This window comes from Flavobacterium sp. CECT 9288, from assembly GCF_918731615.1.
Taxonomy (GTDB): Bacteria; Bacteroidota; Bacteroidia; order Flavobacteriales; family Flavobacteriaceae; genus Flavobacterium.
Genome location: NZ_OU957226.1, coordinates 2,854,900 through 2,912,570, shown reverse-complemented (window position 1 = coordinate 2,912,570; position 57,671 = coordinate 2,854,900). Strand labels below are relative to the sequence as shown.

At 34.1% G+C, this 57,671-nt stretch carries 51 protein-coding genes, 3 tRNA genes and 2 pseudogenes (1 of these 56 running past the window's edge); 27 read left to right on the top strand and 29 right to left on the bottom strand.

Annotation, left to right across the window (positions count from 1 at the left end; all coding sequences use genetic code 11):
- The 3 genes from LQ189_RS12900 to LQ189_RS12890 all read left to right on the top strand — a co-directional run.
- Positions 1–230 carry the end of a heavy-metal-associated domain-containing protein gene (locus LQ189_RS12900; RefSeq protein ID WP_230157701.1) on the top strand. The gene continues 277 nt to the left of window position 1, outside the view, so the window shows 230 of its 507 coding nt (coding positions 278–507); its start codon lies beyond the left edge, outside the window; its stop codon occupies positions 228–230.
- Positions 230–1,036, top strand: coding sequence for a hypothetical protein (locus tag LQ189_RS12895; protein ID WP_230157700.1), 807 nt, complete (start codon positions 230–232; stop codon positions 1,034–1,036). The genes LQ189_RS12900 and LQ189_RS12895 overlap by 1 nt, the downstream gene beginning before the upstream one ends.
- A gap of 276 nt (positions 1,037–1,312) precedes the next feature.
- A tRNA-Glu gene (locus LQ189_RS12890) sits at positions 1,313–1,384 on the top strand.
- A 181-nt stretch (positions 1,385–1,565) separates the two neighbouring features.
- Here the strand turns inward: LQ189_RS12890 and LQ189_RS12885 are convergent.
- Positions 1,566–3,752 (bottom strand): T9SS type A sorting domain-containing protein, encoded by a 2,187-nt coding sequence (locus LQ189_RS12885; protein ID WP_230157699.1) that lies wholly within the window; start codon positions 3,750–3,752, stop codon positions 1,566–1,568.
- Positions 3,753–4,131: 379 nt separating this feature from the next.
- Here LQ189_RS12885 and LQ189_RS12880 point away from each other — a divergent pair, with 379 nt between their 5' ends.
- The 5 genes from LQ189_RS12880 to serB all read left to right on the top strand — a co-directional run bounded on the left by LQ189_RS12880 (position 4,132) and on the right by serB (position 9,905).
- A complete protein-coding gene (locus LQ189_RS12880) occupies positions 4,132–5,457 on the top strand; it encodes a trigger factor (protein ID WP_086455475.1) in 1,326 nt (441 codons plus the stop codon).
- Positions 5,458–5,884: 427 nt separating this feature from the next.
- On the top strand, positions 5,885–6,559 hold the full coding sequence (gene clpP / locus LQ189_RS12875; RefSeq protein ID WP_086455462.1) for an ATP-dependent Clp endopeptidase proteolytic subunit ClpP: 675 nt from the start codon (positions 5,885–5,887) through the stop codon (positions 6,557–6,559).
- Positions 6,560–6,636: 77 nt separating this feature from the next.
- Entirely contained in the window at positions 6,637–7,869 is a 1,233-nt protein-coding gene (gene clpX, locus LQ189_RS12870) for an ATP-dependent Clp protease ATP-binding subunit ClpX (RefSeq protein ID WP_230157698.1), read from the top strand.
- A gap of 148 nt (positions 7,870–8,017) precedes the next feature.
- A complete protein-coding gene (locus LQ189_RS12865; protein WP_230157697.1) occupies positions 8,018–8,428 on the top strand; it encodes an SRPBCC family protein in 411 nt (136 codons plus the stop codon).
- Between the two features lie 241 nt (positions 8,429–8,669).
- Positions 8,670–9,905 carry a phosphoserine phosphatase SerB gene (gene serB / locus LQ189_RS12860; RefSeq protein WP_230157695.1) on the top strand — a complete coding sequence of 412 codons (1,236 nt, stop codon included), beginning with the start codon at positions 8,670–8,672 and terminating at the stop codon, positions 9,903–9,905.
- A 455-nt stretch (positions 9,906–10,360) separates the two neighbouring features.
- Here serB and LQ189_RS12855 read toward each other — a convergent pair whose 3' ends face one another.
- Complete coding sequence (locus LQ189_RS12855) at positions 10,361–11,032, bottom strand: response regulator transcription factor (protein ID WP_230157693.1); 672 nt, start codon at positions 11,030–11,032, stop codon at positions 10,361–10,363.
- 206 nt (positions 11,033–11,238) lie between these two features.
- The gene (locus tag LQ189_RS12850; protein WP_230157692.1) at positions 11,239–12,750 is read right to left on the bottom strand and encodes a GH3 auxin-responsive promoter family protein; all 1,512 of its coding nucleotides are present in this window, start codon (positions 12,748–12,750) and stop codon (positions 11,239–11,241) included.
- A 95-nt stretch (positions 12,751–12,845) separates the two neighbouring features.
- Between LQ189_RS12850 and LQ189_RS12845 the strand changes: the two genes are divergently transcribed.
- On the top strand, positions 12,846–13,640 hold the full coding sequence (locus LQ189_RS12845) for a DUF2797 domain-containing protein (protein ID WP_230157691.1): 795 nt from the start codon (positions 12,846–12,848) through the stop codon (positions 13,638–13,640).
- Positions 13,641–13,873: 233 nt separating this feature from the next.
- Here the strand turns inward: LQ189_RS12845 and LQ189_RS12840 are convergent, their stop codons facing one another.
- Positions 13,874–16,495: an AsmA-like C-terminal region-containing protein gene (locus LQ189_RS12840; protein ID WP_230157690.1), complete on the bottom strand. Its 2,622-nt coding sequence runs from the start codon at positions 16,493–16,495 to the stop codon at positions 13,874–13,876.
- Positions 16,496–16,683: 188 nt separating this feature from the next.
- On the bottom strand, positions 16,684–18,444 hold the full coding sequence (sppA, locus tag LQ189_RS12835) for a signal peptide peptidase SppA (RefSeq protein WP_230157689.1): 1,761 nt from the start codon (positions 18,442–18,444) through the stop codon (positions 16,684–16,686).
- Between the two features lie 134 nt (positions 18,445–18,578).
- Here sppA and folK point away from each other — a divergent pair, with 134 nt between their 5' ends.
- A complete protein-coding gene (gene folK, locus LQ189_RS12830; protein WP_230157688.1) occupies positions 18,579–19,724 on the top strand; it encodes a 2-amino-4-hydroxy-6-hydroxymethyldihydropteridine diphosphokinase in 1,146 nt (381 codons plus the stop codon).
- On the opposite strand, the gene LQ189_RS12825 is transcribed toward folK, so the two are convergent.
- Together LQ189_RS12825 and LQ189_RS12820 are read right to left on the bottom strand one after the other, a co-directional pair.
- Positions 19,705–20,235, bottom strand: coding sequence for an RNA methyltransferase (locus LQ189_RS12825; RefSeq protein WP_230157686.1), 531 nt, complete (start codon positions 20,233–20,235; stop codon positions 19,705–19,707). The two genes, folK and LQ189_RS12825, sit on opposite strands and share 20 nt — an antisense overlap.
- Before the next feature lie 71 nt (positions 20,236–20,306).
- Entirely contained in the window at positions 20,307–20,756 is a 450-nt protein-coding gene (locus LQ189_RS12820; RefSeq protein ID WP_086454050.1) for a DUF1573 domain-containing protein, read from the bottom strand.
- 160 nt (positions 20,757–20,916) lie between these two features.
- On the opposite strand from LQ189_RS12820, the gene mutS reads away from it, so the two are divergent.
- The 5 genes from mutS (at position 20,917) to LQ189_RS12795 (ending at position 24,710) form a co-directional block, all read left to right on the top strand.
- Positions 20,917–23,553, top strand: a complete 2,637-nt coding sequence (mutS, locus tag LQ189_RS12815) for a DNA mismatch repair protein MutS (protein ID WP_230157684.1) — start codon at positions 20,917–20,919, stop codon at positions 23,551–23,553.
- 143 nt (positions 23,554–23,696) lie between these two features.
- A tRNA-Gly gene (locus LQ189_RS12810) sits at positions 23,697–23,769 on the top strand.
- A 15-nt stretch (positions 23,770–23,784) separates the two neighbouring features.
- A tRNA-Leu gene (locus LQ189_RS12805) sits at positions 23,785–23,870 on the top strand.
- Between the two features lie 18 nt (positions 23,871–23,888).
- Entirely contained in the window at positions 23,889–24,206 is a 318-nt protein-coding gene (locus LQ189_RS12800) for a GIY-YIG nuclease family protein (protein ID WP_230157682.1), read from the top strand.
- Between the two features lie 153 nt (positions 24,207–24,359).
- Positions 24,360–24,710 (top strand): DUF1508 domain-containing protein, encoded by a 351-nt coding sequence (locus tag LQ189_RS12795; RefSeq protein ID WP_230157680.1) that lies wholly within the window; start codon positions 24,360–24,362, stop codon positions 24,708–24,710.
- Between the two features lie 132 nt (positions 24,711–24,842).
- Here the strand turns inward: LQ189_RS12795 and LQ189_RS12790 are convergent, their stop codons facing one another.
- The 4 genes and pseudogenes from LQ189_RS12790 to LQ189_RS12775 form a co-directional block, all read right to left on the bottom strand.
- Positions 24,843–25,067 carry a hypothetical protein gene (locus LQ189_RS12790; RefSeq protein WP_086455137.1) on the bottom strand — a complete coding sequence of 75 codons (225 nt, stop codon included), beginning with the start codon at positions 25,065–25,067 and terminating at the stop codon, positions 24,843–24,845.
- Between the two features lie 195 nt (positions 25,068–25,262).
- A pseudogene (locus LQ189_RS12785) lies at positions 25,263–27,437 on the bottom strand (S46 family peptidase).
- 76 nt (positions 27,438–27,513) lie between these two features.
- On the bottom strand, positions 27,514–27,681 hold the full coding sequence (locus LQ189_RS12780; protein WP_230157673.1) for a hypothetical protein: 168 nt from the start codon (positions 27,679–27,681) through the stop codon (positions 27,514–27,516).
- A gap of 124 nt (positions 27,682–27,805) precedes the next feature.
- Positions 27,806–28,252 (bottom strand): N-acetyltransferase, encoded by a 447-nt coding sequence (locus LQ189_RS12775; RefSeq protein ID WP_230157671.1) that lies wholly within the window; start codon positions 28,250–28,252, stop codon positions 27,806–27,808.
- A gap of 402 nt (positions 28,253–28,654) precedes the next feature.
- Between LQ189_RS12775 and LQ189_RS16275 the strand changes: the two genes are divergently transcribed.
- From LQ189_RS16275 to LQ189_RS12760, 4 genes are all read left to right on the top strand, one after another.
- Positions 28,655–28,759: a DUF3395 domain-containing protein gene (locus tag LQ189_RS16275; protein ID WP_140344594.1), complete on the top strand. Its 105-nt coding sequence runs from the start codon at positions 28,655–28,657 to the stop codon at positions 28,757–28,759.
- 96 nt (positions 28,760–28,855) lie between these two features.
- On the top strand, positions 28,856–30,856 hold the full coding sequence (locus LQ189_RS12770) for a S9 family peptidase (RefSeq protein ID WP_230157669.1): 2,001 nt from the start codon (positions 28,856–28,858) through the stop codon (positions 30,854–30,856).
- Between the two features lie 165 nt (positions 30,857–31,021).
- A complete protein-coding gene (locus LQ189_RS12765) occupies positions 31,022–32,116 on the top strand; it encodes a sensor histidine kinase (protein ID WP_230157667.1) in 1,095 nt (364 codons plus the stop codon).
- A 6-nt stretch (positions 32,117–32,122) separates the two neighbouring features.
- Positions 32,123–32,845 carry a LytTR family DNA-binding domain-containing protein gene (locus tag LQ189_RS12760; protein WP_086453683.1) on the top strand — a complete coding sequence of 241 codons (723 nt, stop codon included), beginning with the start codon at positions 32,123–32,125 and terminating at the stop codon, positions 32,843–32,845.
- A 219-nt stretch (positions 32,846–33,064) separates the two neighbouring features.
- Here the strand turns inward: LQ189_RS12760 and LQ189_RS12755 are convergent, their stop codons facing one another.
- Positions 33,065–34,291, bottom strand: coding sequence for a 3-deoxy-D-manno-octulosonic acid transferase (locus tag LQ189_RS12755; RefSeq protein WP_230157665.1), 1,227 nt, complete (start codon positions 34,289–34,291; stop codon positions 33,065–33,067).
- Positions 34,292–34,513: 222 nt separating this feature from the next.
- Between LQ189_RS12755 and LQ189_RS12750 the strand changes: the two genes are divergently transcribed.
- A complete protein-coding gene (locus LQ189_RS12750; protein WP_230157663.1) occupies positions 34,514–35,644 on the top strand; it encodes a DegT/DnrJ/EryC1/StrS aminotransferase family protein in 1,131 nt (376 codons plus the stop codon).
- A 64-nt stretch (positions 35,645–35,708) separates the two neighbouring features.
- Positions 35,709–36,722, top strand: coding sequence for a UDP-glucose 4-epimerase GalE (gene galE / locus LQ189_RS12745; protein WP_230157662.1), 1,014 nt, complete (start codon positions 35,709–35,711; stop codon positions 36,720–36,722).
- 38 nt (positions 36,723–36,760) lie between these two features.
- On the opposite strand, the gene LQ189_RS12740 is transcribed toward galE, so the two are convergent.
- A complete protein-coding gene (locus LQ189_RS12740; protein ID WP_230157660.1) occupies positions 36,761–37,012 on the bottom strand; it encodes a hypothetical protein in 252 nt (83 codons plus the stop codon).
- A gap of 95 nt (positions 37,013–37,107) precedes the next feature.
- Positions 37,108–37,980, bottom strand: coding sequence for an ACP S-malonyltransferase (gene fabD, locus LQ189_RS12735; RefSeq protein ID WP_230157658.1), 873 nt, complete (start codon positions 37,978–37,980; stop codon positions 37,108–37,110).
- Positions 37,981–38,145: 165 nt separating this feature from the next.
- Here fabD and LQ189_RS12730 point away from each other — a divergent pair, with 165 nt between their 5' ends.
- The gene (locus tag LQ189_RS12730; RefSeq protein WP_230157657.1) at positions 38,146–39,789 is read left to right on the top strand and encodes a hypothetical protein; all 1,644 of its coding nucleotides are present in this window, start codon (positions 38,146–38,148) and stop codon (positions 39,787–39,789) included.
- A 59-nt stretch (positions 39,790–39,848) separates the two neighbouring features.
- Here the strand turns inward: LQ189_RS12730 and LQ189_RS12725 are convergent, their stop codons facing one another.
- Both LQ189_RS12725 and LQ189_RS12720 read right to left on the bottom strand, forming a co-directional pair.
- Positions 39,849–40,178, bottom strand: coding sequence for a DUF6370 family protein (locus LQ189_RS12725; protein WP_144889421.1), 330 nt, complete (start codon positions 40,176–40,178; stop codon positions 39,849–39,851).
- Between the two features lie 36 nt (positions 40,179–40,214).
- Positions 40,215–40,577, bottom strand: coding sequence for a DUF983 domain-containing protein (locus tag LQ189_RS12720; protein ID WP_086453673.1), 363 nt, complete (start codon positions 40,575–40,577; stop codon positions 40,215–40,217).
- Positions 40,578–40,668: 91 nt separating this feature from the next.
- Here LQ189_RS12720 and LQ189_RS12715 point away from each other — a divergent pair, with 91 nt between their 5' ends.
- Positions 40,669–41,538: an AraC family transcriptional regulator gene (locus LQ189_RS12715; protein ID WP_230157655.1), complete on the top strand. Its 870-nt coding sequence runs from the start codon at positions 40,669–40,671 to the stop codon at positions 41,536–41,538.
- A 52-nt stretch (positions 41,539–41,590) separates the two neighbouring features.
- Here the strand turns inward: LQ189_RS12715 and purT are convergent.
- From purT to LQ189_RS12690, 5 genes and pseudogenes are all read right to left on the bottom strand, one after another.
- Positions 41,591–42,757: pseudogene (gene purT, locus LQ189_RS12710) on the bottom strand (formate-dependent phosphoribosylglycinamide formyltransferase); the annotation flags it as partial.
- 629 nt (positions 42,758–43,386) lie between these two features.
- Positions 43,387–44,112, bottom strand: coding sequence for a phytanoyl-CoA dioxygenase family protein (locus LQ189_RS12705; protein ID WP_230157651.1), 726 nt, complete (start codon positions 44,110–44,112; stop codon positions 43,387–43,389).
- A 156-nt stretch (positions 44,113–44,268) separates the two neighbouring features.
- Positions 44,269–46,137 (bottom strand): U32 family peptidase, encoded by a 1,869-nt coding sequence (locus tag LQ189_RS12700; RefSeq protein ID WP_230157648.1) that lies wholly within the window; start codon positions 46,135–46,137, stop codon positions 44,269–44,271.
- Positions 46,138–46,398: 261 nt separating this feature from the next.
- Positions 46,399–47,586, bottom strand: a complete 1,188-nt coding sequence (locus LQ189_RS12695; RefSeq protein WP_210787815.1) for a pyridoxal phosphate-dependent aminotransferase — start codon at positions 47,584–47,586, stop codon at positions 46,399–46,401.
- A 55-nt stretch (positions 47,587–47,641) separates the two neighbouring features.
- Positions 47,642–48,739 (bottom strand): acyl-CoA desaturase, encoded by a 1,098-nt coding sequence (locus LQ189_RS12690; protein WP_230157647.1) that lies wholly within the window; start codon positions 48,737–48,739, stop codon positions 47,642–47,644.
- Between the two features lie 106 nt (positions 48,740–48,845).
- On the opposite strand from LQ189_RS12690, the gene rsmG reads away from it, so the two are divergent.
- The gene (rsmG, locus tag LQ189_RS12685; protein ID WP_230157646.1) at positions 48,846–49,475 is read left to right on the top strand and encodes a 16S rRNA (guanine(527)-N(7))-methyltransferase RsmG; all 630 of its coding nucleotides are present in this window, start codon (positions 48,846–48,848) and stop codon (positions 49,473–49,475) included.
- A 118-nt stretch (positions 49,476–49,593) separates the two neighbouring features.
- On the opposite strand, the gene LQ189_RS12680 is transcribed toward rsmG, so the two are convergent.
- The 3 genes from LQ189_RS12680 to LQ189_RS12670 all read right to left on the bottom strand — a co-directional run bounded on the left by LQ189_RS12680 (position 49,594) and on the right by LQ189_RS12670 (position 52,204).
- On the bottom strand, positions 49,594–51,129 hold the full coding sequence (locus LQ189_RS12680) for a peptidase domain-containing ABC transporter (RefSeq protein WP_230158673.1): 1,536 nt from the start codon (positions 51,127–51,129) through the stop codon (positions 49,594–49,596).
- Complete coding sequence (locus LQ189_RS12675; protein ID WP_230157645.1) at positions 51,129–51,749, bottom strand: cysteine peptidase family C39 domain-containing protein; 621 nt, start codon at positions 51,747–51,749, stop codon at positions 51,129–51,131. Before LQ189_RS12675 ends, LQ189_RS12680 begins: the two co-directional genes overlap by 1 nt.
- A 104-nt stretch (positions 51,750–51,853) precedes the next feature.
- Positions 51,854–52,204, bottom strand: coding sequence for a redoxin domain-containing protein (locus LQ189_RS12670; RefSeq protein ID WP_230157643.1), 351 nt, complete (start codon positions 52,202–52,204; stop codon positions 51,854–51,856).
- A 131-nt stretch (positions 52,205–52,335) separates the two neighbouring features.
- On the opposite strand from LQ189_RS12670, the gene LQ189_RS12665 reads away from it, so the two are divergent.
- The gene (locus LQ189_RS12665; RefSeq protein ID WP_255667860.1) at positions 52,336–53,163 is read left to right on the top strand and encodes an IS4 family transposase; all 828 of its coding nucleotides are present in this window, start codon (positions 52,336–52,338) and stop codon (positions 53,161–53,163) included.
- Positions 53,153–53,500, top strand: a complete 348-nt coding sequence (locus LQ189_RS16265; RefSeq protein ID WP_255667859.1) for a transposase — start codon at positions 53,153–53,155, stop codon at positions 53,498–53,500. Before LQ189_RS12665 ends, LQ189_RS16265 begins: the two co-directional genes overlap by 11 nt.
- Here LQ189_RS16265 and LQ189_RS12660 read toward each other — a convergent pair.
- The 4 genes from LQ189_RS12660 to LQ189_RS12645 form a co-directional block, all read right to left on the bottom strand.
- Positions 53,497–53,688: a hypothetical protein gene (locus tag LQ189_RS12660; protein ID WP_230157641.1), complete on the bottom strand. Its 192-nt coding sequence runs from the start codon at positions 53,686–53,688 to the stop codon at positions 53,497–53,499. The two genes, LQ189_RS16265 and LQ189_RS12660, sit on opposite strands and share 4 nt — an antisense overlap.
- A 58-nt stretch (positions 53,689–53,746) precedes the next feature.
- On the bottom strand, positions 53,747–54,406 hold the full coding sequence (locus LQ189_RS12655) for a hypothetical protein (protein WP_230157639.1): 660 nt from the start codon (positions 54,404–54,406) through the stop codon (positions 53,747–53,749).
- Positions 54,407–54,747: 341 nt separating this feature from the next.
- Positions 54,748–54,963, bottom strand: coding sequence for a hypothetical protein (locus tag LQ189_RS12650; protein ID WP_230157637.1), 216 nt, complete (start codon positions 54,961–54,963; stop codon positions 54,748–54,750).
- A 35-nt stretch (positions 54,964–54,998) separates the two neighbouring features.
- Positions 54,999–55,223 carry a hypothetical protein gene (locus LQ189_RS12645; RefSeq protein WP_230157635.1) on the bottom strand — a complete coding sequence of 75 codons (225 nt, stop codon included), beginning with the start codon at positions 55,221–55,223 and terminating at the stop codon, positions 54,999–55,001.
- 196 nt (positions 55,224–55,419) lie between these two features.
- Here LQ189_RS12645 and LQ189_RS12640 point away from each other — a divergent pair, with 196 nt between their 5' ends.
- Positions 55,420–55,680 carry a hypothetical protein gene (locus tag LQ189_RS12640; protein WP_230157633.1) on the top strand — a complete coding sequence of 87 codons (261 nt, stop codon included), beginning with the start codon at positions 55,420–55,422 and terminating at the stop codon, positions 55,678–55,680.
- Between the two features lie 113 nt (positions 55,681–55,793).
- Here LQ189_RS12640 and pruA read toward each other — a convergent pair whose 3' ends face one another.
- A complete protein-coding gene (gene pruA / locus LQ189_RS12635) occupies positions 55,794–57,422 on the bottom strand; it encodes an L-glutamate gamma-semialdehyde dehydrogenase (RefSeq protein ID WP_230157631.1) in 1,629 nt (542 codons plus the stop codon).
- Between the last annotated feature and the right edge of the window lie 249 nt (positions 57,423–57,671).

Genomic DNA, 57,671 nt, shown 5'->3' with positions numbered 1-57,671 from the left:
TTGGTTCTCTTGAGCTGACACTTTCTGCAGCCGATTTAAAAAAGAAGGAATCAAGTTATGTTTTGCTAGATGAATTCGTACCGAATAACACAGTGGATACCAAGGTTAAAGTCTATGACAAGGGATATGTAACACAAAAGGAGTTCAAAAAAATGCAAAAAGAATTTTCTAAGATAGCTACCTATGCCCTAGACAATGAAGAAGATTATCATATAAAAAGAGTATTGTAATGAAGTTATATACTGCACTATTGTTACTTTTTGTAACAAGTATTAATGCTCAAGAGCTTTTTGTTGTCACGGATCCTGCAAGTAATGTTCCTGCAGGATCTTTGGGAATTCGATTAGGGCAATCTATTTTTAAAAAACAAATGGAGTCTGGGTACAATTATCACATGATGCCCGAAGCAACTTTTGGAATTAATAAAAACTTGATGGCTCGTGCCACATTATTTGTGAGTAATAGAGGCAATCAGTTTAACACCGAAGGAGCTAGTATCTATGCTAAATACAGATTTCTTTCTACAGATGATGTGCAAAGTCATTTTAGGATGGCGGCTTTTGGTCGCTATAGTTTTAATAATGCCGAAATTCATCAAGAACAGATTGAAATTCAAGGGCAAAATACAGGGTTTGAAACCGGAATAGTAGCCACGCAGCTTATCAAAAAAGTAGCTCTTAGTTCAAGTTTAAGTTTTGAAAAAGTGTATGATAACAAGCCTAATTATGACTTTCCAGAGAATTTAAGTGACAATGCCACTAATTACACATTTTCTATTGGTAGATTGATGTATCCTAAGAAATATACTAATTTTAAGCAGACCAACATTAATACAATGATTGAATTTTTAGGGCAAACATTGAATAATAATGGAAGATCATTTCTAGATGTAGTGCCTTCAGTTCAGTTCATAATAAACAGTCAAGCAAGAATTGATGTGGCTTACCGATATGAATTGTATAGTTCTATAATGAGAACCGCTCCTAATGGTTTTTACCTTAACCTGGAGTATAATTTCTTTAATGTTTTAAAGTAATGCATAGCGGCGCAATTCAGTTAATTCATTAGTGAGCTGGATTGTGCTTTTGCTTGAATAGTGTTATTTAATGTCTCTTCTTGAAGTGATAGTTAAGTTTAGGAGCTTTTTTTATTTCTAACTCTATTTTTTTAACAAAAATCTTATTTTTTTAGACACTTAAAATCAAATAGTTGTGGGTTTCATTCCATGTGATTCTTGTTTTTTTATGAAAAAAACAGTAATTTCTTTTGGATTTTAAATTAATGTTTCTATTTTTGCACCCGAAATAATGCAGGCCCGTTCGTCTATCGGTTAGGACGCATGGTTTTCATCCATGTAAGAGCGGTTCGATTCCGCTACGGGCTACAAACTTTCAATTTTGATGTATTAGGTCAATAATTCACACGCAATCAAAAAAGCCTCGATTTTTCGAGGCTTTTTTTGTTTTAGAGTTGATTTATTTTAGTCATATATAAAAAATGTATCATTAAAAAATTGGAGTATGAGATTCGTGTTTAATTAGTATTACTACTTTTAAATAGCTTCTTTATTTTTTGATTATTTTGGTGTATTTAATTTTGTTTTCCTCAGTTGTGATTTTTAAAATATAGACCCCTGCAGAATGATTTTTTAGATCAATGCTTGTATTTTTATTTGACATATCTATCGTTTCGAGTGTTTGTCCTGTAATATTGAGTATAGAAATACTTTTCACAGGTTTGTTAATGTGAATTTTACCAAAAGTTGGATTTGGATACGTTACTAAATTTTCTTTTTCAATTTCATCTATAGATAATGTGTTAGTGTTGTAAATGAATACTCTGGGTATCTCTGTAACTGTTATTGTATTAGAATTTGGGTAATTCGAAATTCCATGTGCTTGGCCGGTAAATTGATAACCAGTAATGTTTGTGCCTGCAATAGTTACATTATAGTTTGGTATGGTAGTTTCATTACCAGTTGGAGACCATACAAATCGCATTTCTTTGCCTTCTGTAATGTCTTCAAAAACATAGTCTCTTACATTTGTTGTTGATAAGTCGGATTTAAGTTTATAGTTTTTGTTTTTAAATAAACTTGTGAAATCTGAAACGTAATAATAGGAACGCTTTTTTTCTAAAGTGCCATGTTTTAGAATTCCTACTCCTCCAAAAGTAGAGTTGTTGTTAGGGTCATTCTCATCAATAGTTTGATACATGTAACTCTTGTCAATGTTTAATTTCATTAATGCTAGATAAGTGCGTATCATCCATGCTCCTTGAACATCTTCTTTATTACCATAACTTGCTAAGTTGGGAACTTGTAATGGTCCATTGTTGGTGCTCATTCCCCATTCTGAAAGCCAGATTTCTACATTAGGTAAATATTTGTTTCGGTAATCAATTACTTGTTGCATTTGTGTGATTAATTGTCCTTGTTCAGGATGTAGTGCTCCTGTTCCTCCACCTTGATCTCCGTTTGCGCTGTTGCTGTTATAGTGATGGAAATTTATTGCATCAGCGGGGAATTTCCCATCAGTTCTATTGGCTTTTGCCCATTCATGCATAGCTTTGATATATTCGTATTGCAATTTGTAAATACCTCCCATAGCTACTTTTAAGTTTGGATCGGCTGTTTTAATTCCGGCTTTGCTTATTGTGCCTTGGTGTCCATCATAAGCTGCAGACATAAGCGATGCAAGTGTAAAAGGGGAGTAGTAGCCTGCTGTTTGAGGTATAGCCCAGGTTTTGTCAGGTTCATTTAATACTTCTATCCAATTTGCTAAACCAAGACCGCTTTCTGCAATGTTTACGGTTTGATTAGTGTATTGAGGTGTGGTGTTGAAATTCATGTCGGAAAGCGGTATTTTTTGACTGCCGATATAGCCTGCTAAACGATAATACACTTTTGCAATTTCTTGCCAGTTTGAGGGGATATTGTAGTTTGTAATATTCCATGCAATTGGTTTGTATTGTCTGTCATGTTCTGCAGCTGATTTATTCATGAAAAATAAAGGGGACTCTTGTAGTACAATAATAGATTCTGTCCCTACATTTTTTAAAGCTGTCATGTTGTTCTTAAAATGAATGCCTCCTGTATTTGATGGCGACACCATAAGTTTGGCATTGGGGTCAAAGAACATGTCTACTTCAGAGAAGCATCTATAGCCTGTAAAAAGTCCTGCATATATAGGGTCATTTGTAATGTAGCCATTACTTCCTAGTAATTGTTTTGCATCAATAGGGGGTTTTGTTGTGGCTGTTACAGAAGGGATAGTTGATATGGCAGTTCCGTATATTTCAATTTCTGATGGAAATCGCGAAAGATTTTCAAGTTGTTCAATAATAATGTACCTGACGCCATTTGCGGTAACGTTTTGAGTGTTGTAACTATTAAAGCCAGTTAAGCTAATAGGTCCAGCTATTAAATTGGTGTTTGCTGCTGATGTTCCGGCATACCAATTGATTGTTGGAGACGAAAATCCATCATGAGCCCTAAGTTGTGTAATGTTGTAGGTTCCTCTTAGGTCAATAAGTACTTTATGAGGCCATGATATAGCAGAAGTATTATTTGCAGGTGCATATGTAAATTGATTGTCTAATCCAACTACGCCATCTACAAGTTTGCCATAATCAGCATTGATTTCAAAATGTGTAAGTGGAGTGAGTTGTTCTTTACTGATTTGGATTTTTTGAGCAATAAGGTTATTATAAAATAGTGTAGTTAGCAAGTTAAATAAGTAAATTTTTTTCATAAAGCATTGTTTTTTAGTACAAAAATAAAATTATAAAACATAAAGTATTTATTTTGTTTCTGTAAGTGTCTTTTTTGAACAAATGCAATGAGATATGTTAAATATCAGGATTTTATTTTATATTCAGAGGCTGTTTTTGTGTCTCAATATTGCTTTTTTACTTTGAATTATAGATGTTCGAAGTATTCTTTAGTGTAGATTGATGATTATTGACTAGATAAATAGTGATTATTTCATGTAAATTGAAGGTGTTTAAATGGTGTTTTTAGTATTTTATAGGGATAAATTAGGTAAAAAGGGTCTCGATAAAAAGCTTGGTTGGCGTATAAAAATTTTATAATTTTGCAACCCAATTTTATAATGTAAATTAAAGAAGAAGATGGATATTAAAAGAGTAGCAATAGACGCTGTAAATGAAACAATTGTAATGACAGTTGTTCATATGGATTATAAAGGTCAAGTAGCAAAAAGAATAAATGAAAAAATGCCTTTGGCAACTGTAAAAGGTTTTAGAAAAGGTGCTGTGCCTAAAGACTTAGTTGAAAAACAATACGGCAAAAAAATCAAAGAGGAAGAAGTACAAAAAGTGGTTGATCTTGCCTTAGAGCGTTATGTGCAATCAGAGCGTTTGAACCTCCTAGGAACTCCATTGCTTAAAGTGAATGAAAACTTTGATTGGAGTGCTGAAGAATTGACTTTCGAATATGAAATTGGTTTGGTTCCTAATTTCGAATTGGATTTAGAGGCTAAAAACGACATCGTGAAATATGTTGTTACTGCTGATGATAAATTAATCGACGGTCAAGTAGAAAGAATCCAAAAACAATTTGGAACTGCAATTCCTCAAGAAGTTGTTGCAGCTGATTCAGATGTTACGGGAACATTCTCTAACGAAGAAAAAGGAATTAATAATGCTACCACCATTGCTGCTGATCTTTTTAAAGACAAAGCTACTTTTGATTTATTCATTGGTAAAAAAGTAGGTGATGTGGTAACTGTAAATACTAAAGGTTTATTTGAAGACGATCATCAATTGATGGACGTGATGAAAGTAAATCATGATGACGTTCACGGTTTAGACGTTGATGTAAACTTCACTATAGAAGCAATCAACAAAGCTGAATTAGCTGAATTGAATCAAGAATTGTTTGATAAATTGTTTGGTGCAGGAGTAATCTCTTCACTTGAAGAATTGAAAGGAAAAATAAAAGAGGACGCTGAAAGCCAATTTGCTGCTCAAGCAGATCAAAAATTATTAGGTGATGTAACGGAGTTCTTAATTGAAAGTACTAAGTTTGATTTGCCAGCTGAGTTCTTGAAAAAATGGTTGCAAACTGTTGGTGAGAAAAAATTAACTCCAGAAGAAGCTGAGGTTGAGTATGCACGTTCTGAAAAAGGATTGCGTTTTCAATTGATCGAAGGTAGAGCTATGGCACAATCTGACATCAAAATCACTTTTGAAGACTTGAAAACATTCACAGTTAAAAACATTCGTCAGCAAATGGCACAATTCGGACAAACAAATCCTACTGACGAAGAAGTTCAAGGAATTGTAGCAAGAGTTTTATCAAACCAAGATGAAGTAAAAAGACTTTCTGATCAAGTTGTTGCTGAAAAATTATTAGAATTATTCAAAGAAAAAGCAAACCCAACGACTAAAGAGGTTACTTACGAAGAGTTTATTGCTGCATCTTACGGAGAATAAATTCTAGTCGTAAAGTCAAATGTCATAAAGTCAAAAGTTGAAAAAACCGAAAACAATTTCGTTAGTTGTTTCAAATTTTAAGATTTTATTACAAATGCAAAACAATAAAAATTACCTATATTTGAGCGTCAGAAAAAATTTTTTTTGACGCTCTTTTGTTTGAATTTATTCTGATTTTTTTTTCAGAAGCAAATCCAGCTATTTGTTACAAGTTTTTTTATTTCGTTTACATTTTTATAAACAATAAAAGGAGCTCTCTTTGGTCGCTCTTTTCTTGTAATAAAATGTAACTCCATTTCAAAAAGCTTTTCACTACTATCTGGGCTAAAAACAAGACATATTGGCATCATCAGTAAAAAGGTATGACCTTTGTGTTATTGTTTGTGACTTTCAAACTTTAGACTTTCAAACTTTTAAACTTATACAAATGAACTACGGTAAAGAATTTAAAAAATTTGCTACAAAGCACCAAGGAGTAAATGCCATGTATTACGATAAAATCGTTGCGGCAATGAATCCTACTAATATGACTCCTTATATTATTGAAGAACGCCAGTTAAACATTTCGCAACTTGACGTTTTTTCAAGATTAATGATGGATAGAATTATCTTTCTAGGAACAGGAATTGATGATCAAATTGCAAACATAGTACAAGCACAATTGTTGTTTTTAGAAAGTGCAGACGCTTCTAAGGATATTCAAATTTACTTGAACTCTCCAGGAGGAAGTGTATATGCAGGTTTAGGAATTTATGACACCATGCAATACATCAAGCCTGATGTAGCTACAATTTGTACGGGTATGGCTGCCTCAATGGGAGCAGTATTGTTATGCGCTGGTGCTGAAGGAAAACGTTCTGCATTGCCACATTCTCGTGTTATGATTCACCAACCATCAGGTGGAGCACAAGGTGTTGCAACAGATATGGAAATCAATCTAAGAGAGATGTTGAAACTTAAAGAAGAGTTATACAACATTATCTCGCACCACTCAGGACAAACTTTTGATAAAGTACATGCAGATAGTGAGCGTGATTACTGGATGAAAGCTGATGAGGCAAAAGAGTACGGAATGATCGACGAAGTGTTGAGAAGAGGATAAAAAAATGGTTTCAGGTTTCAAGTTTAATGTTAGTATGGAAACTTTAAACTTGAAACTTTAAACTTGAAACAAAAAATATGGCGAAAGAAAAATTAGAATGTTCGTTTTGTGGAAGGAAAAAGCCAGAAACTAATTTATTAATTGCAGGCATTGATGCACACATTTGTGATAAATGTATCGAGCAAGCGCACGGAATTGTTCTTGAAGAATTAAAAACAACTGGTAGTTCTAAGCTAGTAGGAGATTTAGTTTTGCAAAAACCAAAAGAAATTAGAGCTTTCCTAGATCAATATGTTATTGGGCAGGACCAGACTAAAAAGGTGATGTCTGTAGCAGTTTACAATCATTACAAACGTTTGATGCAACAGCAACAAGACGATGAGGTAGAGATTGAAAAAAGTAACATCATCATGGTTGGGCAAACCGGAACAGGTAAAACATTAGTAGCTAAAACCATTGCAAAAATGCTTGACGTTCCTTTAGCTATTGTAGATGCTACAGTATTGACAGAGGCGGGTTATGTAGGAGAAGATGTCGAGAGTATTTTAACACGTTTGTTACAAGCTGCTGATTATGATGTAGCCAAAGCCGAACGTGGAATTGTATTTATCGATGAGATTGACAAAATTGCTCGTAAGAGTGATAATCCATCTATTACGCGTGATGTGTCTGGTGAAGGAGTACAGCAAGCCTTGCTAAAATTACTAGAAGGAACCGTTGTGAATGTCCCACCAAAAGGAGGACGTAAACACCCAGACCAAAAATTTGTAGAAGTTAATACTCAAAATATCTTGTTTATTGCCGGTGGTGCTTTTGATGGAATCGAAAGAATTATTTCGAAACGATTGAACCGTCAAGCCGTGGGGTATTCGACGTCAAAAAATGTAGACAATATTGACAAAGACAATTTGTTGCAATACATTATCCCTAAGGACATCAAAGATTTTGGATTGATTCCGGAGATCATTGGTCGTTTACCAGTTTTGACACACATGGATCCTTTGGATAGAGCAACATTACGTTCAATCTTGACAGAGCCTAAAAATGCATTAATCAAACAATATGAAAAGTTGTTTTTAATGGATGAGGTTGCATTTACCATTACTAATGAAGCTTTAGATTTTATTGTTGATAAAGCCTTAGAATACAAATTAGGTGCACGTGGTTTGCGTTCTTTATGTGAAGCTATCTTAACAGATGCGATGTACGAATTACCAAGTTCAGATAACAAAGTACTTGAAATAAATCAAGAATACGCTGAGGAAACCTTGAATAAAAACTTATTGAAGCGTTTGGAAATAGCTTCTTAAATTACAGTTTTCTTAAAAACACTAACCTGTTCATTCATTTGGACAGGTTTTTTTGTAGAAATTTAAAAAAAGATATTGGCATTTAAAAAAGAAATCCGACTTTAAATATTTTGTATTTTTACTATTCAAATCTATAAAACAACTTCAAATGATAACAGTACAAAGCACCATAAATGCTTCAATAGATCAAGTATGGGAAAAATGGACTACTCCAGAGCATATCATGAAATGGAATAACGCCTCAGATGATTGGCATACTCCTTTTGCAGAAAATGACTTAAAAGTGGGCGGTAAATTCAAATATACGATGGCTTCAAAAGACGGTACAATGCAGTTTGATTTTGAAGGAGTTTATACTAAAGTTGAGAACCTTTCTTTAATAGAGTACCAACTGGCAGATGGTAGAAAAGTGATACTTGTTTTTGAGAAGGAAGCAGATAATGTAAAAATAATAGAAAGCTTTGACCCAGAAACAGAGAATACTGAAGAATTACAAAAAAATGGGTGGCAGGCAATTTTAGATAATTTTAAAAAACATGTCGAAAATGCAACTCTTTGAAAATTTTTAAAAATAGCACGTTGAAGTTTAGCGCTCTAAGATAAATAGTAAGTATGATTTAATCAAATTCGAGTATCTCTTAGATTGCAGTTTTCTTAAAATTACAAACCTGTTTATTAATTTAAACAGGTTTTTTTATGCAGTTTTTACAGTATTTGTTATTGTTTTAAAAAATCACAGCTATTTATTTAATATCAACTTTAGAATATCGATTTTTGTTGGTACAATTTAATTAGGTCACATGAAAGTAGAGGACAAAGAGGTTATATTATTGAAAGTTTCAGGACAAGATAAGCCTGGAGTAACTGCTGGTTTAACATCAATTTTAGCCAATTATAATGCTATTATTTTAGATATTGGTCAAGCTGATATTCATGATACGCTATCCTTGGGTATATTATTTGAAATTCAGGCTGGATCAACATCAGGACCGGTTTTAAAAGATTTGTTATTCAAAGCCTATGAATTGGGGGTTAAAGTCAAATTTATTCCTATATCTATTGCTGATTATGAGATTTGGGTCAAAGGACAACGTAAACAAAGATATACAATCAATATTTTAGGGGAAACACTAACAGCGGTACAGATTGCTGCTGTGACCCAGATTTTATCCAATCAAAACTTGAATATTGATGCCATTAAGAGATTGACAGGACGTGTTTCCATTATTGAAAAAGAAGAATTCCCTCGTGCTTGCATTCAGCTTTCGGTAACGGGAACAATCGTTGATAAGTCTTTTATAACCGCTAGTTTTATGGAAATTTCGAGAACGCTTGATGTGGATATATCGTTTCAAGAAGATAATATGTATCGCAGAAATAGGCGTCTAGTGTGTTTTGACATGGACTCGACCTTAATTCAAACCGAAGTTATTGATGAGCTTGCAGAACTTGCTGGAGTAGGCGAGCAAGTTAAAGCAATTACTGAGGCCGCAATGAATGGCGAAATTGATTTTAGCGAAAGCTTTAAGCAAAGAATGGCTTTGTTAGAGGGTTTAAGTGAAGAAGTGCTGCAAACTGTAGCCGAGAATTTACCTATCACAAAAGGCGCACATCGTTTGATGAAGGCCTTAAAATATTATGGATACAAAACGGCTATCTTGTCTGGAGGTTTTACCTTTTTTGGGAACTATTTGCAAAAAGAATTGGGAATTGATTATGTACATGCAAACGAACTTGAAATAAGAGACGGTAAGTTAACAGGCAATTACATAGGTGAAATTGTTGACGGTAAAAAGAAAGCCGAATACCTACAAGCCATTGCTGATAAAGAAGGTATTCATATCAATCAAACCATTGCGGTTGGTGATGGCGCAAATGATTTACCAATGTTAAATCTTGCTGGTCTTGGAATTGCTTTTCACGCGAAACCTACTGTTAAGGAAAAGGCAGAAAGTGCTATTTCTAGTTTAGGTCTGGATGGTGTTTTATACCTATTAGGATATCATGATAGACATATTGATATGATGGAACATTAATCTTCTAGAAAATATAAAAAAAAAGCACTCGTTATTCACGAGTGCTTAACTCAAAAAAAAATCTATGATGTATTTTGTGATGGCTATAAATCAAAAAATAGTATCAATAGATGGTTGAAACAGCTAACTGATAAAAGTTTTCTTATTTCAAGTTGAGATGGATAAATCATCTCAACAAATTGTTTGATAGCACTAGAATGCTGATTTTTTAGTTTATAATTTCTTAAAAAAATAACTATATACTTCTAAAATTAATCCTAAAAGAAGTAGTAGGTCCTTCGTCAGATTAGTATGATTAGTGTAAAATCAATCTAGTGCTTTCAATTTTTAACAAACGCTTAATAGAACAGAAAATTGGGGGCATTCTGTTTTTTTAAACTTCTACTTTGCAAATCTAATGTAAGATTTTGGATTAATTTTACGGTTTTTATGTTAAAATTTTACGGTTTTTTGGATTAGAGGATCCCTATTTTTTTTGCTTCCTCTATGATATCTTTATCGGTTCCTTTATCAACTAAAAGCTGGATTTTAATATTTGACTTCCTTTTTTCAATAGTGCTCAGGGAGAGTTCAAGTTGTTCTGTCATGTCTTTAGTCCTTATGCCGCGGGATAGTAAGGCCAATATTTCACAATCAATGGCATCAAAATCAAGTTTTTTTATAATGTCTTGGCGTAACACTTTGTGAATGGTGGTGCTGTAAAATTTTTGCCCAACTACTATTTCTTGATAAGCGGTCATCAGGGATTGTGCGTTAATGTCATTCTTTAATATAAAACCTTCGGGATTTATTCTCTCAATTGCATTGTGTAAGAGGAGAGGTTCACTATGCATGGTTAATAAAATGATTTTACATTTAGGAAAGTACTGTCTGATAAGAATTCCTAAATCAATACCGTTTTGAATATTTCTGTCTTCATATGGAGGTAAACTAATGTCTAAAAAAGCTACGTCTAATGTTAACTGAGAATGATTCCTATCCCTTATTTTGTTATATGCTTCTTGACATGAAAATGCGGTAGTAAAATGTTTTGGAATAGTAGCGTTTTCAAGTCGGGATAGTATATTGATATAGGCATCAATAGTAATAGGATGATCGTCTACAAGAAGAAGGTTATGTGTTGTCATTAAATGAATTGCATTTTAAAATGCTAATATAGAATAATGTATTTTGCGTTCAAATAGATATTTAAAATACTTTTTTATTTCTTACTCATTGAGATATCATCTTGAAGTTAGATTTTGTTAAAATTGCTATTGCAATATTTATTAAGGAATAGTACTTCTATTTAATTTATACAATCTCAATTCATTTCGATCACGTATATTTTTTTTTACTGCAACTCCTTCAATTGCTCCAGATAATCCCTCTGATTTGATAATCTTGGTATTTTGTGTTGCCCGCCTAGTTTGTCTCGGTCTTTTAACCAGTCGTAAAATAAATTTTTACGTGCTATATTGATCACCAATGGGTTTAAAGTCATGTTGTTGTAACGTTTGGCTTCGTAGTCAGAGTTTAAAGATTGTATGGATTCATCTAATACTTTCTGAAATTGCAATACATCAGTAGGGTTGTCTTTAAACTCAATCATCCATTCGTGAGCGCCTTTTTCTTTGCCTTCCATAAAAATGGGTGCCACGGTATAATCCACCACTTCGGTTTGGGTGATTTTACAGGCTTTGGAAATAGCCTGATCCGTATTTTCAACCATTAATTCTTCCCCAAAAACATTGATATGATGTTTCGTTCTGCCTGTAACTCTTATTCTATAAGGATTTAAAGAAGTAAAACGTACCGTGTCGCCTATCATGTAGCGCCACAAACCTGAGTTGGTCGTAATCACAATGGCGTAGTTTTTAAATAATTCTACATCTGCCAGTCGAATAATTCTTTGATTCGGCGTACCAAAGGTATCCATCGGAATGAACTCATAAAAAATCCCGTAGTCCAACATCAACAACAAATCACTAGAGTAATTTAAATCTTGAATAGCAAAAAAACCTTCGGAGGCATTGTATATTTCGTAGTATTTAAAATCTTTTTTAGGAAGTATTTTTTGGTACTGCTCTCGGTACGGTTCAAAATTGACACCACCATGAAAATACACTTCTAAGTTGGGCCAAAGTTCTAGTAAATTGCCTTTCCCAGTTTCCTCCAGCATTTTATTCATTAATACCAACATCCAGGAAGGAACTCCGGCAAAACTAGTTACATTTTCGTTTTTAGTTTCGTTGATAATGGCTGCAATTTTAGTTTCCCATTCGCTCATTAAGGAAGTTTTGCTGCTTGGTGTGCTGCTAAACTCCGCCCAAATAGGCATGTTTTCTATTAAAATAGCCGACAAGTCTCCAAAAAAGGTATTCTTATCTTCATAAATTTGGGAACTGCCACCTAAACGCAAACTTTTCCCCACAAACAGTTCTGAGTCTTCATTGTTGTTCAAGTACAAGCATAGCAAATCTTTGCTGCCTTTGTAATGACAATCTTCTAATGCTTCGTTACTTACTGGGATAAATTTACTCTTAGCATTTGTGGTGCCGCTTGATTTAGCAAACCACTTTATGGGTGTTTCCCAAAAAACATTTTGTTCTCCTTGGCGAGTTCGTTCAATAAGGGGTTGTAATTCTTCGTAGCTAGATATAGGAACTCGATCTGCAAACGTGGCGTAGTTTTGTATAGATGTAAACTCATATTCTTTGCCAACAACTGTATTCTTTGAGGATTGTATCAAGTGCATAAGCAATTCTTCCTGAACTTCATTAGGGTATTTCAAGAAAAGTTCGATTTGATGAATCCTTTGTTTAAGAACCCAAGAAGCAAACGAATTGATTATGGTTAGCGGCATTTTTAAATTATGAATTATGAATTACGAATGATAACTTTACCAAAAATAACAAAATTTGTTTAACAACTTGTGTTAAACCCGAAACTTTAAAGCGCATGACTTACGAAGGTGTACTTGCAAAAATGCAAACCGAATTGGGTAATCCCATTCAATATTACTTGGTTTTTGAAGATAGTTTTTTGAACGTGAATCAGTTACTGAATAAAGAGCTAGAGATCAATTTTGTAGGCTATCAATGTTTAAATTGTGGCAAAAAGAAAAAAATATTCCGTCAAGGTTTTTGTTACGATTGTTTTTATTCTAGCCCAGCCGTGGGCGATTGGATTATGAAACCCGAGTTAAGTACCGCGCATCTTGGGATTCAAGACCGGGATTTAGCCTATGAACAAAAAGTGCAATTGCAACCTCATATTGTTTACCTAGCCTTATCCAGCGAAGTAAAAGTAGGTGTGACTCGCAAAACGCAAGTCCCAACCCGATGGATAGATCAAGGTGCTAACCAGGCTATTTCAATTGTAGAAGTGCCTAATAGATATCTAGCTGGAATTACCGAAGTAGCACTCAAAAACCATTATGCTGATAAAACCAATTGGCGAAAAATGTTAACCAATAATGTAGAGCAAATTGACTTAGTTGCAGAACGTTTAAAAGTTGAAAATCTAATTCCAAATGAGGTTCAGGAATATTTTCATGCTCAAAAAAATGATTTGTATGAAATGCACTACCCCGTTTTAGACTATCCCACTAAAGTAAACAGTTTAAGCTTGGACAAAACACCTCAATTTAAAGGCAAACTTACCGGTGTAAAAGGGCAATATTTACTTTTTGAAAACGGAACTGTCTTTAACATCCGTGGTTCAGAGGGGTATGTAGTATCTCTTGCAGTATAAAAAGTTCTAGGGCGTATCCTTTTTTTAAAATTGGAAAAAATTTTAAAAAAAGGTCAGGCTGTTCGCTATATCTTTTATTCCGCTTGGGCTCCATAAAAGGATGCCGCTGCCATCCTTTACGCACGCAAACCCGTTGCAGCAGCACGCCTATACTAGGAACTATACTAAAATTACAAACAAAAAAAGAGGAATTTCACTTAGTGAATTCCTCTTTCCTATTTTATAAAACGTTCTTAATTTACTTTAGTAGTATCTACAGCTTTCTTTTTCTTTTTAAACAAACCGTTGAGCAAATCAGCTGCTTTTGCTTTTACTTCTTCTTTTGCCGCAGGTGTACTTGGCTTAGCTGTTTTTGTAGTATCACCTGGTTTTTTATTCTTGTTGATATAATCTGTAATTGCCGAGGTTCCTTTTTTAACCAATCGGTCTTTTTGTTGGTTTACCAGTTGCGTTGTAAGCTTAGTAACTGCTGTCTTTACATCAGTTGTAATTCTCGGATTTGTAAAATTACCAACTAAGGACGCATTGATAGGTAAATTCTCTAGTTTGGCAGCATCAGCAGGTGTTAGTTTGGCTAGTAACGCATTGGCCTCCGAGCCTAAATATTTGGCGGGCACATCAAATTTTAAGGTGTAATTCATGCTTTGGTCAAAACCATGCGTTCCGCCCACAGTAGCTTTGATGTCTTTGTATTTAATATCAAATGGCTTTACATTTACCTTACCATCCTTGAAGGTTATGGCTGCTTTAATGTCATTTAAATTAATTTTGTTTACATCAACAAATTTAATGTTAGACCCAATTGCTTTCAACAAAGTAGAATTATTTGCATTTACAGTTGATGACAACAATTGGCCCAATAAATCTCCTGTTAGTGTTTTTAAATCGGGTGTAAATTCAGTTGCATCTAGATTTCCGTTCAGTTTAATGCTAGAGTTCAGCTTCCCGTTGATGATACCGGCAATAGGCGCAATTTTTTTCAGCATATCTAGCTGCGTAAATGATTGTGCAATATCAACTTGATTTAATTTCAAATCCATGTTAAAAACGGGAGTCTTTCCTTTAGTAGAAACAGCTCCGTTTACGCCAATTGTTCCTCCAAAAATAGATGTTTTTACGTTTTGTAAACTGACTTTTTGGTCTCTTACGGTCAATTTTCCAGATACATCTCTTAGTGTAAGGTTGTCATATAAAACCGTAGTAGCTTTTGCAGTAAGCGTACAGTTTAAGAACGCAGGAATCTTCATGGCATCAGCTTTTTTAGCTGTACCAGCTTCGGTTTTTGCAGGTTCGCCTGTCGTCATAAAATCATCAACAGCTAATTGTTTAGAGGTCATGTTAAAATTTCCTTTTAGTTCTTGATTTCTAAAAATAAATCCATAAAAATTCTCTAAAATTCCACTTACACTAATATCGCTTTTTCCTGTTGTAGCATTCAATTGTTTTAAATTCACTTGGCTAGGATTGAACTGAACCACTGCCGTGCTTATGTTCATTGTTTTTCCGTTTTCGTCAGCGTATTTAAAACCAGATAAACTCATGTTACCGGCATTCTTTATTTTTTCATAGTCGCTTTTCTCAACAGATTGCATGTCAAATTTTGTAGTAACATCAGCTTTTAAAATACCTGATAAAGGTTTGTCAAGTTTGATAGGATAGGCTTTAGAAAGATTAGCTAAATTAATAGTTCCTTTTAATGCGGCATCAACTAGTGCGTTTTGGGTCACGTTTCTAATATTGGCTTTGGCATTAAATACATCCTGGTCAATTTGAAATGACAGTTGGTCTAGGTTTACATAAGTGTCATTAAGAATTCCTGTTTCGTTGATAATTTTGGTGTCAATTATAATTTTATCAACTGATTTAGGCAAGTTCGGATATTGAAACGAAGCATTGTTTGAGGCAATGGCTATGTTAAACTTTGGAACAGTAGTCTCAGAGTACAACCCTTTTGCAAAACCAACTATGGTGAAATCTCCAGTAGTTTTTACATTGTCTAAACTAGCGGCGTAGGCTTCAGGGATAATCCCTAAGAAGTTTTTGAATGAGGAGGTAGGTGTTTTAAACTTTAAGTCATATTGTTGTCCTTTTGGCGTTATTTGTATAAAACCATCAAATTCTAACGGCAATTGGTTGATTAAGGCTTTGTTTTCTTTAAACGTATATTTGCTTTGCGCCAAATCAATTCCTAAAACGGCATCTAGTGTCAAGGCTACTTTATTCATATAGTTGACCTTGTCCAGATTGAGAGAAACTTTGGCTGTAGTTTTAGTGTCTAAGTCTAATTTTTGTGCGGCAAAATCTCCTGTCCCTTCATGGTTAAGACTATCAATGACCATTTTAATTTTAGAACTTTCATCAAAATAGCGAAATTGAAAGTTCTCAATTTTATAATCTTTGATTTTTAGTAGTAATGGACTACTTGGACCTTCTTCTTTTGTTTTTTGATCTTTAAGAGCAATATCAAAGTTGCCAATTCCATTTTTATTGAAAATGATATTAATTAAACCATCTTTAGAGTAAATACCATCAATAGCAATGGCTTCTTTTTTATCCTTAAAAAGTTCTTTGATAGACATTTTTAAGTCTAATTCTCCCAATGAAACAAGAGTGTCACCTTCAAACGGAGCTTTATTGATTATGACAAATTTTCCTAAGGTTACATTTGCATTTGGAAAATTTTTAAAAAGACTTAAATCTGCTTCTGCAAAGGTTACTTTGGCATCTACATTGGCGTTTATAGCCTCAGATATTTTTGCTTTTATCTGGTCTTTGAATAAAAACGGTGCTGCAAATAGCGTTACTACCAAAAGTAATACTAGGATTCCGATGATTTTTAAAATTTTCTTTACCATAATGTTTTAGTTTTTAATGGGGTAAGACCAAGGAGAATTTTGGTCAACTCCATACAAAAATAATAGTTTCTTGGGGAAATTGTATGTAATGTTTTCATAAAACCCAAAAATCTTTATTATTTGAAAACAAAAAAATCCGCTAGAGTATCATACTCAAGCGGATTTTGTAAGCTTTTGATTTTTATTAATTACCTAATGTTGATTTCATAAGGCAATATAGCTTGTATACCTTTGCGGTTTTGAAGCTTTTTTATCTCCTGCATCACACGGTAATTTTCTTCTCCAATTTCTTCTTTGATAAATGTTGCCTTTGAACTAGCAAATGGGAATCCAGCAAATAATTCTTCAAAGTTTTTTTCGTATTCAGGATAATTTTGAGTGCTGTATGACTCTATTTTAGCCAGCTTAGCAGCATTTGCAATAGCATCATCAAGACCACCTATATTGTCTACAAGTCCTATTTTTAGTGCCTCAGATCCTGTCCATACTCTTCCTTGAGCAATGGCGTCTACTTGAGCAAAGGTCATTTTTCTTCCTGTAGCTACATGCGTTACAAATGTTTTGTAGATGTGTTCTACCCCTTCAAGAGTAACAGCTTTAAAGTTTTCGTCTAATGGTACAAATGGGCTATAATCAGCAGCATTAGTATGCGTTTTAACTTGCTCGGTATAAATTCCCATCTTTGTTGCCAGTGGAGTAAAATTTGGCAAAACTCCAAAAACTCCTATTGATCCCGTAATGGTATTTTCTTCCGCAAAAATAGTATTGGCGTTACAAGCAATATAATAACCTCCTGATGCTGCATAATTCCCCATGGAAACAACAATAGGTTTTACTTTTTTGGTCAATTCTATTTCTCTCCAAATCAAGTCAGATGTCAGTGCGCTTCCGCCTGGACTGTCTATTCGTAAAACAATTGCTTTGACGTCTTTATTATTTCTGGCTTCTTCCAATGAGCGACGGATAGATCCTTCACCTATTACTGTTACATCTCCTTCACCACCCATAATTTCTCCCTGAGCATAAATAACTGCAATTTCATTTGAGCTATCTTTTGATAGGGAGGTTGTAGCTACTTTTTGTGCATAATCAACAACAGATATAGTGTTGTATTCTTCGTCTTTGTCTACTTTCAAAATCTTCTTAATGGCATCATGGTATACATCTTCGTAGGCAATAATATCTACCAGTTTTTGTGCTTTTGCCATTTCTGGTGTTCTAGCTTGCAGGCCATTGGCAATTTCATTTAGTTTTGCCACTGGGATATTTCTACTTTTTGAAATGTCATTTACAACAGAATTCCAAACAGAGGTTAACAAAGCTGTAGTTTGCTCTCTATTGGCCTCGCTCATTTGGTTCTCTAAGAAAGGTTCTACGGCACTTTTGTACTTTCCGTGGCGGATCACTTCCATTTTTAGTCCTGATTTTTCTTGGAAATCTTTGAAAAACATAATTTCGGAGGAAAGACCTTTAAAGTCCATTTCTCCAACAGGATTGATATAAATAGGACTCGCAACAGAGTTGATGTAGTACTCTTTTTGCGAATACACATTGGCGTAAGCCATGACAAATTTGCCTGATTTTTTAAAACTTTCTAGCGCATCACGCAAGGATTTGCTTTGGGCCATCCCTAATCCAGAATTGCTATTCAAAATAGATATTCCTTTAATATCATCATCTGTTTTTGCTTCCTCGATAGCATTTAGTATGTCAATCAAGCCTATGGTTTTGTTTTCTGAGAAAACGGTAACCCAAGGATCCTTGTATTTCCCTGCATAATCATTTTGTATATTTCCTAAATCCAACTCGATAACAGAATTTTTTTCAACTACAACTGCTTCAGATTCTCCACCAAAAATGGCTCCAAGTAGAACAATGCCAAAGAAAAACAACATGAAAAACACAAAAATACCAATGATGGTAGCTAATACATTTCCTAAAAATTTCATACTTATATTTTTTTAATAAGTCTCTGAAACCATCGTATTGTTACACAATTGGGAGACTTTTTTATGTTTATTATTTTATGCATAGCGCAATTTGATATAATTCTAAAATTCTTTTAGTTAATTTGCACCCCATTATGAAATCACAACATCAAGTCATATTATCCATAGGAAGTAATCAAGGAAATCGCAAGGAAAACATCCTTCAATGCCTGCACTTAATACATCAAGAGGTTGGTACAATTATCAAAACTTCTAAGTTATATGAATCACCCGCTTGGGGTTTTGAGAGTGAAGCCTTTTATAATTGTGCTGTACTAATTCACACGTATCAAGCGGCGCATAAAGTTTTGAATCAGGTTTTAAAAATTGAAAAACGTTTGGGACGTGTTCCTAATCTATCAACTGAATACCAATCTAGAGTAATTGATATTGATATTGTTGCTTTTGATGATGATGTTATTGCTACTGAAAAACTACAGGTGCCACATCCTTTAATGCAAAACAGGAATTTTGTTTTGGTTCCCGTTTTGGATCTGAATCTAGATTGGAAACACCCTCTTTTACATAAAAATGTTTCGGAGTTGTTGGCATGTACTCCAGACACAAGCGCTTGTGTATACGTACAAGATCTTGATGAACCGTTGCGTAACATTCCGCTAGAACGCTATAATTATGTAGCTTTTGAAGGGAATATTGGGGCTGGAAAAACAACCTTAGCATCAAAAATAGCAGAGGATTTTAATGCTAAAACAGTTTTAGAGCGATTTGCCGATAATCCTTTTTTACCAAAATTTTATAAAGATCAAAACCGTTATGCCTTTCCACTAGAGATGTCTTTCCTTGCCGATAGGTATCAGCAATTATCAGATGACTTGGCACAATTTGATTTGTTTAAAGATTTTTTAGTTGCTGATTATCATATTTTTAAATCGTTGATTTTTGCTAAGATTACACTCGCTGAAGATGAATACCGCTTGTATCGTAACTTGTTTGATATCATTTACAAAGAAATGCCTAAGCCAGATTTATACGTTTATTTATATCAAAATTCAGAACGCCTGTTGCAGAACATCAAGAAAAGAGGACGCAGTTATGAGCAAAAAATCCCTGCCGATTATTTAGATAAAATAAATAGTGGCTATTTAGATTACATTAAATCTCAAACGGATCTCAATGTGTTGATTATTGATGTGTCTGATAGAGATTTTGTTAAAAATCAAGAAGACTACTTGTTTATCCTGAACGAAATTCAAAAGAAGATCAATACTGGTACTGTTTAAATAAATCCCAAACAACGATGCCAGCACTCACAGATATGTTTAAGGAATGCTTAGTCCCAAGCTGAGGGATTTCAATACAACCAGTACATAATGCCACCGCTTCTTGAGAGACGCCATGAACTTCGTTACCAAAGACTAAAGCGTATTTTTTATCTTTTTCAACTTCAAAATTTTGAAGAAAAGCAGCATGCTCTACTTGTTCAATAGCTAGAGTAATCACATTTTCATTGTTTAATTTCTCTATAACTTCCAAGACGCTATCGTAATGTTCCCAAGCAACAGTGTCTGTAGCGCCTAGTGCTGTTTTATGAATTTCTTTGTTAGGAGGAGTGGCTGTAATGCCGCACAGATATATTTTTTCAATTAAAAAAGCATCCGCGGTACGAAACACAGATCCGATATTGTGCAAACTTCTAATATCATCTAAAACCAGTATCAGGGGTGTTTTTGTAGATTTTTTAAAGGTTTCAATTGATTTACGTTCGAGTTCACTGTTTTCTAACTTTCTCATGTTGTGGAATTATTCAAAAAAAAAGCTTCCAATTTTACAGGAAGCTTTAAAGTATTTGTTGTAAAAAAGAATTAGCTTTTTGATGTTTCAGCTGCTAAAACATTTCCTTTGATAGTAAGCGTTTTAGTAGGAACAACTGCGTTTGATGTTAACGTGATTGTTTTTGTAAACGGCTGTCCTCCTCTTGAAGTATCATATTTCACTCCAATAACTCCTTTTGCTCCAGGAGCAATAGGCTCTTTAGGATAACTAGGTACAGTACAACCACATGATCCTTGAGCATTTGTAATGATCAATGGTTTGTTTCCGTTGTTTGTAAATACAAATTCTCTTCTTCCATCAGAGTTGTGAGCAACAGTACCGTAATCAATAGTTTCTGTTACAAAAACCATTCCAGCTCCATTTACTTTTGTAGCAGCAATTTTAGCTTTTACTGGTTTTAGTTTTTTTGTAGTTTCTTGTGCGTTCATACCTGTTATCCCAAAGGTAACTAGCATAGCTAAAGCAATTATTTTTTTCATGTCAGTATAATATTAAATTGTAAGCACAAATTTAATTAAAAAAATATATGTTACATCTAAAAATTAGATTAAAATAAATACTTTACCCTGAATAACATTCAATTTTGTTTAAAAATCTATAAATTCGCCTAAATTTTAATTACCAAATACCTCAAAAAAAGTGGCGTCAAAAGATAAAATAGTCAAGGAAACACCATTGATGAAACAATACAACGAGATAAAAAGAAAGTACCCTGATGCTTGCTTGCTATTTCGTGTTGGTGATTTTTATGAAACCTTTGGCGAAGATGCGGTTCGAGCCTCAAAAATTCTTGGAATTGTTTTAACCAAGCGTGGCGCAGGCTCCGAAGGAGAAACTGCCTTGGCAGGTTTTCCGCATCATTCCTTGAATACCTATTTGCCTAAGCTTGTCAAAGCAGGTTTGCGTGTAGCAATTTGCGATCAGCTCGAAGATCCCAAAATGACCAAAACCATTGTAAAACGAGGTGTTACGGAACTCGTTACTCCAGGGGTTTCAATGAACGATGAGGTTTTGCAATCTAAAACAAATAATTTTCTTGCGGCAATTTATTTTGCCAATAAAATCATAGGAATCTCCTTTCTAGATGTTTCAACAGGAGAGTTTTTAACCGCTCAAGGCAACGCCGAATATATAGATAAGTTGCTTCAAAATTTTAGTCCAAGTGAAGTTTTGATTCCAAAAAATAAAAAAGGGGAATTTAAAGAAGCTTTTGGAGAAGACTTTCATAATTTTTATCTGGAAGATTGGGTTTTCAAGGAAGATTATGCCTTTGAAACGCTTACAAAACATTTTCAAACCGTTTCTTTAAAAGGTTTTGGTATTGAAGATTTGAACGAAGGTATCATTGCATCTGGAGCCATATTGTATTATTTGTCCGAAACGCAACACAATAAGGTGCAACACATAACTTCCATACAGCGTATTGCTGAGGATGCTTATGTATGGATGGATCGCTTTACCATTCGCAACTTAGAGCTTTACCATAGTTATAATCCTAATGCGGTCACCTTGCTTGATGTGATTGATAAAACGCTTTCGCCAATGGGTGGAAGACTACTAAAAAGATGGTTAGCTTTACCTTTAAAAGACAGTCATAAAATAAAAGGCAGGCATCAAGTGGTGTCTTATCTAAAAGAGAATCAGAGTGTTTTAAAAAACATTCAAAATCAAATCAAACAAATATCCGACTTAGAACGATTGATTTCTAAAATTGCTGCTGGCAAAGTTTCGCCACGCGAAGTGATTTACTTGAAAGAATCTTTAGATGCCATAATTCCCATAAAAACACTTGCTTTACAAAGTCAGCAAGAAGCAGTAAAAGTAATAGGGGATAGCTTGCATAGTTGCGATTTGCTTCGCGAAAAAATTAAATCCGTTTTAAATCAAGATGCTCCTGTGGCTATAGCCAAAGGAAATGCTATTGCGCCAGGAGTTCACGCTGAGCTAGACGAGTTGAGAGCCATTTCAACTTCAGGTAAGGAATTTTTAGAGGGTATTGAAAAACGCGAATCACAAGCAACGGGGATTTCATCGTTGAAAATCTCATTCAATAATGTTTTTGGCTACTATATTGAAGTTCGTAATATGCACAAAGATAAAGTACCTACCGAATGGATCAGGAAACAAACACTAGTCAATGCAGAACGGTATATTACGGAAGAATTAAAAGAATACGAAACAAAAATCTTAGGCGCCGAGGAAAAAATTCATAAAATAGAAGTCGAATTATTTGAGCAATTAGTGAGTTGGATTGCAACGTACATCAAACCAGTTCAAATGAACGCTAATTTAATCGCACAACTAGATTGCTTGTGCTCTTTTACTCAGTTAGCTGTTGAGAATAAGTATGTTTGTCCTGAACTTGATGATAGTTTTGAATTGGATATTAAAAACGGAAGGCATCCTGTGATAGAAAAACAATTGCCTGTAGGTACGCCTTATATTGCAAATGATGTTTTTTTGGATCGAGAGACACAGCAATTAATAATGATCACAGGGCCTAACATGTCTGGTAAATCAGCAATATTAAGACAAACCGCCTTAATTGTACTTTTGGCGCAAATGGGAAGTTTTGTCCCTGCCGAAAGTTTACGAATGGGAATTGTAGATAAAATATTTACAAGAGTAGGGGCAAGCGATAATATTTCTATGGGTGAGTCTACTTTTATGGTTGAAATGAATGAAACGGCATCTATCTTGAATAATATTTCAGATCGAAGTTTAGTTCTATTAGATGAAATTGGTCGAGGAACCAGCACCTATGATGGAATTTCGATTGCTTGGGCCATAGCCGAATTTTTACACGAACACCCATCTCAGCCCAAAACTTTGTTTGCTACGCATTACCATGAGTTGAATGAAATGAGTGAGTCATTAACACGCATACAAAATTACAATGTGGCTGTCAAAGAATTAAAAGACAATGTTCTTTTTATTCGAAAATTAGTAAAAGGAGGAAGTGCACACAGTTTTGGGATCCATGTAGCCAAAATGGCTGGAATGCCTCAAATAGTGATTTTAAAAGCCCAAAAACTACTCAAGAAATTAGAGCGTAACCATTCTAGTGATGCCTTAAACGGCACTAAAACCTCAAAGCAGGGGTCAATACTAAAAGGAGAACCAGAAGAGCCAATGCAAATGAGTTTCTTTAACCTTGACGATCCTTTACTCGAAGAAATAAAAGAGGAGATCATTAGTCTTGATATTAATACCATAACGCCTATGGAGGCGTTAATGAAACTCAATGAAATTAAAAGAATGTTGAGTAGAAAATAATTTATGTTTTTTAGTGGCACGTTATCAGATTGTTATCTTTTTTGTTTGATTTTTTTGCAAAAAAGGCTTGTGTAATCCAATAAATGTCTTAAATTTGCATCCGCAATACGGAACAAGTTTTGCGGTTCTTTTAAATACAAAATGCGAAAATAGCTCAGTTGGTAGAGCGCGACCTTGCCAAGGTCGAGGTCGCGGGTTCGAGCCCCGTTTTTCGCTCAAACACCTCTTAATGCTCGGATGGTGAAATTGGTAGACACGCTGGACTTAAAATCCAGTGAACAGCAATGTTCGTGCGGGTTCAAGTCCCGCTCTGAGTACTAAAAAAGCTTCAAACTATGTTTGGAGCTTTTTTTATTATATATTTTAAATCAATGTATTTCATTTATATACTTTATTCTCAAAAATTAGATAGGTATTATGTTGGAACGACCGATGATGTTGATAAAAGATTAGTTGAACATAATTCTGGGTTGTACAGTAATTCATTTACTAGCAAGGGAATTCCTTGGGATTTAAGATTATGTTTTGAATGTGACTCAAGTACAACAGCATATGATTTGGAGCGTTTTTTGAAAAGAATGAAATCTAGGGTTTTTTTGGAGAAAGTGATTGTTGATCCAGGTATTTTATCAGATATTCAAAATAAATTATAAGATCTGCGGGTTCAACTCCGAAGCTTCGGAGCTGCTCTGAGTACAAAGCTCCTTCGTTTGAAGGGGCTTTTTTTATGACCTTTTTTTATTGCTGATTATCTGTGGTTTTAGTTGTTAGTGAGTTAATTGTTTTTTATCTTTTTAATAATATGTATGGGTGCTTTTGTAATTAGTAAGCGGTATAATGAGGAGTATAAATTTGTTTTTACTTCTAGAAAAGGGAAGGTAGTTTTTACAAGTTTGAGTTATGAGTTGAAGTTTGAATGTGAGGAAGCCATTGAGCAATTTAAAATTAAAAGTGATACTGCTGATTTTTTAAAGTTCAAATCTACGTCAGGTAAATTTTATTTTAAGCTCATGCTTGAGGGGAGTCATTTTGCAACAAGTAGAAAGTATACCACGTCCTTGCGTCTTCAGAAAGGTATTGATGAAATTGTACGCTACGCATCGGTATCTGAGACGTTAGATTTTACGTCGAATGATTTGATATTTTTAGAAGATTAAACTAAATATTGTAAACTAAAAAAGAGCGCTTGGAATCAAATCCAAGCGCTCTTTTTAATTATGACTGTACTCCAATAAAAAAGCCATCTCGCAAGGCGGATGGCTCTTAAAATTTTTAGAATTGAGTTCTAATTATTTTTTTGCAGCTTCAGTAGCAACTTCAGCAGCTTCAGTAGCAGTAGCAGCAGCAGAATCAACAACAGTTGCAGCAGAATCAACTACAGCAGCAGCAGAATCAACTACAGCAGCAGCAGAATCAACTACAGCAGCAGCATCCTCAGCAGGAGCATCAGCTTTTTTACAAGATACAACAGTTAATACAGCAACAGCAGCTAAACTTAAAAATACTTTTTTCATCTTAATTTAATATAAAGGTTAATTATTAATTCGTGGCAAAGATATAAATTTTTTAATATGTAAAATATTTTTTTATTTTTTTTTTGAAAAATAATATACTTTTTACCAACACTGTATTTGATTACAATTTTTGTGCCAATTTTAATAAAATAAACGGTGTTTTTTTTGTTATTAATTTTTGAGCAAAATCTGACTTTATTTTGTGTTTGACTTTTTTGTTGTCAATCTTTTACTTTTTTTTGGGTGAACTAGTTTCAACTCATTGATTAGATTTTTCGCCCCAGCGTATTTATCCATAATGAAGAGCACATAGCGGATGTCTACCATGATGTTTCTACAAATACTTGGGTCGTAATAGATATCACTCATTGTACCTTCCCAAACGCGGTCAAAGTTCAAACCGATCAAGTTACCGCTAGCATCTAGAGCAGGGCTTCCTGAGTTGCCTCCAGTAGTGTGGTTTGTACCTATGAAACATACGGGCATTTTTCCGTTTTCAGCATACTCACCGTAGTCTTTCTTTTGATACAAATCGATCAGCTTTTTTGGAACATCAAACTCGTAGTCACCAGGAATGTATTTTTCCATTACACCATCTAAATACGTTATTGGGGTGTACAGTGTAGCATCTTTGGGTTCGTACCCTTTCACTTTTCCATAAGTAACACGTAAGGTACTGTTTGCATCTGGGAAAATTCTACTATCGGTATTGAGTTCTAATTGCGCCTTCATATAAGTGCGTTGCAATGCCGTAATCGTTTGGTTGATTTCGTCATACTTAGGAGCTACAAGTGTATTGTAGCTATCTGCAAGTTCTTTTGCTAATAGATATCCAGGATCTTTATTTAAATTCGCTAAAATGGTTGGCGCGTCTCCAGTTAAAACTTCTTTTAAGCTGTTGTAGCTCGTTAATCTTGAATTGGTGTATATTGTTGTAGCTAGATTTTTGGCGTCAATATTTTCTAAACTTTTCGGTAAAAATTGTTTTGGAGATTTTGTAGCGTACAATGCTATCAATTGTTCAAAAACTTTTTCGTCAACGGTAGCATTGAAGTTTTTATAAAAATCGGTCAAGCCGCTAACTAAATTATTTTTTCGATCCGTAAAGGCTTGTTCCCCTTTGGATTTGTATACTTGTTCTAATTGATACAATCTGAAAGCGGTACTCAATAGTTCAGTATTTCGTTGTACGGTTTCCATAAAGTAATCTCGAGCAAGCGCGTAGGGCGCAATTGCTGTGTAGTTTTTATCAAAATCAGCTAAAAGTGTACCGTATTCTTTTTCTTTACCAGCTTTAGTGATTTTTTGCTGAAAAGCTTTTTCGGCCTCTCTTTTTACTGCTACCGCATTCGATTTTTGAAGTCCTTGAGTTTCACCAATCCATTTTTTCCAATAATTAGCAATACTAGCATATTTAGAGGCGTACTGAATTTTAATAGCATTGTCTTTACGCATGAATCCATCGGCTACTTTTAAGGCTTTATCGCGAATTTAAATCTTTGCAGGATTGAGTTCGTTGACAATTTGTTCGATGGCTACAGATGGTAGGTATTCGTTGGTTTTCCCTGGGTAACCAAAAACAAGCGTGAAATCATCTTCGGCTATACCGTCAAGCGAAATAGGTAAGAAGTGTTTTGGAGTATAAGGAACATTGTCTTTGGAGTATTTTGCGGGACGATTATTTTTATCGGCATAAATGCGGAATAACGAAAAATCTCCTGTATGACGTGGCCAAACCCAATTGTCTGTGTCAGACCCAAATTTCCCTATTGATGTAGGCGGAGCTCCAACCAAGCGCACATCAGAAAAAGTCTCTGTTACAAAAAGTAAGTATTGATTGCCTTCGTAAAACGTACGAATTTTGTTTTCTTGCCAAGATTCTTTCGGGAAAGAGGCGCTCAAACGAGTCATGTTTTCTTGAATTTTTTTCTGTTTATCGGCTTCGTTTGTTAGTGTCGCTGTGCCTTCAAGAATTTGAGTAGTTACGTCTTCAATTTTCACCATAAAAGTAACAGTCAAATTTTCGTTTGGTAATTCGTCTTCCATTTTATAGGCCCAAAAACCATCAGCTAAATAATCTTTCTCAACTGAAGAGTGTGATTGAATTTGAGAATAACCGCAGTGGTGATTGGTAAGTAATAAGCCTTTTGGCGAAATCACTTCAGAAGTACAGCCACCGTTAAAATGCGGCACTGCATCTTTCATGCTAGATTGATTCACATCATAAATGTCTTTGATTGACATTTTCATGCCTAGATTCTTCATTTCGGTTTCATTCATTCCTTTCAATAAAGAGGGAATCCACATACCGCCTTGTTGCGCTTGTGTTTGAATGACAAATAGTAATAAGAACAATTTTAAAAATTTCATTGGTATATAATTTAGTTTGAGAAAAGTGTGATACAACTGGATGATTGATTTTAAATATAATGGAACAGAAAATGTTTTAGTGTCGTTTACCTTTCCAAGTTCCTCCGTATTTATATTGAGTCAATGATTTTGATTTTTCGCAGCAAGATTGGCAAACAAAAATCCAATTTTTTCCCGTGGCGATTTGAACCCGAAACATAGTATCGGCTGCAATGGAGCAAATTTCACATATTTTGGTTTTCATTTTGTTAGCTCAAGAGAGGCGTTTCATTTTAATAATCAATACTTGTTTTTAATATGTTTCTACAAAACGAATCGGCTTAGTAAAAGTTTTAAAAAGTCCGTGTTTGATTATTGTATTAGCAATTTCAATCGGTTTTAAGACGCATTAATTTTCGATTATGTATTTCGAAACCGCTGGCAAGATACAATTTTTGTGCTTTTGTATTGTGTGGTTCTACCTCAAGATAGATCAGTTTTAACGATAATTTATGGCTTTCGGCTTTTACAAAATTTATGGCTTTGCTGCCAATGCCTTTGCCTCGAGCTGTTTCTGTTACGAATAATTCATCTAAAAAAGCAATTTTTCCTTGGTACTCAAAACTAAACACAAAAGTTAGAATTATGTAACCTACCACTTGCTCTTGCCAATAGATCAACCAAGCTTTTCCTAACTGTGGATTGTCTATAAATTGATCTAATAATTCTTTGGTCGTTTCAATAGCAATAGGATAACCGTCAATGGCGTAGAAATTGACCATCAAAGCACTGACAGTATTTACATCTTGTTTATCTATTGGTTTAAAGTGAATCATATTGTTCTATTTAATAGCGTAAAGGTAGTTAATATCGAATTTGGTCTTGCCATAACCGTTCGTCATTTCGTTACAACCGTTCGTCATTTTTCATCAAAACTACAGCCTTAGCCGTTCTATATTTGTCTCATCAAAACAAACAAAAACAATTTAAAACAAATAAAAATGAGAACAGAAATTTTAAAAAAAGGAGTTGTTGTAGTAAAGGCAGTATTAGGTTTTATTTTAGGCTTTGCACTTTTTCATCTAGTTAAAACGTTAATCGGCTAAACTCAAATTTGCCTAGGCAATTCGAACATCAATCAATCAATCAATCAATCAATCAATCAATCAATCAATCAATCAATCAATCAATCAATCAATCAATCAATCAATCAATCAATCAATCAATCAATCAAAAATATGAAAACAGAAATTTCAAAAAAAGGGTTAGTTATTTTAAAAGCAGTTTTTGGTTTTATAATAGGTTTTTTACTAGTTTACTTAATGAAATTAATAATGGCTTAAAAAATATATCATCAATCAAATCAATCAAATCAATCAAATCAATCAAATCAATCAAATCAATCAAATCAATAAAATCAATCAAAATCAATTTAAATCATGAAAAAAAATATCATTGTACTTGCACTAGCAATAATGGGATTGTCAAATGCCAATGCACAAACAGCTCAACCTGAAGCAAAAAGACCTGGCGATATTTCGCTGCCTTCGTCGAAAGGAGATCTAGAAAAATTAGCCTCTTTTGATAACGGAAATTACAAATATGCTGTTGAAGATTTCTTTGCAAAAGCAAAAGCAAGAACATTTAGATTATCACCTGACGGATTACGCATGTCTTATTTTCAAAAAATGGATAACGGCAAAACCAATGTATACGTAAAGGAGATTAAAACAGGCAAAGTTTCGCTAGTAATAGAGGAAAAAGAAGAACTCATCAAAACGTATTTTTGGTTGAATAATGAGCGATTAATTTATGCCATGGATAAAGGAGGAAATGAAAACATACATGTTTATTCTGCTGGTATTGATGGTTCTACTTCAATTGATTTGACGCCTTTTGACGGTGTACAGGCAGAAATTAATACGGTACTAAAAAATCAAAGGGATTTTATTATCGTTACTATGAATAAGGAAAACAAGCAAGTTAAGGAGCCTTATAAAATCAATATCAAAACTGGAGCGATAGAAAGATTATATGCCAATACGGACCTTAAAAACCCAATACTGGTCTATAATTTTGATAAAGATGGCAATCTAATAGGCTTTACAAGACTGGTTAACGGGATTAACATGCAGTACTACTACAGGCCTGCAGGCGCAAGCGATTTTAAATTGTTAAAAGAATTTGAATCAACAGAAACTTTCAGTGTTGTTTCTTTAAATTACCAAACTCCCAATCCAGATGATGCTTATGTATTATCAAATTTAGAATCTGATAAAACACAAATTGTTTTGTATGATTTGAAGCAAAATAAAATGATTAAGGAAATTTATTCTAACCCGACCTTTGACTCCAATTATTTGGTGCTCTCTGAAAAAAGAAATTTTGAAGTGGACTACGTTGGTTTTAACGGAGAAAAAAACACCATCATCCCAATAAGTAAACCTTTTAAAAAGATATATGACAACATACAAAAGGAATTTAAAGATGCGCAATTTTCAATTGTTTCACAAAGTGACGATGAAGAAAAAATGTTGATCATTGTTTCTAGTGATAAATTTTACGGGAAATATTATCAGTACGATTCAAAGTTAAATAAATTAACATATATGTTCGATTTGATGCCAAAACTAGAACAAAAAGATATGGCTGTTATGCAACCGATTTCGTTTAAAAGTCGTGATGGAATTTTAATTTATGGCTACATCACCTTGCCGAAAGAGGCTTTAGAAGGAAAAAAGGTGCCTTTAATTGTTAATCCGCACGGTGGTCCACAAACGGTAAGAGACAGTTGGGGATTTAGTCAAGAAGCACAATTGTTTGCGAGTCGAGGCTATGCAACGCTGCAGGTAAACTTTAGAATTTCGGGAGGATTCGGAAAAGAATTTGCGAAAGCAGGATATGGTCAAATTGGTCGTAAAGTGATGGATGATATTGAAGATGGAGTGCAGTATGTATTGTCACAAGGATGGATAAACAAAGATAAGATTGCTATTTATGGTGCAAGTCACGGAGGATATGCTACTTTGATGGGATTAGTAAAAACACCTGATTTATATGCGTGTGGAGTGGATTATGTAGGAATTTCAAACATTGAAACTTTTTTTAGTTCTTTTCCTGAATATTGGAAACCTTATACAGAAGCGACAAAGAAAATTTGGTATGATTTAGACAATCCTGCACAGGCTAAAATTGCCAAAGAGGTATCACCTTTTTATCAAGTCGATAAAATCAAAAAGCCTTTGTTTGTGGTTCAAGGTGCAAATGATCCAAGGGTTACTATAGTAGAATCAGATCAAATTGTGACTGCTTTGCGCAAAAAAGGATTTGAAGTTCCTTATATGGTAAAATACAACGAAGGACATGGTTTTCTTAGAGAAGAAAATCAAATTGAGCTCTATAAATCAATGCTTGGTTTTTTTGCACAACACTTGAAGTAGTAAAAATTAATTTGAAAAAGTTTACTTTTGGCGGAGTAGTTGTACTTCGCCAAAAGTTTTAAAAGGAATATTTTAATTTAAAACCCAAAATGATGGTAAAACTAATTTTGATTACAGTTATAAAGATTGCTGAGTACTTCACAGCACTAATCTCATAATAAAACAATGAAAACGAATTCAATAGAAAAAATATCAAAAAGAAAATATACGTTTTGGATCATTCAAATTGTGATCTGGACCATTGTACTAGGCTTTATATTTATACCTCCAATGTTAGACCTTAAAAGAAATGTTTTAAGATATGAAAAATGGCAATTGGTTTTAGATTATGTATCTTATACTGTTGCTATCCTTGTTGTGACCTATTCTGTACGGTTCTTTTTTAATAAGTATATTGATTTTGAAAGTTTTACGAGAAGAGATCTTTTTAAAATTATTCTAGTGTTTGTGATGTCAATCGGTATCTATTATTCATTTATAATGGGGTATAACTATTTGATGCTTACATATGTGTATAAAAGGCCAGAAGTTTTAAATCACCCTAGCCAAAGTTTATTGGCAAATATTGTATTTATCATTTTGTTTTCTATTTTGTTTTTTTTGTGGATAATTTCATATACTGTTGTTAAAACAATCTTATTATTAAAAGACAATAAAATGAATCGGTTAGAGCTAGAGTCTACACTTAAAGAGTCACAGATTAACGCTTTAAAAGGACAAATTAACCCGCATTTTATGTTTAACAGTCTAAACAATATCCGCGGTTTGATTCTGGAAAACCCAATGAAATCAAGGGAAATGATCACGCGATTGTCTGAAATGCTGCGGTATTCTTTGACAAAAAGTGAAATCAACACCATTGCACTTGAGGAAGAAATTGAAATGGTTGAAAATTTTATCGCCATTTCAAAAATTCAATTGGAAGATCGATTGCAATTTATTTCAGAAATAGAAGAAGAGACTTTAAAATTGCCTATTCCGCCTATGATTATTCAAATGTTGATTGAAAATGCTATAAAACATGGAATTTCGCAACTAAAAAACGGCGGTATTTTATTGTTGAAAATCAAAAAAGAAAATACCAATTTACATATTCAAGTTAAGAATACAGGGAATTTGTCTCAACAAACAGGAACTACACAATTAGGTCTTAAAAATATTCAAAGAAGATTGCAATTGATTTACGGCGAAAACGCGACTTTTTCACTCAATGAAATTGAAAATGAAGTCGTTGCCAAAATAACACTACCTATTTCTTAGTAACCGATGAAAAAAATAAAAGCTGTCATAGTCGAAGATTCTCGTTTGGCTCGCAATGAGCTAAAGGAATTAATTAAAAATCACCCTGAAATTCAAATAATTGGTGAAGCCGAAAATGTAGATTTAGGTTTTGAACTCATCAACAACACGCAACCTGATTTGCTTTTTCTGGACATTAACATGCCTGAAAAAGATGGTTTTGCCTTGCTTGAAATGCTCGATAATGTACCTATTACGGTTTTTACGACTGCCTTTGATGAGTATGCCATCAAGTCATTTGAATACAATGCACTCGATTATTTATTAAAACCAATCAATCCAAAAAGGTTTGCACAAGCGATAGAAAAGGTAAATACCAATTTGATCGAAAGAGCCGAAAAAAATGAGAAGAAACTAGCTTTGGACAATCAGATTTTTATCAGAGATGGTGAAAAATGCTGGTTGGTGAAAATCTCTGATATTTACTTATTTGAAGTTGATGGCAATTACACCAAAGTATTTTTTCAAAATGAAAAAGCCACGATCAACAAATCATTAAACCAAATTGAAGAAAAACTTCCCGAGAAATATTTTTTTAGAGCCAATAGAAACCAAATTGTAAATGTGCAATACATTGGTAAAATTGAAACCTGGTTTAGCGGTAATCTTTTAGCAGAACTTCCAAAAGATATTAAAGTGGAAATTTCCCGAAGACAAGCCAGCAATTTCAAAGATAAGCTCAGTTTATAGCAATAACTTAGTCTTCGGTCATGGGCGCAATGATTTTTAATTTGAATTCTAGTTAACAGCTCTTTCAGAACTGTTTTCAAAATTAACTTGTTCTCTAAATCATAAATAGAATTAAGCAACAGTGAGCACAATGATTCTTAATTTTCTTACTGAACTTAATGGTTTATTAATTTGTGAACGGTTGACTAAACTAATTTAATCAAACCTTTTAAAAACGGGTTAAATTCGGCTCACAATCATTTGTGTTGCGCCTTTGTTCATTTGTACAAAAGTGCTGCACATATGTCCTTTTTCGTGACGGATGTCTTCATTTCGAATTAAATTTTCAAAAGCCTCGTTCAGTTCTTGTTGATTGTTTATGGCAGTACACGCTTCCATGTTTAGCAATGCGATTGCTTCTGCAAAATGCGAATAATTGGAGCCAATAACGATTGGAACACCAAAAGTAGCTGGTTCTAAAACATTGTGCACGCCAGGATTTCCAAAGCCGCCACCCACATAAGCAATATCAGCATAACTGTAAATTTTGGTCAAAATCCCAATGGTGTCAATGATAAAAACATCAAAATCGCCTAGGTTTTTATTTTCTTTTTCAGAGAATAAAACAGTTTTTCGGCTGATGCTGTTTTTGAGTTTTTGAATTTGCTCGTCTTTAATATTGTGTGGAGCAATTATAAATTTCACATTCAAAGCAGTCGAGTTAAGGAAGTTTACAATAAAATCTTCATCCTTTGGCCAAGAACTTCCCACAACAATTGTGGTAGTGTTATCCTTAAATTGAGCAATAAAATCCAGCGTATTGTCTTTTTCTAAAATGGTGGCCACACGATCAAAACGGGTGTCACCAGACACAATAACATTGCTTTTACCTAATTGTTGCAAGAGTTTTTTAGAACTTTCATTTTGAACAAAAAAGTAAGTAAAAGCATCGAGCGCTTTTCTATAAAACCCGCCGTACCATTTAAAAAAGGCTTGATTTTCTCTTAAAATTCCAGAAATCAAATAGGTTTTTATATCGCGTTTTTTGAGTTCGTTTAAGTAATTCGGCCAATATTCGTACTTGATAAAAAACGCCATTTCAGGATGAACGAGGTCAAGAAATTGTTGAGAATTTTCCTTTGTGTCCATTGGTAAATATACCGTAACATTAGCCACAGTATTGTTTTTTCGAACCTCGTAACCTGATGGGGAAAAAAAAGTCAAGACAATTTTATGACTTGGTAATTGTTCTTTAATTTTTTCAATCACAGGCAAGCCTTGCTCATATTCGCCTAGCGATGCGGCATGAAACCAAATGGTTTTGTCTGTTGGTTTTATTTGCTGTTCAAGTTGCGTAAAAACACCTTTTCTGCCCTCTACAAAAAGTTTCATTTTTGGACTAAAAAGTGCCACAATCTTTAAAAGAAAACTCGCAAATAGAACTAATAAATTATAGATAAAAAGCATGGTTAAAAATTTTGGGCTAAAATACGTTTTCTTTAAATGAATTTCTAACGCATCATTTTTTTAAATTTCAAGACTGCTAATTTTATTTTATCGTATTCCCCGCTTTTTAAGAAACGTTGCATTGGTATCAAGACATAAATAACTATTTTTGTTCTACGTTTTAAGAAAGGAACAAGAATGTAATAGCAGGCTTCTCTTTCGAACATTAAACTGAAAATCGAAATGAAAAAAATCCAAATGGTTGACTTGAAAAGTCAATATGAAAAAATAAAAAATGTTGTAGATGCTTCTATTCAGGAAGTTTTAGACACCAATACGTATATCAACGGACCTAAAGTGCATGAATTTCAAAAATCACTTGAGGAATATTTAGATGTAAAGCACGTAATTCCTTGTGCCAATGGTACTGATGCCTTGCAAATTGCAATGATGGGATTGGATTTGAAACCTGGTGATGAGGTCATCACTGCCGATTTTACTTTTGCAGCCACTGTTGAGGTAATTGCCTTGTTGCAGTTAACTCCCGTTTTGGTAGATGTAGATATGTACAACATGAACATCTCTATTGATGGGATTCGCAAAGCCATAACTCCAAAAACAAAAGCCATTGTACCGGTTCATTTATTTGGACGTGCAGCCAATATGGAAGCGATTATGGCTATTGCCAAAGAACATAATTTGTACGTGATTGAAGATAATGCTCAAGCTATTGGTGCTAATTGCAAATTCTCTGATGGTACTAAAAAGAAAGCAGGAACTATTGGTCACGTAGGAGCGACATCATTTTTTCCTTCTAAAAATTTAGGATGTTATGGTGATGGTGGAGCAATTTTCACGAATGATGATGCTTTGGCTCACAAACTTCGCGGAATAGTAAATCACGGTATGTATGAGCGTTACCACCACGATGTTGTGGGTGTGAACTCAAGACTAGACAGCATACAAGCAGCAGTTCTGAATGCAAAATTACCTTTATTAGATCAATACGGAAAAGCCAGACAAGATGCAGCACGTAAATATTCTGCGGCTTTTGAAGGGCACAAAAATATAATTGCACCTAGCATTTGTGATATTTGCGACTGTCACGTTTTTCATCAATATACATTACGAATTATCGATGCAGATAGAAATGGATTGATGCAACATTTGTTGGATAAAGGCATTCCTTGTGCCATTTATTACCCAATTCCGTTGCATTCGCAAAAAGCATACGCTGATGCTAGGTATAACGAAGAAGATTTTCCAGTAACCAATCAATTGGTTAAAGAAGTACTTTCTTTACCAATGCACACAGAATTGGATGATGAGCAAATTGCTTTCATTACATCGAGTGTTTTAGAATTTTTAGGATAATTGTAGAGACGCGATTTATCGCGTCTTTTTTATGAAATAAAATTTAATAATATATTAATAAAGTATGAAAATACTAGTAACAGGAGGTTTAGGATTTATAGGATCACATACCGTTGTTGAATTACAAAACGAAGGATTCGAAGTTGTGGTTGTTGATAATTTATCTAACACTTCTTTGGATGTTTTAGATGGAATTCAAAACATTACGGGTGTGAAGCCTGCATTTGAAAAAATTGATATAAGAGAAAAAGATAAAGTTCAAGATTTTTTTAAAAGACATGATGATATTGCAGGAGTAATACATTTTGCGGCTTCAAAAGCGGTTGGCGAAAGTGTTGAAAATCCTTTGCTGTATTATGAAAACAACATCAGTGCTTTGATTTATCTGTTGCAGGAATTACAACAAAAACCTGAAGCCAATTTTATTTTTAGTTCCTCTTGTACGGTTTACGGTCAAGCCGAAACAATGCCGATTACTGAGAGCGCGTCTATTCAAACAGCGATGTCTCCATACGGAAATACCAAACAAATTGGTGAAGAAATTATCACTGATACAGCCAAAGTTACCAATATCAACGCTATTTTGTTGCGTTATTTCAATCCTATTGGGTCACATCCGTCAGCTGAAATTGGAGAATTACCATTGGGAGTACCGCAAAACTTAGTGCCTTTTATTACGCAAACAGGAATGGGTTTGCGTGCAGAATTATCGGTTTACGGGAACGATTATCCTACGCCTGATGGTACTGCCATTCGCGATTATATTCACGTAGTCGATTTGGCGAAAGCCCATGTTATTGCATTACAGCGCTTATTGAATAAGAAAAATGAAACCAAAGTAGAGACGTTCAATTTAGGTACTGGTACCGGAAGTTCGGTTTTAGAAGTAATTGAAACTTTCGAGAAAGTAAGTGGGAAGCAGTTGCCTTACAAAATTGTAGGTCGACGCGAAGGAGACATCACTTCAGCTTACGCCAGTACAGAAAAAGCTAATGAGGTTTTAGGTTGGAAAGCACAATCAACACTTGAAGAGGCCATGGCAAGTGCCTGGAAATGGGAACAGAAAGTAAGAGAATAATTGAAAAAGGCAGTCTATTCTAGACTGCCTTTTCTAATTTATTTTTTTGCTGCTTCTTTCATTTTAGCAGCTGCTTCATCTAATTTTGCGGCACCTTTTTCAAGTGCTTTTCCAGTTTTTGATTGTAAAGTATCTACAGCCTTGTCCATTTTTACAGTGGCAGTATCTATTTTCGCTTCTAATTCAGTGCCTACGGCATCTTTTGCCTCGTCTAATTTAGCTTTCGTTTCTTCTTTACAAGATACTGTTACTAGTGTTAAAAATGCTATTCCTAAAATTACTTTTTTCATATTCAATTTATTTATGGGTTTGTATATTTTAAAGATATAAAAAAATCCTCATAAACACAGGTCTATGAGGAATTTTTAATAGTTTGAAAACGAGCTTATGCGTTGGCTGTAACTGCTTCTTTATTGATTTTTCCAATTAACCCAGCAAGTACTTTTCCAGGACCAACTTCGGTAAATAAGGTTGCTCCGTCCGCAATCATTTGCTGTACAGATTGCGTCCATTTTACAGGAGCGGTTAATTGAATGATTAAATTTTTTTTGATTTCGTTCGGGTCCGAAACGGCAGTTGCAGTTACATTTTGATACACCGGACATATTGGTGTTGAAAAAGTGGTAGCTTCAATAGCTGCTGCAAGTTCTTCACGAGCTGGTTCCATCATCGGAGAGTGGAAAGCACCACCAACAGGTAAAATCAAAGCTCTTTTGGCACCCGCTTCTTTCATTTTTTCGCACGCTAATTCAACAGCTTTGTATTCGCCAGAAATTACCAATTGACCCGGACAGTTATAATTGGCAGCTACAACAATACCATCTATAGAAGCGCAAATGTCTTCAACAATTTTATCGTCTAAGTTTAAAACAGCGGCCATAGTTGATGGAGTAATTTCGCAAGCTTTTTGCATCGCCAAAGCTCTTTGAGAAACTAGCTTTAATCCATCTTCAAAAGATAAAGTACCATTAGCAACTAGTGCAGAGAATTCGCCAAGAGAATGTCCCGCTACCATTTCTGGAGTAAAATTTTCTAAAGTTTTAGCCAATATTACAGAGTGTAAAAAAACTGCTGGTTGAGTTACTTTGGTTTCTTTTAATTCTTCGGCAGTTCCTTCAAACATGATATCGGTGATGCGAAATCCTAAAATTTCGTTAGCTTTTTCAAATAATTCTTTTGCAAGAGGATTACTCTCGTACAAGTCTTTACCCATACCTGTAAACTGTGCGCCTTGCCCTGGAAAAACGTATGCTTTCATGTGTTTCTTTTAAAATTGAAAAAAATAAGGATAGAATTTACTACTCTATCTCGCTGCAAAAATACTATTTTTTTACAAGCGACAATAGTTTCCTTTTTTTCGGAATAGTACTGTAACGCTTTTTGATGTATGAAGACTAATTTGGTACACAAATAACTTTTCAAAATGAAAAAGACATTTACTTTTATTTTTTTACTGCTTTTAGGGTTTTTATTGGTTTACAATAACCTACCCGTTTTCAATTACGGTTTTCCGGGCTTTGCTTTTATTGTACTTATTTTATTGGTTTTAGCTCTTTTGTTTTCGACGGGATTTGCTGTTTCAGGTTCTAATAATCAGGTAAAAGTGGTCTCGAAACCCAGTCGCTTTTTGGTGTATGCTTTTCTTGTTGTTTTAAGTTATTGTACAGTTTTACCTTTTGTAACGAGTCTCAAAATGTTTCGCTCTGACTCGTACCAAAAGTTACTTGGCAAGGTAAAAAACGGCGACAAAATAACCACTCACATCGCTCCAATTGCAATTGACAAAATTCGTGTTGTTGATGAAGAATTAGCACACCTGCTGGGAGAAAAAATATTAGGTTCGCAACCAGCTCTAGGTAGCCAGGTAGAATTAGGTGATTTTTGTATTCAAAAAGTAAATAACAGTTTGTATTGGGTTGCGCCTTTGTTACACTCTGGTTTTTTTAAATGGTTCAACAATCAAGAAGGAACAGCAGGATATGTTATGGTTTCAGCAACCAATGAGCGTGATGTAAAACTGGTACAAAACATAGCGGGTAAAGCTATCAAAATTAAGTACCAGCAAGGAGCTTTTTTTCAAAGTAATATTCACAGACATATTTATTTTAACGGAAATGCGACAGTAGGTTTGACTGATTTTAGTTTTGAAATTGACGATGCTGGAAATCCGTTTTGGATTGTAACTAAATATGCTAAAAAAATAGGTTTCTCAGGTAAAGATGCCATTGGTGTAGCTGTTGTCAATGCACAAACTGGAGCTATTGTAGAATACTCAATTGATAAAACACCAAAATGGGTTGATCGCATTCAGCCTTTAGAATTTATTGAAGATCAATTGAATGATTGGGGCGAATACGTGCATGGATATTGGAATTTTTCGAACGCGAATAAACTTCAAATTACCGAAGGTTTGACATTAGTTTACGGAAACGATAACAAATCATACTGGTATACGGGTTTGACATCAGTAGGAAAGGACGAATCTGCTGTGGGTTTTGTATTGGTGGATACCAGAACCAAAGAAACTACTTTTTACAAACAAGGAGGCGCAACTGAATTTGCTGCCCAAAGTTCGGCTCAGGGTAAAGTTCAAGAAAAAGGATATGAGGCATCTTTGCCTATTCCGTATAACATTAATAACATTCCAACGTATGTGATGACTTTGAAAGATAAAGGTGGATTAGTTAAAATGTTTGCAATGGTTGCGATTTCGGATTATACCATTGTAGGTGTTGGAAATACCATGCGTGAAACGCTGACCTCGTTTAAAAATGTCTACAATATGGCAGATAATAAAATCAATCCTAACAGTGCTGCGACTCAAAAATCAGTACAATCTATTGTGACGCGCATTCAAAATGATGTAAAAAATGGAAATAGCTTTTATTATTTCAAAGTTAAAGATTATCCTAATATTTTTGTAGGCTCATCGCAAATATCCAATCAACTGCCTGTGACCATGGTGGGTGATAGTGTGATGATTTCTTTTGATGTCGATTTAGAAGAAGTGATTGATGTGGCAACATTCGCTAATAAGACTTTGAAGCCAAATTCAAAAGGCAAATAGATAGAATAGTTTAAGATAAAAAACACCCCAAAAAGTTCACGACTCTTTGGGGTATTTTTTTAGGATTTCTTTTTCTCTTTTGGCAAAAGGGTAAAGGAGGTTGCCTTGAAACGATTGTTGACGACTTCGCCTTGTACAGATGCCTTTCTAATAGCGGAACAAAAGCCATCTTTGGCATGCGCATCTCCGTGAGAATCGATGGAACTGCCATCAACAAAATAGGACTTTCCGTCTATTCGAACGGCTAAATCGCATCCGTGTCCTGTCATACCAAATTGGCATTGACCACATGAAGCTTCAACAATTTTAGCTTTTTGATTTTCTTTCTTATCCTGAGCGCTGGCAAGTGTAGCCATAAATAGAAGCGCTAAACAAAGTATTTTTTTCATGGTAATAGAGTTATAGAAAACAAAGATACCTGTTTTTTACATCGAATAGTTTTTGAACATGTAAATCCATAACAGTCGCGACAAACGAATATTGAACGAAGCTAAGGCGATTATCACAAAGGCAATAATGGGTATGATTCTCAAATCAAATCTTTCCTGAAAGAAAAACTGAGCAATACCATAAGTGGCTATACTTTGCGCCACTGTTAGGCCATAATTGACGTACATAGCTCCAAAAAAATAGCCAGGTTCTTTCTCAAATTTGTAATGACAATGCGAGCAGTATTCGTTCATTTTAGGGAAACCAAAAGTAAAAAAGATACTTTTTTCATTAAAAACCTTACCTTTTTGACACTGAGGACAATCATTATTTAGGATATGAGCGATAGCGTGTGACATGATATTTATTTTTATCAAAGGTATTTCTTATTGCTATGCGTAGTATTTTCTATCTTCGCTACTTCTAGGACAATAAAGACATTTAGAAATCATGGCGAAGTATCCCATTTACAATATTCAGCGGTTTAATTGCAATGCAGTCAACAGTAGTTTGTATATCAATACCTTTAAAAATCATTTAATTACGCACAGTTTTGTAGAGGAGCCACACCGTCATAACTCTTATGTTTTAGTGTTTTTTACACAAGGCTCCGGAACGCATGAGATTGATTTTGATGTTTTTGACATTCAGCCCGGAAGTATGTTTTTTATGCAACCTGGACAAATTCACCATTGGCATTTATCCGAAGATGTTGAAGGATATGTTGTTTTTTACTCGCAGGAATTTTACAATCTTTACTTTGGACAAAAAGATATTGCCGACTATCCTTTTTATTCTGCTGTGGATAATAAACCCGAGCTTGTTTTACAAACTGCCGAAAGTCTTGCCATTGTGCCCTATTTTGAAAGACTTATCGAGGAATCACAGTCTAATCAGCCTTGGCAAAAGGATTATATTTTGAATCTTTTGGACTGTATTCATATTCAAATTGCGCGTAAATACCAGAAATCGAATTTGCATCAAGCACATGCCTACAATGTAAAAATTAAAGCTTTTGAAACGGCGTTAGAAAAGCATTATAAAACAGAGAAAGCGGCCTCTTTTTATGCAGCCCAGCTTCACATAACGCTGAAACATTTAAATAGAATTTGCAACGAAAGACTCCAAAAAACCACCACCGAAGTGATCGCGGACAGAGTTATACTGGAAGCCAAACGCATGTTGTTTGACAAAGATTTTACGGTAAACGAAATCGCATTACGTTTAGGATATGAAGATTACTCGTATTTTACCCGATTGTTCAAGAAACAGACTGGATTGACACCTAGCCATTTTCGATTGGACAAACGAAAAAGATAGTCTTTATTTGGATGAAAACTTCTTTTTACATTTGTCCGTTGGGGTAATAGGGTTAAGCATGAACTTTTACTAAAGCTGCCGCTTTTTTCGCTTTTTCTACAACAATATCAATTGGTGTTTCAAGACTATCATTTACTAAAGCTACTCCCATACGTCTATAAGGTCTTGAAGAGGGTTTGCCAAAAATTCTAAAATCAGTTTTGGGTAAAGCAGCAATCTTTTCTATTCCTGTAAAACTAGGGCTTTCAGAGTTTTCAGATGCCAAAATAACGGCACTAGCACCTATTTTTTCTAAGGTGATTTCAAAAATAGGCAAGCTTAAAATAGCGCGCAAATGCAATTCGAATTCGTTAAAGTTTTGCGTTCCCGCCAAAGTTACCATTCCTGTATCATGTGGTCTTGGCGATAATTCTGAGAAATAAACACCATCATCAGCCAAGAAAAATTCGACTCCAAAAAGTCCTGCGCCTCCCAAAGCTTCGGTAACTTTCTCGGCCATATCTTGGGCTTCGTACAAGTCTTTGTCTGAAATCAGGGCAGGTTGCCAGCTTTCTTGGTAATCGCCACGTTCTTGTCTATGACCAATTGGAGCACAAAAAAGCGTAGGATTATTATTTTGCGTGACGGTTAATAATGTAATCTCCGAATTGAATTTGACAAAAGCTTCTACAATTACTTCAACTACATCACCACGAGAACCATCAACAGCGTATTGCCAGGCTTTTAAAATATCATCGGAAGTTTTGATGGTGGATTGCCCTTTTCCAGATGAAGACATCAATGGTTTTACCACACAAGGGATACCAACTTCGGCTACCGCTTTTGTTAATTCTTCGGCGGTGGTGGCGTAACGATAGTTGGCAGTCTTTAGCCCTAGCTCTTTGGCGGCCAAATCACGAATGGCTTTACGATTCATAGTAAAGTTGGCTGCTTTTGCGGATGGTACTACGGTAATACCTTGTTTTTCGTAATCATAAAAACGTTCGGTGCGAATAGCTTCTATTTCGGGAACAATAAAATCGGGTTGGTGTTTGGCAACGATGCGGTCTAATGCATCGCCGTCAAGCATATTAATGACTTCAAAACCGTGCGCTACTTGCATAGCAGGTGCATTTTCATAACTGTCTACCGCAATTACAGTTTGCCCAATACGTTGTGCAGCAATTACAAATTCTTTACCTAATTCGCCTGAGCCGAGGAGTAGTATTTTCATTTTTTTTAAATTGTTTGTTTTTGAGAATTTTGACTCCGTTTTACAATTATTAAACTACTAATAAACGTCAAAATCATTAATAGGAATGATAAAAATAGAATCATTAGTATTGAAAATATAATTTGAGAATAAATCTGTGACCCTAACACAACAGATGTGCCATTAATAAATAGTCCTATTATATATGTTGCGAACAAAGTTATTATAAGTTTTGCACTTACTTGAAATGAAAATTGATAACAAGTTCGAAAGTAAGATGCTTGTCTTACCGATAAACTTATTTTTTTGGCTGAATTCCAAAAAATAAAAATAATAAATAGGGGGAATAGAATTCCCCAATAAAGTTGATTTCCGAATAATCCAAAGTCACCTACTGCTATTAAGATTTCAATAAATAATGTTTTCGTAAAGATTAATATTGGAAAAATGGAGCAAATAAAAAAACCAGCGATTATAGAGTTTCTAGTAATGCTATTTTGTGATTTCATTTACATTTGGTTTTGAGAGTAAAGATAAAAAATGGATTTTATTCCCGAGTATTTTTTGCAGATTTGGTATATTTAATTCTATACAGAAATAATAATTTGGTATTTAGTAATTTGAGGATTTTAGTAATTTGGATAGAAGTTAGTAGTTTAATTCAAATTCAAATTTGTTTTCTCACTCCATTCTAGTTCGTTTGGTAATTCTTTATTACTGAATTCAATATGAATTACTCTGCGTCTTTTGTTATTAGTTGTTTTATTTGATGCGTGAAAAAGTAAAGGTCTCATGATCATTATTCCGCCTTTTTCAACTTCACAGATCTTTTCTGTTTCGTTTTTAAATTCTATATTTTCAACTCTTACGATGCCATTTTTATGTGATTTGTTTAGAACTTTTAGTGCTCCATTTTCTTTGGTTGTTTTATCTAAATGAATTCTAATGGTGAAATTTTTTTCTAGAATATCTTTAGGAGGTTGAACCGCATATTGATTTTGTTTTAAAGTCCAATTTACGAAATTATCAACTTCAATTTTTTTGTCAACAGAAATAGTTAGATCTTGATGATAAGCTACAAACCAATTTGATTTTTCTGGTTTATCAAAGTATATAGATTTTGTTATAAAATAATCTTCCCCAAAAGTTGAGTGTATTATGTTAATCAAGTTTTTATTGAAGATGTGGGGAAGTACTTGGGGAATTTCTTTATGAAATTGTCGAATTGCAAATAATTCTTTAGATTTTCTAAAGGTTGAATCAGAAGGTTGCTGGGATGTTTTTTGGTCAATAAATGAAATTATTTCGTCTATTTCAAAATCTGAATAAACATTGTCAATAATCTCAAAACCATCAGAATGTATTTTGTTTGAGTAATTCATTACAAGTTTTTTTTGCGTGAGGGATAGAAGCGGCATCCTTTTGTGAAGCGATAGCGGAACAAAAGATATAGCGTATAGCCCGCTCGCCGCGGCGAACACGCCCAAATTTAATAAAAAAACCGATGCCTTTTTTTAATAAAGCATCGGTTTTGTATTTTAATGAAAATGATCTTCTTCAATTTCGAATTCAGCATCTTTTTCCCAAATCTCCATTTCGCAGGGTTTGCAATTGAATTTGAGTTTGTATTCTAATTCGCCTTGTTTTAATACCAAAGGTTCTTTTACCTTTTTGTCCATATTTTCTCGATGGTATTTCGGGCAACGTTCTAATTCGTATTTAATACAATATTTCGTGGTCATCACACGTGATTTTCCAGGATCCCATTGCAATTCAAAAGCTTTTTCGATTTCGGTAACTCCATGACGTTCGTAGAATTTACGGGCTAGTTTGTTCGAAACATTGTACATAAAATCCAGTTTTGTCTCAGGGTAAGGATGTGATGTTTTAACCAATTGGTGTTCCTCAACTTTGTAATTAGCCAAACGAATTTCTGACAGTTGTTCGTAAACTGTTCGTCGCATTTCGTTGATTTTGGATATCGGTAAGAACCAATTTTCAGAGAAATCAATTGTAATTTCATCGGCTGTGTAAGGCGTGAAACCTGTTTTTGCCAAGTTAATTTTAAAGTTTTCTTCAATCGACTCGTTGTTCTTGGTTCTTTCTTTTGGATGCGCCAATTGAACCGTACTCACATTACCATCTTCGTCAGTAGCAGCTAGCTCAAACCCATTTTCAGTTTCGGTTAGGTGCAAAGTGGTACTTATTTTACGAACCGCACTATCTTCTCGTTCTACAATTTTGATAAAAGCTGCATCGTTGTTACGGTAAATAAAAGTGCCTTCTTTTAGTTCTTTTAATACATTTGGGTAAGCCAAGCCGTTTTCGACTTTGTTTACATAAATTCCGTCAGCTTCATTATTTTCATTGATGTAACACAAACCGTCGCCGTTGTTGAGTAATTCGCCGTTTTCTATTTCATAAGCGTTGCCCACAGTGCGAATTAGTTTCCCGATGTATTGCCCTTTTGATTTTGGACTTTCCCAAGAACCGATAGATTGGTGTCTTTCGTTTACAAAATAATCGGTGTATCCACGGTTGAAACTTTTGTTCAAAGCAGAGTCAAAAGTGTAGGTACATTTTCCAGAAGAAGCTTTGGTGTAGTTTTCATTTCCATCCAAGAAAGCATCTAATTTTTGACGTAAATACGAAACGTTATTTTTTACATAAACGATATCTTTTAAACGCCCTTCGATTTTAAAGGACATCACGCCTGCTTCTACAAGATTTGGGATTTGATCCGAAACGTCAAAATCCTTGATCGAAAGTAAGTGACTGTTTTTGATTAAAGTGTCGCCATTCCCATCGATTAAGTTGTAAGGCAAACGACAGTTTTGAGCGCAGGAACCACGGTTAGCAGAGCGTTCGCCATTGGCTACACTCATATAACAGTTTCCACTGAATGACACACAAAGCGCGCCGGTTACAAAGAATTCTAATTCCACATCAGCCGTATCAGCGATTTCTTTGATTTGGTGTAAATTCAATTCACGAGCTAAAACGACGCGTTTCATTCCGGCATCTTTCAGGAATTTAATCTTATGAGGATCACGGTTGTTGGCTTGCGTACTTGCGTGGAGCACGATAGGAGGCAAGTCCATTTCCATGATCGCCATGTCTTGTACAATTAAAGCATCAACTTTAATATCATACAATTGCCAAATCATCTGACGGCAAGTTTCTAGCTCGTTATCGTACAAGATGGTGTTGATAACCACAAAAACTTGTGCATTAAAAAGGTGTGCATACTTAACTAAAGCCGCTACATCTTCGATAGAGTTGGTGGCATTAGAACGGGCTCCAAATTGTGGTGCACCAATATAAACGGCATCAGCCCCACTATTGATAGCTGCCATACCATGAATTAAATCTTTGGCAGGTGCTAGAATTTCTATTTTTTTCTTCATCGATTTGATGATAAATTAGTTGTTTTTTAACACTTTAGTCTTTTTGGTGGTTCCAAAAAAAAAGTGAGCAAAGGTCTAATAAATTATTCAAGATTTCTAATTCAAAACCGTATTTTTTGGATTTTATCTTTTGCCATCAGCATATAAATGAAACAAAACAATTGATGTTTGAAATTTTGCTCGCATTTGGAGTTGATTTTGGCTTTAAATAACAAAGCCTCTTGTTTGATCAAGAGGCTTTTAGGTATGTGCGTGTGGGTATTAAACCGTTAATGCATTTTTGATTCGAGACAGCGCTTCGGTTAAAAGGGCCTCGCTTGTGGCGTATGAAAAACGAATACAGTTTGGGTTTCCAAAAGCATCTCCGGTAACGGTAGCTACATTGGCTTGCGCCAAAAGATACATGGATACATCATTAGCATCTTTAATTTCGGTTCCGTTTAATGTTTTTCCGAAGAAAGAAGACACATCTGGAAATACATAAAAAGCACCTTCAGGGACATTTATTTTTACACCCGGAATTTCTTTTAACAATCCTACAACTAAGTCTCTGCGGCTATGAAAAGCATTTACCATCTCTTTCAATACACTAGGATCAGCGTCAAGAGCGGTAATTGTAGCGCGTTGCGCTATAGAATTGGCTCCTGAGGTAACTTGACCTTGGATTTTAGTACACGCTTTGGCAATAAATTCAGGTGCTCCAATATAACCAATTCTCCATCCTGTCATGGCAAAAGCTTTAGCAACTCCGTTTACAGTGATTGTTCTTTCGAGCATTCCTGGGATGGATGCAATACTACAAAAAGTTCCAGAAAAATTGATGTGCTCGTAAATTTCGTCAGCGACTACGTATATGTTTGGATATTTTTCTAAAACTGCCGCAAGTGCCGTTAATTCTTCACGACTATAAACCGATCCTGATGGGTTACATGGTGAGGAGAACCACATCATTTTTGTTTTTGGTGTAATGGCAGCTTCTAGTTGTGCCGGCGTAATTTTGAAATCTGTTTCTACAGATGTTGGAACTTCAACAGGAACGCCACCTGATAATTTTACAATTTCGAAATACGATACCCAATACGGCGCTGGCAAAATTACTTCGTCACCATCATTCAACATTACTTGAGCAATATTGTACAACGATTGTTTGGCTCCGGTAGAAACTACAATTTGAGTTGGTTTATATTCTAAATCATTATCTCTTTTAAACTTTCTGCAAATCGCCTCCTTAAGTTCTAAGTACCCTTCAACAGGTGAATACGTACTGTAGTTTTCGTCTATTGCGCGTTTTGCTGCTTCTTTGATAAAATCAGGAGTATTAAAATCAGGTTCACCAAGGCTAAGGCTAATAATGTCTTTTCCTTGTGCTTTTAATTCTCTGGCTAAAGCCGCCATGGCTAAGGTTTGTGAAGTAGATAAATTATTTATTCTATCGGATAATGGATTCATTGGTATTAAGTTGTAGTTAGTTTTAATATATTATTAGCCCATAAAGGCTTTTTTTTTATGCGGTTAATGCTGGATTTTGTCCTAAATCTTTTAAATGTTTGAAATGAGCAATCACGGCACTTCTCATTGTTTTGTACTCGTAATAAGGTAAATTGCACTCCTGCGCAGTTTCTTTTACAATTTTTGCAATTTTGCCGTAGTGAATATGGCTGATATTTGGGAAAATATGGTGCTCAATTTGATGATTCAAACCACCTGTGTACCAGTTTACTATTGCGTTTTTGGGTGCAAAATTAGTCGTGGTAAACAATTGGTGAATAGCCCAAGTATTGTCCATTTCGCCCAATTCGTTTGGTGTAGGATTTGTAGTTTCTTCTACTACGTGCGCTAGTTGGAATACAACACTCAAGATCAAACCAGCAGTGTAATGCATCACAAAAAATCCTATTAGTACTTTCCACCAAGTGATCCCAATTACGATTGGTAATACAATCCAAATGGCAACATAGATAATTTTAGTAATGATCAATGTTGTCCAAAGTATTTTTGGGCTCTTAGCTTCTCCGTAAGATAATTTTCTTTTTAAGTAGTTACGCATTTGCTTAAAATCAGTAGTAATAGCCCAATTGAAAGTCAATAAACCGTACAAGAAAATAGAGTAGTATTGTTGAAAACGGTGAAAGTTGTACCACTTGGCTTCTTTGGTAAAACGAATAACACGACCAGCATCAAGATCTTCATCATGTCCCGGAATATTGGTGTACGTGTGGTGTAACACATTGTGTTGAACTTGCCAGTTATACACATTACCAGCTAGTACGTAAATTGTTCCGCCCATGAATTTGTTAACCCATGATTTGTTTGAATAAGATCCGTGATTTCCATCATGCATCACATTCATTCCAACACCTGCCATACCAATTCCCATGACGATTGTCAATAATAGGTGTGCCCAAAATGGCATACCAAGGGTTAGAATTAAAAAGTAAGGTGCTAGAAAAACAGAAAATAAAATAATCGTTTTCAGGTATAATTGCCAGTTGCCTGTTTTTTGAATGTTGTTCTCTTTGAAGTAGTTGTTAACCCGAGAGTTAAGTGTTCTAAAAAATTTTAGGCTATCTTGCTTAGCAAAAGTAGGGGCATTGTTATTCATATAATGTAGATAAGGTTCAAAGGTAATTATTAAAAATTTTTTGGTATACAAATTTCAGATAAATATTTTAACCATAAAGTATTACTTTTGTTAAAAAAAATAATAGATGGACGAGATTTTAAAGTATTTTCCTAATTTAAGTGATCTTCAGAAGGAACAGTTCGAAAAGCTCGATTTTTTATACCACGAATGGAACGAAAAAATCAATGTGATTTCGAGAAAAGATATTGATTCTTTATATACCAAACATATTTTACATTCACTTGGAATTGCTAAAATAATGAAATTTGAACCTGGAACGTACGTTTTAGATGTGGGAACTGGTGGTGGATTTCCAGGAATTCCATTGGCAATTCTTTTTCCGGAAACTAGATTTTATTTGATTGATGTTATTGCCAAGAAAATAAAAGTGGTTCAGGCTGTTGCCGAAGGTTTAGAGTTGAAAAACGTAAAAGCAGAGCAAATACGTGCTGAAAATGTAAAAGGTGATTTCGATTTTATTGTGAGTCGCGCGGTAACCAATATGCCTGATTTTGTGTCTTGGGTAAAAACCAAAATCAAAAAGAACAACAAACACGAATTGAAAAACGGAATCCTCTACCTAAAAGGAGGCGACTTAACCGAAGAGTTAAAAGATTTCCCGAAAGTTACTGAATACAACTTAGCAGATTATTTTGAAGATGAATTTTTTGAAACTAAAAAAGTAGTACACTTGCCGTTGAAGTTTACGGTTTAGCCTTAAGGTCAAAAGTCATAAAGTCTAAAGAAAGAATTAGACAAAATAAAGCCGAATCTAAATTTTAGATTCGGCTTTTGTTGGTATAAATAATATAGAACGCACAAAGTAGGTGCTTTTATATCGTTTTAAAGTAATCGCTATAAAAATTATCGCTTTGCATCAAGTTGTTGTGAGTTCCTTTGTAGATTATCGTTTTATTCTCTAAAATGTATATTGTATCAGCATTATGTTTTAAAGTATTCAATCGATGTGAAATAAAAAGAATTGCACAAGACGGTTTTATTTTCTCAATCAAATTCATCGAAAATTTTTCTGTATTTCTATCCATTGCCGAAGTGGATTCGTCTAGTATTAAGAATTGCGGTTTTTTATATAAAACTCTTGCTAATGCTATAATTTGCTTTTGTCCGCCGCTCAAATTAACTCCTTCTTCTCCAACTAGAGTGGCTATTCCTTGAGGTAATTGATTAAAATAAGCTTCAAAACCATTTTCTTTGACAAATTGAATTATGTTTTGCGGAGTGTCTGTTGCTCCTAATAAAATATTATCTAGAACATTTCCATTAAAAATAGTTATATCTTGAGGAATAACACCAATTAAATTTCTGTAACTGTTTAAGGCTATGTCAGATAAATGGGTGGCATCATTAATCAAAATAGTTCCATTTTCAAAATGATAGAAACGTTGTAAAATTTGTCCAATTGTACTCTTGCCACTTCCGCTTTCACCCACAATTGCTGTCAGTTTTCCTTTTTTAATTTCTATATTTATATTAGTTAGTAACTCACTTCTTCCAGCAAATCGAAAAGAAAGATTTTTAATTGCAATTGAATTTATTTCGTTTATTATTATTCCTTCCTCTATTTCTTTTTCAATTGATGAAAATTCAAACATTCTATTAAAGGCAATTTTTGCTTCATTTATAGGTATGGCAACTAAAGCTAAATTTGCAATTGAAGGCATTAATGAACCTACAATTCCTAAAACGGCCATTAACTCCCCTAATTTCATTTGCTTGTTAAACACTTCAATCGATGTGTAAATTAATACGCCAATAAGAAAAAAAACACTTGCTAAACCTGATTGCCAAGATAGTGTGATATTGATTTTTCCTAAATTGAATATTTTTTCTTGAAAATTAGAAAATATTATTTCGTTGTTTTTGTTAAATAAATCCTGCTTATTGTCGTTTTTTATAGTAGCAATTCCTTGTATGGTATTGATGTAATTACTCTCGTTAATAGCATAGCTTTGCATAACATCTCTTTGAGCATCTATTAGCTTTTTATTACTTCTATAAATAATATAAAAATAAATAGGGACACTAAGTAAAGCAATAATTCCTATTTTCCATGAATAGATAAATAAGAAAGCTAATGAAATTATAGACACCAGTATGTCAATAATCAAGCTACTTGCCAGCATTTTTATAACGCTTTGTACTCTTTGTGTGTCATTTAATCGAGCGACTAATTCTCCTATTTTTCGAGTATCAAAAAACGGCTTGGGTAAACGTAATAAATTAGTAAAAAACTGATTATTAATTCTATTGTTAAAATCTTTTGATTGTTGTAATAAAAAGAATTCACGCAGTAGCTCAATCCCCACCCGTGCTAAAAGCAAAACGGTAAGCAAAGCAATACCAGAAATTAATTTGGTCTTGTTTTCAGAAGGTAGAATGTCATCGATGAGTTTTTTTGAGAAAACAATGACATGGCTAAACCTAAAATAGCCACAAAGACACCTAGTAAAACCGAAATATAAAGCAGTTTGTAGTCTTCTTTCAGTAAATTTAAAAACCATTTCTTCTGCAAATTTTTTGCGGTTTCAGCCGTTACAAAACTTTCATTTACATCAAGCGTCAAACAGGTTTTAGAGACCCATATTTTGTCTAATTCATCAACCGATAAAATATAAACACCTTTTGCCGGATCGCCTATTAAGAAACCTTTTTGTTTTTCGTATAAATAACAAACTACGTAATGTTGCAATTGATTATCCATAACAACATGCAAAATAACAGGTTTATTGTGGTCTATCAATGCTTGAATATCAGCTTCACAACCTTCGGCTGTAAAGCCTATGTTGTTAGCCACTTGATGCAAACCAAGCATAGTTGTTCCTTGTTTAGTTGTATCACTTAACTCACGAAGTTTTTCAAAGGAATTTGTGCCTCCATTTAGTTTTATAAGACTCATTAAACAAGCAACGCCACAATCTGATTGATCTAATTGTAGCGTATGCGTTTTTTCGATATGTTTTAAGTTCATTTTTCTTTATTGTAATTGCGTACTTTTTGTCATCCCGTGCTTTTTTTGTTATTTTAAAGCAGGAAGGATCTTTTGTGATTTTTTGTTTTTGGGTAAACTTGTTTCTAGGTCGACGAAGCAATTTTTTTTAAAATAGTTTCTGTTTTTGTTTGTCCTTTTATTTTTTCAATAAGTTTATTGTTTTTATCATAAAGTACTAAACATGGAAGTGACTGAACGTCAAATGTAGAAGAGAAAGTAAGCCTATTATCGCATAAAAAAGTAACTTTATCATTTTGGTCTAATTTATGTTTTTTTGCAAATTCAACTATTTTTTCTGGTTTTTCAAATGAAACGAATACAAGTTGAATATCTTTAAATTTAGCAATATTTTCTTGTATCATTTGCGTTTCTTCATTGCAGAAATTACATTCACTGTTGTAATAAATAAAAATTGTTGGAATATTTAGTTTCAAATTTTTATCACTAGTGTCCACTAAAAAATAAAACAAGTTCTTTAAAATTATTGTAAATCTGTATTTTAAGAGTCATTTTTGAGCGTGACGATTTGAAATGATTATTATGTTCGTAAATCAATATTACGAATATGAATCACGGTAAATATGTCTTTTCTCAACTGATTGAATTTCTTCCCCAACGTGTTTTTGACAGGTTAACTAGTAAATATTCCGGCAATAAATCGGTCAAACATTTTACTTTTTGGAATCAATTATTATGTATGATTTTTGGTCAACTTTCAGCAAGAGAAAGTTTAAGAGATTTGATAATTGTTATAGAAGCACATCAATCAAAATCATATCATTTAGGATTTGGCAAAAATGTAACTCGTAGTAATTTATCCAAAGCTAATGAAAATCGTAATTATAAAATATTTGAAGAGTTTGCCAATCATTTAATATTGATTGCCCAGAATAAAAAAAGCAATGATGGCTTTGAAATAAAAGGCAATATTTATGCTTTTGATTCTTCAACAATTGATCTATGCTTGAGTGTGTTTTGTTGGGCTCATTTTCGAAAAACTAAAGCAGGAATAAAATTGCACACTTTATTTGATATTAACACACAAATCCCTGTATTTATTCATATTACAGAAGCAAATGTGCACGATGTTAACGCAATGGATGTCATAGATTATGAGCCATTTGCTTATTATATTTTTGACCGTGCTTATGTTGATTATGATCGACTTTTTCGAATTACAAAAGCTAATGTTTATTTTGTTGTTAGAGCAAAATCTAATGTGAAATTTAAAAGAATGTATTCTCTAAAAATTGACAAAACCACTGGAATTAAATATGACCAAGTTGGTAAAATAGAAGGTTTTTATACCTCAAAAGATTATCCAGAAAAGATACGAAAAGTAAAATTTTTCGATGCTGAAAATAAAAAAAACGTTAGTCTTTTTGACCAATAATTTTGAATTATCAGCTCAAGATATTGCACTACTTTACAAACAAAGATGGCAAGTAGAATTGTTCTTTAAATGGATAAAACAGCACCTAAAAGTTAAGACCTTTTGGGGAACAACAGAAAATGCTGTTCGGATTCAAATTAATGTAGCAATTGTAACGTACTGTTTGGTTTCTATAATAGCAAAAGATTTAAAAATCAATCGCTCAACATACGAAATTCTACAAATTTTATCCGCATCATTACTCGATAAGACATCTATAAATGAACTACTTATGAAATCAGATTACAATAATGTCAATGAACATAATACTAACCAGCTGTTTTTCAACTTATTTTAAGTGGACACTAGTGAATTTTTATTAGTAAAAATACCGCCATTAACATTTTGATATTTAAATTTTGGTATTGTTTTGATATTTTGTGCAACTTGATTTTTGTATTTCACTTTGGTTACAACTTTAAATCCAATAAAACCAAGCAAGATTACAAAGAGCGAAATGATTAGTATTTTGAGTGATTTTTTCATTGTTTTTTATAATAAATGCTTTGAAAAAGTATATGCTTTTTTAGAGTTCTGGTCTTACTTAAGAATAATTTAAAGTAAAAAACATAACCACGGTTACCCACAAAAATAATGCGGGTACATAACTGCTAGCCACGATTTTTAGTCCGAAATCTATTGAGTTTTCTTTGTTTTGAGGTGTGTAAACCAATTTGCCAACGTAATACCCTAAGAGTAAAATATATGCTAATTCAAACAAGTTTAAAACCTGAAAAGGGTAAATAAAATAAGTTTCTAAACCATTATATCCGATAATATTTAATGCTGATAAAGGATAAAAATATTGTAAATCTTCCAACGTATAATTGGTCTGGAAAAAATAAAACCATATCAGTTTTAAAATACCTACTCCTAGAAAAATAAACTCTGCCTTGATAGAAACATTTAGTAATTGCTTAAAGTTGACTTTAGTTTTACTAAAGAAAAAAACACCAACATACAATATACTTGATATTATACTCGCCTTGATGTAAAATATAACAGGCAATAATAAAAATGATGCTAACTGCCATTTTTCTTGTATTTTTAAAAATTTTTCAATTTGATTTGCAGATAATTGTTCTGCAATAGAGTTTAATACCAATTTATCGCTTTCAAGTAATATATTAGTTATGTATCCTGACGAAAAAAACAGAATCGATAAAAATAATATCTTATACTTTTTTAAATTTACTCTCTGCATAAAGATTTTATTCTTTGTGATTTTGTTAATAATAAAAATTTTAGTTTGACAATTACTAAATAAATATCAAACTCTGCTGTGTATTTTAGTTTCTAACTTGAAAAAAGTGAACATTTGAATTTAAAGTAGTCGAACGATCTTTATTTTTTAAATATTGTTTTTTTCTTATCATAAATGATTAATAAAAAAACAATTAAAAGAATAATGTTATAATAATGGTGGAACCATGGCGAGAAGACTATGATAAAGTAAAATACAAGCAGAAAAACTGTGAAATAAAAAATTTTTGTCATAATGAAAAGTTTAACTGGCTTCTTTATCAGAAGCCAGTGAAATGAGATCTACCACCACCCAGCAGCTGTTCCTACAAAATTAGTAAGACAAACAGCGGCTAATACATTGCCAACTCCCGTTGGTACAGCGACAGCTGCTACCAATTTTAGTGATGCTGCTAAAGTCCAACCCGCACCTGCCCCACACGCTCCATTTATAACGTTGCCTACAACGCTTCCTCCACCATTTATGGCAGTCATATTATCTAAATTTATTGTTTTCATTGTGTTATTTTTTTAAATTAACTTTAATTTTTTAATTATATCCAAGATCCTGATGCAGAACCCCAACCAATTGCGCCACCGTAAACAAGCCCAGAAACCATAGCTCCAGCAAAAAGGCCTGCGCCAAAAGTTGCTGCGGTTAATATTCCTGTAACTGCTATAGCTGTTAAACCGCACGCCACTCCCGTACCAGTACCATTTGCGTAAGGATACTTTCCAGCCACCAGATATCCCATCTGGTTTAATTCTAATTTTTTCATAATATTAGTTTTGATTATTAATGAAAGCGAATCTATATGTAATAGAAAACACACGCAAGCAACAAAATAATAAAATTAAGCAAAAAATTGCTATATTCGTACAATAAATTAATATCACATGAGTATTGGTACAAAAATAATGCGTTTAAGGATGCAAAATAAAATGAGCCAAGAAGAATAGGCTTTTAAACTAAATGTGGCTCAAACATCAATTTCTAATTTTGAAGCTGACAAAACAGTGCCTGATTTTGTAATAATGCAGCAAATTGGGGAAGTGTTTGAGGTGGGCTTGGAATATTTTATTGATGAAAAAAAAATATTTACGGTAAATATAAATATTGGAGGTATTGTAGGTGATAATGCCACAATAAATAATAGTCTTCCAGAAGGAATTTTAGAAACCATGTTAAAAAGAATAGAACTCTTAGAAGAAAAATTTAATAAAATTCAAAGCTAATTTTACGCCAGATTAAACACAAAAAAAGCCGAATCTAAAACTTTAGATTCGGCTTATTGGTATTTACTAAAATGCTTTAAAGACTTTTGACTTTAAAACTTTAGGACTAAAAATTACTCTCCTAAAAATGGGTATCTGTAATCAACTGGAGTCACAAAAGTTTCTTTGATGGTTCTTGCAGAAGTCCAACGCAATAAGTTTTGCATAGAACCTGCTTTATCATTTGTTCCTGATCCTCTTGCTCCACCAAACGGTTGCATTCCTACAATTGCTCCTGTTGGTTTATCATTGATGTAGAAGTTACCAGCTGCGTTTTGTAATTTCACAGTAGCTTCTTCAATAGCATAACGGTCTTGACTGAAAACAGCTCCTGTTAAAGCGTACTCTGATGTAGTGTCTACTAATTCTAGAGTTTCTGCCCATTTAGCATCTTCGTAAACGTAAATAGTAACTACAGGTCCGAATAATTCGGTTTCCATTGTTGCGTATTTTGGATTGGAAGTTAAGATAACCGTTGGCTCAATAAAGTATCCTTTTGATTTGTCATAATTTCCACCCATAATTACTTCTGCATCGCTATCAGCTTTAGCTTGGTCAATAGCTTTCGCCAATTTATCAAATGAACCTTCAGAGATTACTGCCGTGATAAAGTTGCTCATATCTTGTGGCGATCCCATTTTCATTGATTTCAAATCAGCTTCTAGTTCAGCTTGTACAGCTGGCCATAAACTTTGCGGAATGTACACGCGTGAAGCAGCGCTACATTTTTGACCTTGATACTCAAAAGCACCACGTGCTATACCTGTACTAACTTGTTTTGAGTTTGCAGATGGGTGTGCAATAATGAAATCTTTACCACCAGTTTCACCAACAATACGTGGATATGTTTTGTATTTGCTGATATTAGTACCAATTTTTGCCCAAATATCATTAAATACTCCTGTAGATCCTGTAAAGTGAACTCCAGCCAAATCACGGCTAGCCAATAAGGTTTCGGTGATCATTCCTGAGTCTCCCATAACCATGTTGATAACACCATTTGGTAAACCTGCTTCTTTGAAAATTTGCATCAATAAGTTAGCAGAGTACACTTGAGTTGCTGCAGGTTTCCAAACCACAACGTTACCCATTAAGGCAGCACTTGTAGGTAAGTTTCCAGCAATTGCTGTAAAGTTAAAAGGAGTAATGGCGTATACAAATCCTTCAAGAGGTCTGTATTCAACGCGGTTCCACATATCAGCAGTAGATTTTGGTTGCTCGTTGTAAATTTGTGTCATGTACTGTACGTTGAAACGTAAAAAGTCAATGAGTTCACAAGCGGCATCAATTTCTGCTTGGTATATTGTTTTTGACTGTGCAATCATAGTAGCTGCGTTAATCTTAGCTCTGTATGGTCCTGCTAGTAACTCGGCTGCTTTTAAAAAAATTCCAGCGCGTTGCTCCCAAGCCATTTTAGCCCAGTCTTCTTTAGCTTCTAGTGCTGTTGAAATTGCAGCTTCTATATGTTTTTTTTCTGCTTGGTGATATACCCCTACAATATGCTGGTGGTCATGAGGAGCAGACATTTTTTTAGTGTCTCCTGTTCTAACTTCTTCGTTTCCTATATAAAGAGGAACGTCTACTGTAGCGTTCCACATTTCGGCGTATGCTGCCGAAACAGCTGCTCGTTCTGGTGAATTAGGGGCATAGCTTTTTACAGTTTCGTTTACTGCATTGGGTACGTGAAAAAATCCTTTTAACATGTTGATGTTTTTATTGGGTTAAAAATAGTGTTGTGTTGTTTTTAAACTAAAAACAAAAGTACAAAGGTTTCTTTAAAGATTTGATATTTTTTAAAGTAATCTAAAGCATCTTGTTGTTCTTAATCTAGATTGTAGCCCTGATAGTAATGGAAAGCTTTTTATGATGGAAAGCCGAATTTGCAGCGCTAAAAAAGCGACTGCAAGAAGCTCTTTTTAGGGCTAGCAAAACGTGCTTGACGCTTAAAAACT

Excerpts from the sequence above, each read along its gene's own strand:
- LQ189_RS12895 (WP_230157700.1), top strand. The coding sequence starts at position 230 with ATGAAGTTATATACTGCACTATTGTTACTTTTTGTAACAAGTATTAAT.
- LQ189_RS12885 (WP_230157699.1), bottom strand. The coding sequence starts at position 3,752 with ATGAAAAAAATTTACTTATTTAACTTGCTAACTACACTATTTTATAAT.
- LQ189_RS12880 (WP_086455475.1), top strand. The coding sequence starts at position 4,132 with ATGGATATTAAAAGAGTAGCAATAGACGCTGTAAATGAAACAATTGTA.
- clpP (WP_086455462.1), top strand. The coding sequence starts at position 5,885 with ATGAACTACGGTAAAGAATTTAAAAAATTTGCTACAAAGCACCAAGGA.
- clpX (WP_230157698.1), top strand. The coding sequence starts at position 6,637 with ATGGCGAAAGAAAAATTAGAATGTTCGTTTTGTGGAAGGAAAAAGCCA.
- LQ189_RS12865 (WP_230157697.1), top strand. The coding sequence starts at position 8,018 with ATGATAACAGTACAAAGCACCATAAATGCTTCAATAGATCAAGTATGG.
- serB (WP_230157695.1), top strand. The coding sequence starts at position 8,670 with ATGAAAGTAGAGGACAAAGAGGTTATATTATTGAAAGTTTCAGGACAA.
- LQ189_RS12855 (WP_230157693.1), bottom strand. The coding sequence starts at position 11,032 with ATGACAACACATAACCTTCTTCTTGTAGACGATCATCCTATTACTATT.
- LQ189_RS12850 (WP_230157692.1), bottom strand. The coding sequence starts at position 12,750 with ATGCCGCTAACCATAATCAATTCGTTTGCTTCTTGGGTTCTTAAACAA.
- LQ189_RS12845 (WP_230157691.1), top strand. The coding sequence starts at position 12,846 with ATGACTTACGAAGGTGTACTTGCAAAAATGCAAACCGAATTGGGTAAT.
- LQ189_RS12840 (WP_230157690.1), bottom strand. The coding sequence starts at position 16,495 with ATGGTAAAGAAAATTTTAAAAATCATCGGAATCCTAGTATTACTTTTG.
- sppA (WP_230157689.1), bottom strand. The coding sequence starts at position 18,444 with ATGAAATTTTTAGGAAATGTATTAGCTACCATCATTGGTATTTTTGTG.
- folK (WP_230157688.1), top strand. The coding sequence starts at position 18,579 with ATGAAATCACAACATCAAGTCATATTATCCATAGGAAGTAATCAAGGA.
- LQ189_RS12825 (WP_230157686.1), bottom strand. The coding sequence starts at position 20,235 with ATGAGAAAGTTAGAAAACAGTGAACTCGAACGTAAATCAATTGAAACC.
- LQ189_RS12820 (WP_086454050.1), bottom strand. The coding sequence starts at position 20,756 with ATGAAAAAAATAATTGCTTTAGCTATGCTAGTTACCTTTGGGATAACA.
- LQ189_RS12800 (WP_230157682.1), top strand. The coding sequence starts at position 23,889 with ATGTTTGGAGCTTTTTTTATTATATATTTTAAATCAATGTATTTCATT.
- LQ189_RS12795 (WP_230157680.1), top strand. The coding sequence starts at position 24,360 with ATGGGTGCTTTTGTAATTAGTAAGCGGTATAATGAGGAGTATAAATTT.
- LQ189_RS12790 (WP_086455137.1), bottom strand. The coding sequence starts at position 25,067 with ATGAAAAAAGTATTTTTAAGTTTAGCTGCTGTTGCTGTATTAACTGTT.
- LQ189_RS12780 (WP_230157673.1), bottom strand. The coding sequence starts at position 27,681 with ATGAAAACCAAAATATGTGAAATTTGCTCCATTGCAGCCGATACTATG.
- LQ189_RS12775 (WP_230157671.1), bottom strand. The coding sequence starts at position 28,252 with ATGATTCACTTTAAACCAATAGATAAACAAGATGTAAATACTGTCAGT.
- LQ189_RS16275 (WP_140344594.1), top strand. The coding sequence starts at position 28,655 with ATGAAAACAGAAATTTCAAAAAAAGGGTTAGTTATTTTAAAAGCAGTT.
- LQ189_RS12770 (WP_230157669.1), top strand. The coding sequence starts at position 28,856 with ATGAAAAAAAATATCATTGTACTTGCACTAGCAATAATGGGATTGTCA.
- LQ189_RS12765 (WP_230157667.1), top strand. The coding sequence starts at position 31,022 with ATGAAAACGAATTCAATAGAAAAAATATCAAAAAGAAAATATACGTTT.
- LQ189_RS12760 (WP_086453683.1), top strand. The coding sequence starts at position 32,123 with ATGAAAAAAATAAAAGCTGTCATAGTCGAAGATTCTCGTTTGGCTCGC.
- LQ189_RS12755 (WP_230157665.1), bottom strand. The coding sequence starts at position 34,291 with ATGCTTTTTATCTATAATTTATTAGTTCTATTTGCGAGTTTTCTTTTA.
- LQ189_RS12750 (WP_230157663.1), top strand. The coding sequence starts at position 34,514 with ATGAAAAAAATCCAAATGGTTGACTTGAAAAGTCAATATGAAAAAATA.
- galE (WP_230157662.1), top strand. The coding sequence starts at position 35,709 with ATGAAAATACTAGTAACAGGAGGTTTAGGATTTATAGGATCACATACC.
- LQ189_RS12740 (WP_230157660.1), bottom strand. The coding sequence starts at position 37,012 with ATGAAAAAAGTAATTTTAGGAATAGCATTTTTAACACTAGTAACAGTA.
- fabD (WP_230157658.1), bottom strand. The coding sequence starts at position 37,980 with ATGAAAGCATACGTTTTTCCAGGGCAAGGCGCACAGTTTACAGGTATG.
- LQ189_RS12730 (WP_230157657.1), top strand. The coding sequence starts at position 38,146 with ATGAAAAAGACATTTACTTTTATTTTTTTACTGCTTTTAGGGTTTTTA.
- LQ189_RS12725 (WP_144889421.1), bottom strand. The coding sequence starts at position 40,178 with ATGAAAAAAATACTTTGTTTAGCGCTTCTATTTATGGCTACACTTGCC.
- LQ189_RS12720 (WP_086453673.1), bottom strand. The coding sequence starts at position 40,577 with ATGTCACACGCTATCGCTCATATCCTAAATAATGATTGTCCTCAGTGT.
- LQ189_RS12715 (WP_230157655.1), top strand. The coding sequence starts at position 40,669 with ATGGCGAAGTATCCCATTTACAATATTCAGCGGTTTAATTGCAATGCA.
- LQ189_RS12705 (WP_230157651.1), bottom strand. The coding sequence starts at position 44,112 with ATGAATTACTCAAACAAAATACATTCTGATGGTTTTGAGATTATTGAC.
- LQ189_RS12700 (WP_230157648.1), bottom strand. The coding sequence starts at position 46,137 with ATGAAGAAAAAAATAGAAATTCTAGCACCTGCCAAAGATTTAATTCAT.
- LQ189_RS12695 (WP_210787815.1), bottom strand. The coding sequence starts at position 47,586 with ATGAATCCATTATCCGATAGAATAAATAATTTATCTACTTCACAAACC.
- LQ189_RS12690 (WP_230157647.1), bottom strand. The coding sequence starts at position 48,739 with ATGAATAACAATGCCCCTACTTTTGCTAAGCAAGATAGCCTAAAATTT.
- rsmG (WP_230157646.1), top strand. The coding sequence starts at position 48,846 with ATGGACGAGATTTTAAAGTATTTTCCTAATTTAAGTGATCTTCAGAAG.
- LQ189_RS12675 (WP_230157645.1), bottom strand. The coding sequence starts at position 51,749 with ATGAACTTAAAACATATCGAAAAAACGCATACGCTACAATTAGATCAA.
- LQ189_RS12665 (WP_255667860.1), top strand. The coding sequence starts at position 52,336 with ATGAATCACGGTAAATATGTCTTTTCTCAACTGATTGAATTTCTTCCC.
- LQ189_RS12660 (WP_230157641.1), bottom strand. The coding sequence starts at position 53,688 with ATGAAAAAATCACTCAAAATACTAATCATTTCGCTCTTTGTAATCTTG.
- LQ189_RS12655 (WP_230157639.1), bottom strand. The coding sequence starts at position 54,406 with ATGCAGAGAGTAAATTTAAAAAAGTATAAGATATTATTTTTATCGATT.
- LQ189_RS12650 (WP_230157637.1), bottom strand. The coding sequence starts at position 54,963 with ATGAAAACAATAAATTTAGATAATATGACTGCCATAAATGGTGGAGGA.
- LQ189_RS12645 (WP_230157635.1), bottom strand. The coding sequence starts at position 55,223 with ATGAAAAAATTAGAATTAAACCAGATGGGATATCTGGTGGCTGGAAAG.
- pruA (WP_230157631.1), bottom strand. The coding sequence starts at position 57,422 with ATGTTAAAAGGATTTTTTCACGTACCCAATGCAGTAAACGAAACTGTA.